Here is a 53,536-nt window from a genome sequence, read left to right as displayed (position 1 = left end):
GGGCTGATCTTGCCGCATGGCTTGCCAAATGGTCGGCACGCTATCCGCGCCTGACAGGCTGGGCCGAGGATGCCCCATCGAACAAACCCTGACCTTCTTCAGGCTGCCGAGACAGCACCACAAGCATCTCAAATCCACCAACATGCTGGAGCGGGGCTCAACGAGGAATCCGCCGGCGCACCTATGTCGTGCGCATCTTCCCCAACACCGAAAGCTGCCTGCGCCTGGTCAGGGCGTTGGCCGTCGAGACCAATGAAAACTGGATGGAGGCCAACCGCTACATCAACATGGACGACCTGCGCGAGCACAAGAAGCTCGCTCTGCGCCAAGCCGCATGACCAGCATCATGGCCGCCCCATTTTGCAGAACTTGACGCACACAACCCAGCCCGTTTGCCACTCCCGGTCAAGCCGCTATCAAATTCAACAGCTTCTGGACCATACAGATCGAGGACGGCTGGTCGCTCTTCGCGACGCATCCGGTCAATCGCGAGGATCTTCCCTTCAGGCTGGTGACTGGCCTGGTGGATTCCGACCGGTTCAGCGATGGGGGCATCAATTTCCCGGCGATCTGGACGGAGCCCGGATTCTCTGGCGTGCTCAGGAAAGGAACTCCAGTCGCGCAGTGCTTTGCGGTTCCGCGGGCCGCGCCGCAGCTCGAATACGAAGTGTTCGACGAAAAGCGACAGGCATCCTATGCGCAGACGGTCGCCGATGTCCTGTCAACGCCCGGCGTCTACCGCAAGCGGTTTCGCGCCAGGCGGGGACGCTCCGCCAGCGAGTGAGCGACGCAGCGCTTTCTCATCAAGCCACAGCCGGCCCCTTGGCGCCGACGTCAGCGCCATGGCGATGACGCTGAAGGTGGATGAGCTGAGACCATAGGCTAATGAATACGCTGCCATGGCCTCGTCGAGGTCGCCGGTTTCCTGCAGGACGACACCCAGATTGACAGCCGCTTCCGGGGCGCCGGGCTCATCTCAAGCACGCGTCGATAGGCCTGTGCAGCGCTGCCGAACTTGCGCATGTCCTGACGTACCAGCCCGAGGTCGAACCAGGCCGACGGATGCCCGCCGCCAGCGACTGCGCGTTCGAGCAGACCTTCCGCCTCGACAGCCGCTCGGCGCTGCCATGCAAGGCGCCCGAGGCGCGCCGCTGCCTCCCCGGATTTCGGATCCCGTTGCAAGACAAGTGTCCAGGACGCGCTCGCCGCAGGGGCATCGCCTGCTTGATCGAAGGTGCGTGCCCGTTCGACGAGCATTTCCGCCTGAGATGACAGTCTTGCCGCGCGGTCCAGGAACTGAAACGCCGCTTCAAACCTGCCTTCGGCCCGGGCAATCCGGCATGCCAGTATCAAGGCGGGCGCATTGTCGGGTCGAGTGGCAAGGCTTGCTTCGATGCGCGCACGAGCCTCCGGCAGATCTGCCTTGGCGAACAATACAGCCGCCAGAAGATGGCAAAGCGCCGGGTCGCCTGGGTGCTGCTTCAGGCCCAATTCGCACACATCGATCGCTTGGCGATGATTGCCGGAATTGAACGCGGCCAAAGCGCGGCGGATCAGATCGTCACTATCGTTTTGATTGGTGCGCATTATGCTTGGACGCTCACTGGCAGTCATGTCCGCAAGGGGCCGATGTCGATTCCAGTCATGTTTGGCGGGACCACTTGCCACAGAGCAGAGAGTAACCGACTTGGAGCCTCGCTTGCCACCAATCCGCCCCAACTGCTACTCCCCTTCCCTTAAGCAGACACGTGCTGGTCACGACCATTCTATGAGCGCGCTTGTGCATATTGTTTGCTCGCAAGGGATATCGATAGACGTTCGCCAAAACCCAGCAAAAGCGGTCTGATGCTGACCAACTTTTCCGGCGTAAATCTGGTCAGCGGCCCAGAAACAGCCAGCGCTCCGATCAAGCCCTCGCTGCCTGAAAAAACCGGTACGGCCATCGCAGCTGTTTCGGAATCTCCCTTCCCGAGCGATATAAACGGAATCTTCGCCATAAGAGCTGTTCGCGTCCTAGGCTTAGCGGTACTGAACCGTGCAAGCACTTGGCCAGCTGCGTGACCGTCAAGCGAAAGCACATCACCCTCTCGGATTTGATCACGGATCAAATGACGACAGTCTGCGCGAAATAGGCAAATTCCGTCATTTCCCTCCTTTCGAAAAAACGATGCGCTTTCACCCGCCTGTTCGACAAGGCTCAAAAGGAGAGGCCGAACGAATGCCTCTATCTTAAAACGACGACGGTAGAATGAGGCCAATATCATCGGCGTAGGGCCGACAGCAAAGCGCTTGTCCGCCATGCGAACAATGTAGCCACTGCGGACAAGGGATTCCGTTAACCGAAGGATCGTGCTTTTGTATAGGCCCGTTCTAGAAGATATCTCAGCCAGGCTTAAACCCTCGTCATGCTCTGTGAAGCACCCGAGGATCGAAAGCGCGCGATCGACAGCTTCAACCCCTCCCGCTCTTGTGTCAGCTTGCTCCACCGCCTGATGGTTCACGCGTTTGGTTCCTTTGAACGCCAAAGCTCAGTTGCGAAGTCGGGTCCTGATCACGTCCCCACGTGCTCAGCTTTGGAGTACCTCGCTCGCGAAAAGCAAAGTGCCATTTCATCATTCAGCATATTATCCTGTCGGTAACTGAAAATCCTACACGATCGTGGAAAAAGAGGACCTACTGCATCTTCAAATGTCGCGTCCTGTCGGACATGATGTGGGGGACACAATACTGGCGCGTCGGGTGCTCCAAGTTGTGTCGCAGCCTCCCCAGCATCCAAGTTGGCTGGTATCCTGATTTAGCAGGATGGTCGCGGAACGTGGTTTCCCCCCCGCGGATCGTGAACCGCTGGGTTGCGGCCACATCATCGGCTACCGCTACTGTTCAAACAATGCTTGCGAGCGGCACTGCGCTCATGGCAACAAGCAGGCCAATCGTCATTTGCCATCTCTGTTCCTGGATGCCTGCCATTATAGCCACAGTCGTTCAGGACGGAATCGGCGCGGCGCAAGATCGCCTTGGATAGGCAGTAACAACCCTCGGTCGTCTGAGTTTTTGCAGGCTGAAATGGCTGGCTTGAGTGTGACACGCATTGGGCCAATGGTCGACGGCGGTCGAAATAACGGGGTTGAGGTCTGATGAGCAAAATTGCCTTACTTCCTCTGGCGACATCGCGGTGGTCAAGCACGTTGGTGCCGCACTTCATGCATTGACGATCAATGTCGATATTCCGGGTATTTCCAATCCGGTTTCGCGATACTTGATCGATCTTCCCGAAATGATCCGGGAGACAGAAGCGACCAGCCGCAAGCATGGGCTCGATTTGCTGGAGGCATTGAAAGCTGAAGCGGCACGCGTCGGATCGCTCCTCACAACCGAGGAGATTGCTGTTTCAGCCAGCATCTATCGGCGATGTTGCGGCAACTCAGTCACGCTATTTCGATTTTGCTTTGATTGGGTTGGAGCCAAATAACCAGACTGCGCGCATGACCGTTAATGCGGTCCTGTTTGGTTCGGGTCGCCCAACCAAAATTCTGCCGGAAGACGCAAACGTTGGTGCGATCGATCATGTCATCATCGCTTGGGATGGTAGCCGCGTTGCGGCCCGGGCCGTTGCCGATGCGCACGCGTTTCTGCAATGTGCCTCAAAGATAACGGTACTGACAGTGACAGACGAAAAGTCGCTGCGCGATATTGGCGAACGCCTCGCCCTGAGCCTGAGAAAGCGTGGCTTTCCCGCTGAGGGGATCTCAATCGACCTCGAAGATCGCCCCATTGGCGTTACGCTTCAGGCGCGCGCTGTCAGCATGGGCGCCGATCTGCTTGTTATGGGTGCATACGGCCATTCCCGGATGAGAGATTTTGTCGTGGGTGGAGCAACCAAAAGCGTTCTTGGCGATCTGCGCCTGCCTGTCCTTTTGTCGCACTAGAAATCTGCCCGAGAGTTGTCGGCGGCGGGTTGGCTACTGCGATTGTGCCAGCGGCGCACTGTATCAGGTTCTAAACTAGCCCAAGACGAAACTGCCGGATTGCTCGTGAGTTGCCGATTGTTTTGCCTTCGATATCGAACTCGACCTGAACCGGGAGCATAGCCGTTCGCGGAACCTACGATTGATTCCTGCCCCTGCCAGAGGCCGACAATGACGGTCCGCCTTTGGTGCCCACCACGTCCGCGCCTGCAACCACTTGAGGCCGAACTCGCACAGAGCCAGAAGTCTGGGGCTGAGCGAACACTAGATGATGTTGGCAGTCTCAAACGTCAAGACGGGCATCTCGCAGAGGCACACTGCTTGCATTTGGCGAACGTCTATCGATATCAGAACGAAGTAAACTGGCACGAAGGCGCGCTCATAAAAAGCGCCGAAATTGCCTGTCGTGTGCGAATGGCTAGGCGAGGTATGGTGTGTGCCGAGTAACCATGCGGTTTGAAAACCGGGACGGATGGTCTATGCAGCGCGTCGTTCTGCAAACCACATATTTGAAGGACAAGGTGGCGTTTCGCACGCGCCTTTACGGCTTGACTGACTAGAACGAAATGAGCCGTCATTTCGTTCTAACCTATTGTTTTGGCGCATGATGTTATCCAAAAAGTCTGCAACTTTTTGGCATCATGCTGAAGGGGTGAACGAGAGCCATGCTTGATCCGATCGTGAATTTCTTCACCCGCATCTTCCAGTGGATCGGCCGCGGCATCGGCCTCGCCATCGGCGTGATCCTTTGGCCGTTCCTGTGGGCCGGGCGCTGGTACACACAGCGCGGCTGGATCCTGAAGGCGGCGGTCGGCCTCGCGCTGCTGGTTCTGATCGGTCTCTACGCCAATTTCTTCTACGCCACCCAGTGGTGGAACAAGTTCGACCCTAACTACGTCGACAAATACACCTTCGAGAACCGCAACATTTCCGCCGGCGAACAGGTCGCGGCCGGCGCTGGCACCGAAACCGCCAAGACCTGCGGCAATTCAGGTATCGCCCAGGTCGCGGCCGACCTCACCGATTTCAACGTCAACCAGAATGCCTGGATCTCGTCGATGATCCTCTACAAACTCGGCCTGTTCGGCATCGACTGGGACCACACGCCGTTCATGGACAACAAGGCCTCGTTCCAGCGGGGCATCAACCAGGCGGTGCGGCGCACCTCCACCGAGCTTGCCGACAATCTCGGCCGCGTGCGCACCACATCGCAGATCGACACCGACCTACAGGATGCGCGCGGCAATCTGCAGTTCGATGAGGGAACCTGGTATTTCGGCCTCAACCCGTTCGGACCCAAGACGCCGACGCCGAGCTATTATCGCGACGCGGTTCGCAAATTGCGCTCCTTCAATGCTCGGCTGGCCACCTGCCAGGCGACGTTCGATGCCCGAGCCGACAATCTGAAACAGTATATCGACCGCATCTCCTCCGACATCGGCTCAACCTCGGCGATCCTCAAGGAACGCGCCGAGAACCACAACAATGGCTGGTTCGACTTCCGCGCCGACGACCGCTTCTGGTTCTCCTATGGTCAGCTCTATGCCTATTACGGGCTGATGAAGGGCGCCCAGGCCGATTTCGAGGACGTGATCAAGGAAAAGCACCTGCAGAACCTGTGGGACACCATGGATGCGCAGTTCGTCTCGGCGCTGCGCATCCGGCCCTTAATCATCGCCAACGGCCGCGAGGACGGCTGGCTGCTGCCGAATCACCTAACGACAATTGGCTTCTACATGTTGCGCGTGCGCTCAAACATGATCGAGATTAGCAACGTTATTGCGCAGTAACTCGCTGCCACCGACCCAGTTTTGTGAACGGTGAAATTCGCCCAGAACCGAATTTTCAGCACGCCTCCTGGGTGGGTGTCTTGACGAGTAATGGCCTTCATCCGGGAAACTGGTTGTGCTCGCAGGCCTGACCAAGTCCGCACCATCGCTACACGGATCGACCTTGCCTTTGCGGAACAGGAGGCGGTCGTGAGGTCCGGCTAAACTGCTTGACAAAATTGGACCCGTCCCGCGGCGTGCCTTGTCGAACCAAAGCCCGTCGCCGAAATCGCTCGGCTGTTGAGAATCTAATGCAACTCCAGCTCGAATTCGACCCAGGCGTGACGACTGTTGTTGAGGGCGACGATCTTGAGGGGAATGAAACCCGCGGCGTAGTTGCCAAAGTGCCCGAAGGGTTGAACCGGCCGGATGGTCCGTATGGTCAGGGCTACGGGATCAACCGATTCAAGTTCCCCGGTGACCACGATGGGGGCGCCCCTCGTTCCTGCTCCCGAGACTGAAATGACCCGTAATCCGCCGAGTTCGTCAGAAAAGGAGTAGGCGCCCGCTTCAAAGATTCTGGGCCGTGTGCCATCCGCTCCGGCGTGGTGTCCGCTTGCTGTGAGCATGGCTTGATATTCGGGTTGACGGGTGGTGCCACATGGCGCGAAGTATGGACGACAATCGCGCGGCGCATACTGGAATGGCCCACGCGAGGCGGTCTGATGGCAGGCTCGGCGGTGTCGATCGAACCGCTACCCGATAGGTCGACGCAAAACCGCGGAGAGATTGTCACTGCCGGCGATGTGCGCGAGAGGACTTACCGATGTTCGGACTTGGCATGACCCACCTGGTGGTCATCTTTGTGGTGGCGCTCGTTGTTTTCGGACCAGAGGAGCTTCCAAAAGTAATGCGATCGGCGGGGGCAATGATGAAGACATTCAATGGGATCGCTGGTGATTTTCGAAAGCAGTTTGACGACGCCGTACGACAAGCCGAGAAGGAACTCGACCTGCAGGAAACCCGCTCGGTGCTAAAGAATTCAATGGAAAGTGTATCGCAAAGCGCTGATAAGGCCATCGAAGGGAAGGATAACGATCGCAATCCGGCTGCTGAACAGAGCGCTGACTCAAAGTTGGCGTCCACCGCATCCAACCGGTGATCTGACACCAAAAGGGCGACAGCCCGCTTGAACGAAACCATCTCAAGGAGTCAAACAGCGGCTCCACCGATACCATCCCGGTTCCGCCGAACGCAGCCTCAGTCTCCAAGCCTCGTGACCGACATTTCGGCTGCTACATACCCGGTTGCAGGTCGCAGTTCCTCCATCATTGTCGTCCAGAAGCTTTGATATTGTTGGCAATCTTGCCCTGCCGGTTTCCGCTACCCATGACCATCCAACGCCATTTGTGGGGCCTTTTGGCTCGGGACAGGGTCCTCCGGGCACTGCTGACATTGTTTGTAACGGTGTCGGCCAGTAGCGTCGGCTCCGCTCCCGCGCATCGCAACGCGCTCTGGCAGGTTGTGCAGACTTGCGCTTTTGCCGCGGCGCATCTTGGCAGCGCCTTCCCTTGCGAGGAAGTGGTCCTGCCCAAACAGGGCGCACCTGGGTCGGCTCTCATCAAGTCGCCCCGATTTCGGACCGAGTTTCTGTTGATGCCACTTGCGGCTGTTGCCGGTATTGAAAGCCCGCCGGTCCGTGAGGAGGACAGTGCCCAACTCTGGCATCGGGCATGGGAAGTTCGAAACAGGGTTTCGGCGAGCCTTGGACGATATCTGCCACGAACGGCGGTTGCCCTGGCGGTGAATTCCAGAACTGCGCGGTCCCAGGATCAGTTCCACATCCACGTCGATTGCCTTGCAGCATCGGTAGAAAAGAAACTCGCCTCGACCGGGCCGAAGACCGAAGGCCCATGGCAGCTGTTCCCCCTGGCGCTGATGGGAAAACGCTACTGGATCAAGGCGGTCGATCGGCCGGATTTGGCAGCCACCAACGTGGCCGGCATTGTTGCTGCCGGGTTGCCGCAGGCTCGGCGCGCCATGCATCGGGTAAATATCGTCGTTGTTGGGGCCGAACTGGCCCATGCCAGGCCAGGGTTTTACATTCTGGCCAACTGGGAGCACTCCGCCGCCGAGCGCCTTTTAGATCACGACTGCACTTCGCGATGAGCGCCACGAGGTATTTGGAGAGGCCAATGGCCGCACCTGATACCGTCACCCCTTGAAAGTTGGTATCGACGTTATTTTGGGGAACCAAGATTCCGGGATTACGGACCTATGATCACTTATTTCCAGGCGATCGTTTTGGGGCTTTTGCAGGGTTTCGCCGAACTCTTTCCGATTTCGAGCTTGGGACACACCGTTCTGATCCCTGCCCTGCTTGGCTGGCCCGTCGACCGATCGAGCGATGCATTTGTCGCCTTTTTGGTGCTGACGCACCTGGCGACGGCTCTCGTGTTGCTGGGCTTTTTCTGGCGCGATTGGCTAGGCATCATCGGTGGTGTTCTCCGCTCCCTCAAACAACACGAGATCCGCGCCGATGACACCTATGCCAAGCTGGGATGGCTTCTCATCGTCAGCACCATTCCGGCCGGACTCCTTGGGCTTCTGTTCGAAGAGCGACTGAAGCAGCTCTTTGCAGCCGCGACACTCGTCGCGGCTGTGCTCGTACTGAATGGCGCAATGCTCTATGTCGTCGAAGTGTTGCGTTCGCGCGGCGCGACTGAAGGTGCCCACGATGACGGGAAGCTTGCTGCCCTTTCATGGATCCAAGCCGTCATCATCGGCATCACGCAATGTTTCGCATTAATACCGGGATTTTCTCGCACCGGACTGACCATGAGCGGTGGGCTCGCCTGTGGGCTTTCTCACGAGAACGCCGTCCGCTATTCATTCCTGCTGGCCACCCCAATCATCCTGGCGGCTGCCGTGCTCAAGGTCCCCGATCTTTTCACAAATGGCGGCGCAGGATTGGGTCAGGCGGTTGTTGGCGCCTTGTGTGCTGGCGGAACCGCATTTCTTTCAATTCGCTTTCTGCTCAAATACTTTGAAACGGACACGCTCAAGCCATTCGCGTACTATTGCATCGGCGCTGGAGCCGCAGCCTTGCTCTATCTGGCGCTTTAAGCTTTCTTGGGGTCGCTCCGAAACCATGCGAACGCGAACAGCGCAAGATGTTCGCCACGGCGGTCGCGCGAATAGTGGAACAGCGCGGCGGGCGTATCGGCGCCGCCGAAGGGCCGGTCGTCGCGGACATAGACCCACAGCCTGCCGATATCGGTCTTGCCCTTGGCGAGGACCGGCACGTTGTGTCGTCGCCGTGCAATCGGTCGGCGGCGAGAACATGAGCCTCGATCCGGCGATAGAGGGGCATGAGCGCGAAAGTGGCCGCGCCAACTTGGTCGGCGAGCGTCGACAGGCTCAGTGGCACGCCCTCGCGAGCGAAACGTTCAGCCTGGTGGGTTAAGCGTTGATGCTGGCCGTACTTGTCGAACAGCAGCATGGCGAGCAAGCCAGGACCTGCCCAGCCACGCGGCACGACATGGAACGGCGCCCGCGGCTGGGTGATCGTCACAGTTCCGGCACGAGAACTTCTCGCGCACCGTCTGGATGACCTTCCACTGACGCGGGATCACCTCCAGTGTCTCGGTCACGTCGTCGCCGAGCTTCGAAAGCCGCGTCCCGCCGCAAGTCGGACACGAACATGGCGCGGGGGATGACGATGCGCTCACGTGTCAGATGCTCGGGAAACGGCTTCTTCACTGGCCGTTTGCGCTCGAAGCTCGAAGGCGGTGACACTGGTCGTCCTGGTCGCCGCCGCTTCGGCGGCAAGGTCAACTTCGCTGGCTGTGGCCTCGAGTTCCTCGAGTTGCAATTCAAGTTGGTCCAGGAGCCGGCGGCTGCGCTCGGCGCTGGGGCCATACTGCTCGCGCCTGAGCTTGGCGATCTGCAGCTTGAGGTGCCCGATCAGAGCTTCCCTGGCCGACGCCTCAGCCCTCGCGGCGGCAAGTTCGGCGCCCATCGAAACAACCAGGGCCTTAAGCGCTTCGACATCGTCCGGCAGGGGCTAAATGGCGGCTTCCATGACCGAAATGAATCAGCACACTGTCTCTCGGTGCAACCGAAAAATGCCGCTTTGGCTGAGGAAATCCGTGTCCTATCCCGCGCTCACCGGACGCCAGCTGTACTGCGGGTTGCGCCAGTCAATCCCGTCGAGCAAACACGCCAGCTGAGCGCTCGTCAGCGACACTGCACCGTCCTTCACCTGGGGCCAAATGAAGCGGCCCTTCTCGAGCCGCTTGGCATAAAGCGACATACCGATCCCGTCATGCCAGATGTCTTTACCAGCGATCCGGCGCGACCGCGGAAAACGTAGAGATCACCACCGTGGGGATCGCGCTTCAGGTGCTGCTGCACCAGCAAAGCCAGGCCCTGCATGCCCTTCCTCATATCGGTGTGACCCATCGACAGCCACACCCGCGCGCCCGGCGGGATCACCGCAGTGCCTTTACCACTGCCGTAACCAGCGTGGGCGTCGCTCCCGCGAAGATGCTCACCCGGCCGCCCTTTACCACCTCCACGACAATAGCCGGCCGGTGCTCCAGTGGATGGCCGACGTCGTCATCGACAACCACCGCCTCTGTAAGGCACGGGTCCGGGACGTGCTCGCACAGCTTGCGCGCCACGTGTAGATCAGCGGCGTCGAAACGTCATGCCGCTGCGCCACCTGCGTCACACAGGTCTCGGCGAAAACGCCTCCTCCAAAATCTGGCGCCGTTCCGCCTCGTTCCACCGCCGCCGACGTTCGGGGCCTGTGAGCAACGTGATCTGACCCATCAACTGCTCCTAAGTGCGCTCATAAGAGCACGCTTAAGACCACTCGTTCATCACCCGAACAAGGCGCGACACGCCGGATGGATACTCAAAATGCACCCCACCGGTCAAAAGCGGAAACAAGCCGATCGACGACGACAACACCCTATGCCGCCAACGTCACAAGATCGAGAACATGTTCGCCAAGCTGAAGGACTAGCGGCGCATCGCGCCCAATTTGACCGCTACGCACACACCGTCTTCTCGGCAATCTGCATCGCAGCCGCCGTCGCCTTCCGTCTTAATCAATGAGGCTGACGCTAGCTGGCCTGTTAACCAGAGCACGAGGATATCATCGACACGATCGGTTTCGTTCGATCGGCATTGCTCCAATCCTAGATTAGCCCGCGCATCGTGAGTTCAGCCTTCAGATAGGCATAATAGATCGGCGCGGCGACAAGACCCGGCATACCGAACCAGGCCTCCATGAAAACCATCGCCAGAAGAAGCTCCCAGGCACGCGCATTGATCCGCGTTCCAATGATCTTGGCGTTCACGAAGTATTCGAGCTTGTGAATGACGATGAGAAAGGCAAGCGAGCCGATCGCTGCAAGGAAGGAGATGCTGAGGCTGACGACCACGATCACGGTGTTGGAGATCAGATTGCCGATGACCGGCAGAAGGCCGGCGACGAAAGTCAGCGCTATCATCGTTCTGATGAACGGCAGATCGATTCCGAAGGACGGTAGAACAGCGACGAGATAGATCGCCGTTAGAAACGTATTCAAGGCCGAAATCCGGATTTGCGAGAACACGATGTTGCGAAAGGCCTTGCTCAGAATTTTGACACGATCCGCCAGCGCGATCGCCAGTGGGCCGGGCTCGCCCGATGGCGCCGCCGAGCTCACCGCGATCAAGCCGCCGATCACCATGCCGACGATAATGTGGACCACCAGGACGCCGACATCCCGCCCGACGAGTTGAAGCTGGCCGGCATGTTCGCGGAGCCACCGGGCCGCGAAGACTTCCAGTTCCTCGATATTCGACGGAAAATAGGCCATCGCCCAAGTCGGGAGATGGACACGCGCGGTATCGATGATCTCGGCCATCTTCTTGAGGAGCGTCACGACGTTCTCCGAACCGCCAGTCAATTGCGACACGCCGCTAAAGATAGCGGCGGCTATCAGGAGCGTGAAAATCAAGGCCACCAAGGTCAGCGCAAGGCTTTTCGTCAGGCTGTTGGAGACGCCGATTCGATGGAGCATCGGTGCGGTGAAATGAACGAGGTTGAACACGAGAAGGCCTGAAAGCAGTGCCGGAAGTAGGCCGAGCTCAAGAACGGCGACCAGCGCTATAAGCGCGAGCAGGCACGACGCGAGATAGAACCGTGAGAAAGGCAGCACTTTTCACCTGCTGAAGCAGCCAAGTCCTCTCCGGGTTTCCATTAGCTTTGATACCCGGTGATGCGCAAGCGAACACGCGCCCAATACGTGTGTGAAGCTAGCCGCCTACATTTCTTCCCGGTTTGCAGCTTGATGGTTGTCGTTCATACTTTGATCCATGCGACACGGTCCATCAGGTCGAATTGGCATGTGCGCCTTCGGAACGCTCGTTCTGCCCGACAAGGCGTGAATGAATCGTCGCGAACGGCAGTAAGAGACATGCGGCTGCCATCCTGCGCGATCATTGATTTAATGCCGAGCGAGCCGGCGTCCGCTGGGTAATTTGCTGGCCATGACCTTGTCGATGCGTCTGCCGTCAAGATCGACGACTTCAAACCGCCAGCCGTCCGCTTCGACCGTTTCGCCTGTCGCCGGCAAATGGTGCATGTGCGACAGGATAAAACCGGCAACTGTTTCATAATCGCGATTTTCTGGGAGCTCGATGGCAAGGTGATCACACATCTCGTCAACGGGCATATACCCCGCAAGCAGCCATGACCCATCCTCGCGCTGCACGGCGGCCGTTTCTTCCTCGGCTTCCAGATCGGAACGGAACACGCCTGTGATCGCCTCGAGGATGTCGGCCGGCGTCACAATGCCCTCGAAATGACCGTACTCGTCGTGGACCAGGGCCACAGGCACCTGTGCTCCTTTCAGTGTTGTCAGCACATCAAGCGCGTCCGCCTGGTCGTGCACGATCGGCGCATTCTGCAGGTGAGGCCAGAGATCGACCTTCTGCCCATTGAGCATGCCCGCCAGTACCTTGCGGGTCTGCACGACGCCGATCATTGCATCGACCGTACCTTCGGCAATCGGCAGCAGAGAATGCTCCGTCTCGATGATCGCCTTGCGCACTCTCGTTTCTTCCCAGGTAATGTCGATCCAGTCCACATCGGTCCGTGGTGTCATAACAGCGCGCACCGCCCGGTCTCCCAGACGCATGACGCCCGCGATCATCCGGCGTTCGTCTGCCTCGATGGTCCCGTGATGCTCGGCTTCGGCAACCAACATTTTGATTTCCTCATCGGTGACTTTTTCCTTGGACTCGCCTTTCTGGCCTAAGAGCCACAGCAAACCACGACCGGAGAAATCCAGTAAGAACACCAGCGGTGCGCCAATTTTCGCAACGATGGTCATCGCCGGAGCTACACGCATTGCTATGCCCTCCGGATTGCGAAGTGCAATCTGCTTGGGAACAAGTTCTCCCACGATCAGAGAGGCATAGGTGATGACTGCCACTACGATACCGACACCCAAGGCGTCTGCAATGTTGCCGGGCACGCCGCTAGCGGCCAAGAGAAATGACAGGCGCTCGCCCAGCGTAGCGCCTGAGAAGGCCCCGGAAAGCACGCCCACCAATGTAATCCCTATTTGGACAGACGATAGGAATTTTCCGGGATCGGCACCAAGCGCCAGCGCACGATTGGCACCCTTCAGGCCTCGTTCGGCCATACCTTTGAGCCTAGCCGGTCGCGCCGAGACAACGGCTAGTTCCGACATTGCAAGCAGGCCGTTGATGCAGATCAGGACGACGACGGTCGCGAGTTCAATGTAAAGCATAGCGAACGTTTAGCATCTGCGAAGCGGGAACGAAAAGGTGCATTCGACCACTATGTTGCAGCGATCCGTAGCAAGGACCGACGGCAGTGACACCAATGCGACTGCTTGAGCGGAAGGTCGGACAAGCTCGTACTACTGAACTTGGTGCGCTAAGCCTGGACGGACGGGACCGATCATAACGTTTAGGGTGAAAAGCAACCTTCCAAGGGCGGTACGCTCGATCAACGCGAGACTCGTGTTCGAAGATTCGCAAGGCAACAGGTTGGCCGAGATGCCGGTCCCGCGAACGATTTGCTGGCGTCAGCACCAGCATAGTGACCGATACGTCACACCCAGGGCGCGATCATGCCCGGCGATCGCGGTCATGCGTTGACAACCGGCGTGCCACGCTGATCGAGCTTGATTGGTTCATACGGGAACGGGCGGCGAGCGTGGGTGTATCCCCTGCTCATCGGGGGGCGACACATGAAAAATACTAGGCACGCGCTCATGGCGCTGACCGCCCTTGTCCTGGTGTTTGCCAACGGATTGGGCCTCGAAGCCCTCGCGAAGGGCCTCACCGTCGTTCCTCCCGGAAACCGGTTCGAGCAGCAGCCGCCGATTCCCGCAGCGTCAGCGAATAGGACGCGCGCCTTCAAGACAACTTACGACGCCAAGTACCACAAGATTCTGGCGTTGCTGAGTAACGATAAAAAGCTCGTGCAACAGATCAAGGATACGGCCGCTGCCTATGGTATCGATCCGATCCACGTTGTCGGCGCGCTTGTCGGCGAACATACCTACAACGTCAGCAGCGTTGATGCGGCGCAAACCTACTACGTCAAGGCCCTGGCATACGCCAACGCGGATTTCGAATTCCGCTACAAAGGCATTTCGCTGCAGTCGTTTGTCAATCGCCCGGAATTTTCCGGCTGCACCCCTGCCAAAGGGAGTTCGGCACTGTGGAGCTGCCGAACCGACGTCTGGAACACACAGTTCCTCGGAAAAACTGTCGGCAATGTCGCCTATGAGAACGTGACCTTTCAAAGGGCGTTCTTTCAACCGTTCTTCGCCGGCCAGACGTTCGGGCTTGGCCAGATCAGCCCTCTGGCGGCGCTGGAAGTGACCGACCTGGTCAATCGGGTGAGCGGCTTTGAAAAGCTCTCACCCGATCGGCCGCAGGCAATCTACCGCGACATCATGGATCCGAAGCGCAGCGTGATCTACACGACCGCCATCCTGCGGGAGGCGATCGACGCGTATGCCGAGGAGGGGTTCGATATTTCCGGGAATCCGGGCATTACAGCAACGCTCTACAATGTCGGCCAGCCGCAACGTCGCGCAGCCGAACTTCGCGAAGCTGCGGCAAAGGGATCCGGACGAAAGCTGCCGGTGGAGAATTACTACGGCTGGTTCGTAAACACCAAACTCGATGAATTGCGAGCCCTTCTTGACGGTCAAGGGTGAGCAATCAACGCTGGCCGCCGCGCGGTTAAGCGCGTTGGCAGACCATCACCCGCAGGTCAGGCGCCGCGCAGACGGAGCAGAGCCCGACATTGGTGGCGAAATTCGGAAGGCGGCATTTTCTAGAGTTGGCCTAAGTGCCATTCGAGCACCATTGAACTCAGAACGTCCCGCGAGAATGTCAACGCGACGAAACCCCCCGGCAGTCCAATATGACTATGGCAAGTTTATCCGCATCTCGACCCGCCGGTTGACCGGGTCGTAGGGATCGGCGACTCTCGGATGGCTTTTGCCCTCGCCAATTGCCCTGATGCGTGACGGTTCGATTCCGTTCGATAGGAGGAATGCCGTCACTGATTGCGCCCGTCGTTCCGAAAGTCCTTGATTGTAGATAGCCGAGCCCGAGGCGTCGGTGTGGCCTTCGACGATGAAGTTATGCGCCCTTAGACGGTTGTCTTTCAGCGCCTTGGCAAATTCGCCGAGTTTTGTTCGCGCCTCCGGCTGCAACTCAGCAGAATCGAGGCTGAAATTGATCAACATGTCGAGGCCGATTGGCACTGACGCGTCCGCTTTGCTCTTGCATTCGTCTTCAGTGCCGATGCATATTCCACGCGACGGGCCCAGATCAGTCGCATTGCCGAAAAACTTGACGATGTCTTCTGACGTTTGGACAGGGTCGGCAAACGAATTTGAAGACGCCAGCACAGTCGCCAGCACCAAGAAAGAAGTGCCTATCCGCATAGCGGCCTCCAGCATGGAAATCGACGTCACGATCGGATAATTCCCAAAATAAATCCGGAGCGCGTGCCGGGTCAACCACACTATGGTTGCGACAAGCCGAGATAAGTTACTCATTCAGCTGTTTCAGGGTGACAATCAGGCTCTTTGTGACTGCTGCCACTCCGCTGCCGGCGCGGTCAAGGATGCGAGAGACCAGCCGGCGCCACGTTTTCCTAGTGCTGCTGGGCTTTCACGGCTCGCGACCGCTTCCGTCGGAGGACGCCAGCCTCGAATTCGAGATCAGGCGCCAAGGCAGCGAGACGCTGGAGCCGCTGCAGGTCTCGACGGTGCCGCGCGCCTCGCCGGGCGACGAAGTCGACGGACCTGCGCACCCTTTCTGCCGCCGCCTTCCATGTGCCGGACAGCCAGGGCCGTAAGGCGATCCGCTCAAACAAGGTTATTCGCGCCCAGTTGCGCCATGTCGGCCGGCTGGGTGACTATCTCTCGGAAAAGCGCGATGCCTTGCCTTGCTTGCCCTGGGGCGCGCCATCGATTTCGCGTCCGCGATGACCGGGGACTGGGGCGACGAGAAGGTAGCGTCACGAATGAACGGCCTGAAGCAAGACGTGGCTTCGCTGGACGATATGAGGTCCATCTCTCCGATAAGGTGCAGTTCCTGCTCGATGCCATGGTCGGGCTGATCGGCATCTCCCAGAACGACATCTTCAAAATCCTCACCATCGTCTCGATCGTTGGCATTCCGCCGACCCTAATCGCGGGCATCTACGGCATGAACTTCAAGACCATGCCCGAATACGACTGGGCCTTCGGCTACCCCTATGGACTGGCCATGATCGCTTTCAGCGCTATCATTCCGTTGGTTGGTTCAAGTGGCGGGGTTGGTTCTAAATATCGGGATTTGTCGCCTTGGTAGGGGTGAAGCAGGAAACCAACGAATGAGGCTCGACGAGATCACGCAAGCGACCATCGCTTTTATGCGGGCGCATGAGGCATGGGGCATTCCGCTCGTGACCATGCTGGCCTTCGGCGAATCGCTGGCCTTCATCTCGCTCTTACTTCCCGCGACCGTGATCCTCGTTGGCATCGGTTTTCTGATCGGCGAAAGTGGGATCGCGTTCTGGCCGTTGTGGCTCGCCGCTATCGTCGGCGCGGCACTTGGCGATTGGCTGTCTTTCTGGGTTGGCACGCGGCTGGGAGACCGGGTTTCGCACTATTGGCCGCTGAAGCGTTACCCAGATCTGCTTCCGCGTGGCCATAGATTCTTCGAACGCTGGGGTGGGCTTGGGGTGTTTATCGGCCGCTTCTCCGGTCCGTTGCGGGCATCCGTTCCGCTGGTTGCAGGTATCTGCGAAATGCGCGTCCTGACATTCCAGATCGCCAACGTCTCCTCGGCGATCCTCTGGGCGACAGGGATACTCGCGCCCGGTGCGTTCGGCCTCAAATGGCTGCAGGCTTGGATGTAGGCGACTCACGCCGGGCGAGCAGCTTGTCGATCCGCCTTCCAAGCAGTTACCCTTGAAGGCGCGGTAAGCCGCTCGCCCCGATCAGTGCACAGTGTCGGCCTTAGCGATTGCCCCTGGCCACCCGCCGGAGGGCCGGGTGGCACCCACATGGCCGAACCTCGACAACCGTCGCTAGAAAATGGCGATTTCGCCGAACTTTTCGACCCATAAGCCCGACCAGAGACGTGTATGCTGCATGCTTGGTCCTTGAGGATTGCTAATGGACAAGCCAGCCAAAGCGCCACTGTTCTCATATTTGGTCAAGCCGCACTTTCGGTTAAAATCGCCGGATCGCCTTCTCTCTGAAGCGGAGTTTGATCTTGCCCGGATAACTGTGGAGGATTTTCGGTTCGTGACCAGGGAGATGACCACAAATGTGGCGGAACTGCCCGCTGAAATCCGCGGTCGCAGTACCATTCTGCGGCGTTTGCTATCGGAGAGAGACTTGTTCAACGCGGGACGCCTCTTGATCCCGAGTTCGGGCCTGAGAGTTCTCGCGCGGATGCTGGATTTCGACCCTATTCACCCCGCCGTGCTTTTGACGTGCGGTAACTACCCTTGGGCCGGGGATCGGCTCCCGAAATATCGCTGCTGTGTTCTCGCTAAAGGGGCAACCTCCTTTGACTGGGACCCCTTGGCGATTTCGGGACGACGCCGACGTCTCCCTCTCGGAATATCTGAAAGGTCTCGCGATCGCGGTACATGGAACACCGGTGCGGCGGAGGGAGGTCATTAAATACGTCGCGGATAAGAAAGGCCGCGCATGTTTCGGATCATCGGAAACACTTGAGCGAGAAAGCAATCGACAGAGCGTGGTCTCACATGTCGATCACAATTGAAAACCAAGGAAAGAAAAAATTCAACTTAACATGGTATATCTTGAGCTTCTTGCCGTTATTCAGGCGTTGAAATCGAGCGAGAGCATCACCCACTACATCACTAGAATGGATAAGTGGCTGAGATCAGCCGAGATTGTCTATCCGGAAGGAGCCCGATACGAGAATGTCAACCTGCCCATTGAACCGCTTTAGCGACGGAAAATCGGCGCTGCGCCCAACAGGCATCGCCGGAACAATCTTCATTGCCGCCCAAGTCGGTAACGTCGCGCGACATGGCCAACCGGCGGCCGGCCAACGTGTTTGGGGATGCAGCGGCGCGGACATGGAGAGGCTGCTAGTCTCGTTCCCCACGCCTCTGGACCAAGCCTTGGAGATGACGACCTTTGAGGCGAAGGCGAAGCCGACAGCCGCGCGCACAACCGGCGTGGGGTTCTTCGACCGCATCCATGGCGCCACCGGCACCTCATCGCTGAACGGCTTGCGAGTGGCTGTAGCGACGAAGACTCTGGCGCGGGATGCCAAGGCGCCGCGGGGGCAGACGTTGCCCAGGCTTAGAGCGGCGACGCTTGGCTATCATGCCGGCGTCCAAGTCTCGCAGCTCGGAAGTTTCACCCTGACGGCTCTCCCAAAGAGTCTCGAAGGGGCGATGAAGCGGGGCCAGTTCATCCCCGGGACGAAATCCGACATACGTCGATCAAGCCTGCCCAAGAGCAAATACATGCGCCCCGACGTCCTTCACAAGTGCCAGCAATTCGGGCTGAGGCCTGACCCAGAAAGTTCGAAAAGCTTCCAGGAACCCCAGCCAAGTCAGGCCTGCTAGTTCCAATCGGCAGGAGGCGTCCCGGCGTTGACCATCTGCTCAATTCTCATGCTATCATCAGCATAGGCAAAGTTCCCGTATTTTTTCCAACTCTTTGCCACATCGTCCCATTCCCAATAGAATCCACCATTGTAGAATTGGTATAATGCTAGTCTAACCTGTTCTGCACTGAGCTTAGGTGCGTGCGGATACGCTGTATAAACATTCTTGAAATGCTGATTTACTTCCGTTTTCTTACTGCTATAGAGCGAAACTCCACCTGCAACATTTTGCCTCCAGTCCCACAGCTGCCTGGCGGAAGGAGAAGGCGTATCAAGTTGCATGGCACCAAAACCTGCAGGCGGCCCGAATAGAGGTAGACTCACATTGTCGAACTGCCTAAAGCGACTTTCTTTGTAGCAAATTACCTGCAGTTGAACATCCGGCAGTAGTCCTCTTATCGTCGCCTTGGCCGGATTGTCGCCCAAGATGCCGAACTGCTGTTCGCCTTCCGGAGTAGTTCCAGTTGCGCCATCGGTGGTTCGATGCCAATTTATCGAACATTTACAAATAAATGCCCCTCCCCGAACGTCCCCTCCGAAATCGAACGTCGGCTTCAGCGTGCCGTTGGTGAATTGAATGACGCTGGACTGGTCATTGCGACCATGTTCGTTATATATGATATAACCTTTGTGGTTAGCCGACAACATAACGTACTCCGGCGCATGTCCAGTCCAATACCACTGAACATCAAATGGAGGTAACCTTGGATCTACATTAATTCTTGCGATAATCTTGGGTGGAATCGCTATAGTGTGCAACACACCTAATATGTCAGGGACTTGGTCTCCTTCGTGGCTCGTAGAAGGGTCAGGCACAATTGAAGACGGGGCTCCGGCCTCCCCCCCCGAACGAAACCCAGTTGATATAGCGCCGCCAAAAGCCCATGGGGTTTTCTCATCAGAGACGGGGAGATGCTTTGCAGGAGTGGCTGTTACGGCCTCCCAACCATCCGATGAAATATATGCATAGGGGATCGTGCCATAGCCGGCTCCGTATATGCACTGATATCCCCAGCTTAGGTCCCAGCTGTTTCTCAGGATGAAAAAGCCACCACCAGGCGCAGATGAATCGTCCTGATAGCCGACAAAACACATTGCGTGGCCACCGACCTGGGGCTCCGATCCAACCCGCATGTTGATTCGCCCCGTCTGTCTTGTGTACGCCGAATGATACCAGCTGTCGTATACGGGAATGGAAAAACCTACGGTCGCTCCGCCGGCAAGCGCAAACTTGATGGCATTTACATCTTTTGGACCCAGTACGATTGTGGGAAGCTTGAAACTCGCGCCATCCGTCCGCGCGTTTGCAGGCTCCCCATTTTGGTTACATGCCCCGGCCGGATTGTAAGACCACACCAATTCGCGACACTCCCCCTTACCGGCGAGGACCTGGGCCGCCCTTATCTGCCAAGTACCGCAATCATTGGGATGTCCGTCAATGAGTTTAGTCTCATAGTACAGGAACTGTTCTGAGAAATCCTGTGCCGTCCCGGCCATCTTGCGATGGAATTCGTGAACGGCAGTCATCGCAAATGCAACACAGGTGCCGCGCCCTCCTTGGTTTCGTATTGGCGGCATCTGGGCGACATGATTGACATTCGAGGGCAAGTTGGCCAACTCCACAGGGCTCGGGGCCAATTCAACTTTTGCGTTATCGATCTCAGCGGCGATCGCTGAAGTGGGCTCTAGCGCTCCGAGCGCAAAAGAGCGTATAGCCGGAAGAACTGCAGCGGCGGACGCTTCGGGTGGTATCGCTTCGCGCAGTGCCTCTAGTAGGCTAGCTAACTCTGCGTCCTTGATGTCAAGACTCTGAGAAAGAAACGGCCTTACGTGGGTAATCGCGGCCAATGAAATGACTTGCTCTGCCTCATCAATGCCAATTCGCGACAATTCTTGAATTAATTCCCTATCCATGGATTGGATGCTGTCCAATCTATGCCCTCCGAACTGCGAAATCCTTACTGCCCTTGCGCGCGGACCTTTGGCCATGTTTTCCTCCCGATCTTAGTACGTTGTCTATTTCTCATATTTCGTGTGTGGAGATGTAAATTTTACGAGAGCTGGAAATCAATTTGATAAGGCTTACGCACAACTTGCGTCGGCTGAAGACCGCGACGGATGAACAAGAGTTCGCAATTCCAAGGATCTTCATCAGCACACTCGCCAGCGCTGCTTCCTTCACGTCGATATACCATTCGCCGTTTTCTTCCCTGGCCATGCCCATCGGCTTGGCCCGCCATTTGAGCGCGCCGCAAAGGCTTGACTTTAAATCGCTGGTCGCGAAGCCTGCCGGCCGGTACGGCCGGCAGGCTTCGTTGGAGATCACTTCCGGTGAGGCGCTTTTAATTTGCTGATGGAAACCTCGCCAGCCGGCGCTTTAGATGTGCGAGCCCCAGACGGCGCTACAATACTACAAGCCATGTTGATCGGCGCTCGCGTACAATTCGATCGCGGAACTCCGTAATTATCTTCGCAATATTGATCTCCGCGCTTGAGGTGATTTATATACGTAGAGTCACCGTTTCTGTTGGTGAAGTTACTGTAACCATCGCCGACATAAAAAATTGTCCAATAGCATATGCCGGAACCGGAACCACTGCAGTTGAAATATGAATAACAGTCCGCGTGCGCTAGAGAGATTCCGGATGGAAATGCAAGCCCTAGGATTGCCAGCATCAATCTTATTTTCATTTCTTCTCTCCCCAGTTTGGAACGGTTACTTTTCGAAAGTAATATTTCGAAATTCTTCGCGGCGCGATGGTCACAATAATATTTTCAAGACTTTGCCGATGAAGACTGATACACAACTACGCCTCGAATGAAGGACGGTTGGTCGCCTTGACGAACCAGCAACGAATGCTCAATCCCAAGGATCTTCCGCACACTCGCAAGTGCCGCTTCATTCACATCAATATACGCGACGATGTACCATTCGCCGTTTTCTTCCCTGGCCATGCCCATCGGCTCGGCCCGCCACTTCAGCGCGCCGTGGTGGGGCATGAAGTAGGTTTCCTGGATGCCGCCGACGGCGCTGAGGCCTTCATCGAGTGCGTATTCCATCACCGCGCAGCAGAGCTGCGTCAGCGTGCCGCGCAGCCCGGTCGAGCGCTTGTCGGGAACGACGAAGGTGCGCGTCCATTCGGCCCAATCGGGACGCCGTGGCACGCCCGATTTTTCGCACATGTGAGGAAAAACCTCCGAGACCATGTGCGGCTCGCTTGTTGGGATCAGTCGAGCCGAAGTCACCACGCGACCGTCTTCGATACCCAGCAGATAAGTCGCTGAGTCCGTGTCGAATTGGTCTAGCTCTCGACCGTCCGGGCTCGGAGGGCGCCATCTTTTTTGATGCACGAAAAAGTCGTGACGTCGGCGCAAAAACTCATCAAATTCGTTTTCATATAGATGTTTGTTCTGCGCATTGACGACATGAGCAGTTATCATAGCGCGATCCCCCGACCGTTCTCGGAGGAATAGTTGCAGTCATGCTAAAGTACGTCACCTGTCCGATCGGACAGTTGACGCAGTTAAGGGTGAATCAAACGCCTGCGCACTGCTTCAACGACTGCTTGCGTGGTTGTAGCGACGCCAAAAGCCTCGCGAGCCCGCGTCGAGTGCCATTTGACGGTGCGCTCGGTCAGGCCAAGGATCTGGGATGTTTCCGACGACGTCTTGCCGGCCGCCGCCCACAAAAGTACTTCCTTCTCCCGATCGGTCAGCAGACCTTCGTCGCCGCCATCGTCATTGGATAAGGCCTGGATCGACATGCCGGCATAGACCGCCATCGTCACCAGTTGGACCTGTTGTCGTGGCGAGAGCGTGCAGGATTTCGCGGATGAGGCAAACGACAGCACGGATTGCCAATGGTGAACGCTGAGCATGGGCACGGCAAAGCCGCTTGAAATGCCGAACTCCGTCGCTTCGCCGGCAACGCGTCGGGAGCCTGCCGTGCCGGACCATTTTGCCGGCACATCGGCCCAAAGAAATGGCTTCAACGTCTTCGCCGAATAGATGCAAACGCCATCGACAGCGGCATGCTCGGCCTCGACATAGCGTTCAAACCAGCCCTCGGGCCAACCGTTCAACTCAACCATCGGAGCCAGCTTCTGCCCACCGAGCGGCACACCGCTCAGGATAAGGTGCTCGAAGCCGAGATTCCTCACGGTTTCGAGCAGGTCACCCAGAAGCGGACCTGTCGACGTGTGCCTCCTGCAGCGTTCGACAAAGTCGAACACGTCTGAATCGATCATGACAGAGGCCCCACCTCCAAGCCGTAATATACTACGAATTTATACGATAAATTAGATATTTTGAATATGAAAATAAGCACGGCCGAAGCAGAGTTCTTCTGAACACGGAGCTCAGGCTACGACTCAGGGCAGTTCGCGTAGCAGAGCATGTCTGGCCGCCCTTCAAGGTCGTTCCAGGCATTGAGCTGGCGCAGAGCGCAGCGCCATTGGGCTGCACAGTCCCATTGTCCCGAAACCAGGCTGTGACGACGACTTCTTCCCATTGCGACACCAGTGCGCCTTTGCGAAGCGAAAAGATTGGTGGCGCGCTGGCGCGAGCCACTCGCTAAGCTTGATGCAAGACTCATGCGCAAGGCCCTTCATGCCCACCGATAGCCAGTACATTCTCGAACGCATCAGGCAGGGATGCGTGACGCTTGCCGATGACGAGTTCGTCATCGACAGGTTAGTCAAGTATGTCGGCAACGGCAGGATCCGCTGGCATGTCGAATTGCGTGGGCACCGCATCGAACTGACGACCGGCCAGATCAAGAAGCAGCCGACCTTTCGCAGGAAAATCCTCGAACAGGCTGGCGTGCTGCCGCCGCAGCGTACCGGGGCCGACTACCGGCGATGGGCTCTCGATCTGAGGCGGAATGCCATCGAGCTTCCCTGGCGGGACAGGCCGGTCGATGCCGGTTTTGCCATCGACAGGCTGACCAGCCACGGCGATGGGCGCTGGACGGTGGAATACCAGGGCAAGGCGATAAAATTCACGACGACCAAACTGCGCCGGCAACTCAGTTTCCGCAAACGCATGCTGGCCAAGGCCAAGGTGCTGCCGCCCGAATTGGCGCCGGCTGCCTATCGCAAGTGGATGGACTGGCTCATTCAAAACGCGACTGAGGAAGTGCCGCAGGCCGGCGAAACCTCGATCACAGAGAAAAGCTGGCTTGACGATCTGCCGGAGCTGGCCGGCTGGGAAGATGAAGCGCCACCCGAGAATTGATTGGGTTCCAATGATGTCATGCGCCGCTGGCGTCCGATCCGGTCGACGCTGTTGGGCACTTCACGTAAACAGGCTAAGATCGGTCCCGGCAGGGAGGACTTTTGCAATGGCCGAACCAGAGGACAGAGATATCAGGGAATCGCGCCGCATCCTCCGGGACATCAAGCAACAGAACGGCCCGGCAGGCTTTAGTCGTCTCCCTTACGAGGACCGGTTGCTTAGCCTGAGCGAGAAATATCCTGATCAGATCGTACGGTATTGGCCAGTTGGCCTTATCGTTGTCTTTGGACTCCTCGCCCTGTTGATCTATTTCGCCTAGCGCAGTGGGCATTGCCCTCGGTGCGCTTTGACGAGGTTCCTCGGCATCCCAATATGGATTTATCCGCATTTTAACTAATGTAGATAATTCTTACAGGCCAGCGTTCTCCCGGTTGGTGGGTGGAGTGGAATGACCGACCTTGTGGATGAGGATGAGCTTCCGGCACCCAGCCGATCCGGCCGCTGGCGCGCAATGGCTTTGGCGACACTCCAGATCGTCCCGCCGGTCATTTCCGTGGGATGCGCCATCATGGCCGGCTATTTCGCCTTTGCGATCGCCAGCAAAAAACCGCCGTTGACATGGCCGCTTTGGCCGTGTCGATCATGAAATCCGGCGATGCTTCACCGGAAATGCGCGATTGGGCAGCGGACGTTCTGGGGATACAGACCGATATCGAAATGCCTGCCAAAACTGCCCAGCAATAACCACCTGCCAGGCTGATATTCCTCCGGCAGGAGTTTGGTCGCCGCCCAAGCCGCCAGCGGCCGGCGCCGCTCATCCAAGAGATTGCCTGAGGAGGCGCCGGCCAGGCGGGCATTGGGGTACCCGCCGACGCTACATTAGCATTCACGCATAGATATGATATGGCGCGAACGCGGAAGTGCCTGCAGCCACGGGACTACAGCAATTTTTCCCAAGACCTGGGCCGGCAACGCTGCAAAGGTTGTGGCGCCAGCGTTTCAGCGCGGCTTGCCTGGAGACAGTCATGACGACGTTTCTTACCGCTCTCGCATCCGAAGGTCCGCCAGCCGACCGGGCGAAAGACATGGACCTGTATGGATGGTTGATCGGCAGTTGGGACATGGAGACGGTCCACCACCGCAACGACGGCACAAATCAGAAATCGGATGGCGAGTGTCATTTTGGCTGGGTGCTCGAAGGCCGCGCCATTCAGGACATCTGGATCAGGCCCAGGCGCCCTGCCCCGTCCACCATGTATGGCACGACCTTGCGCGTCTTCGATCTCGGGATCGGTGGCTGGCACATCATCTGGAGCGATCCGCTCAACCAGGACCATTCGCGCCAGATCGGGCGGGCCAAAGGCAAGGACATCGTCCAGATCGGCGCTGACTCGCGCGGCCTGCAGGCGCGGTGGCGGTTCACCGAGATCACCGCCGCCAGCTTTCACTGGATCGGTGAGGAGAGACGAGCGGAGAGCGACCCCTGGCGCGTGACATATGAACATTTCGCGCGCCGGACGGGTTCCTGAAGCACGCTTGCGCATTCAGCCCCTCGTGCCTACGGGCGAGGTACGACCATAGATTAGCGATAGCTCAATTAACACCAAACCAGTATCTCAAAACCCGCCGGTACAAGCGCGCCCAAGAACCTTCATATGTACCGAGCGCGAACTGAGGCTAGACAAGTGAAGATTCCAATAGCATTGTTGGCACTGGGACGGGGCTCGACCGGCAAACGCAAACGATGCTTGTCGGTGGTTGGCAACTGCTAAACCGTACAGCCGTAATTGCCACGGCTGCGAGACCAAGGAGTCCCAAGGATGCCGAACTCAAGCCAAACCAGCGATCAATGGTGGGTCAACGACCAGACGCCGGACAACCCGTACGGCAAAAGCGAAGATTACGGGGCCTTCCTCACCTACCTTGGAGCGCTGGACCGGTCGATAACGCCGGCGATCGCGGCGGGAACGCTGAGGATAAATGTCTCCGAGCTCAATGACCATCCCGAATACAAGGCCGCCGCGATCGGCGCCTTGCAGATGTGGGCCAGTGTCACCCCGTTGAAGTTCGAAATCGTCGACAATGCACCATACAACAGCGCAACGGACTGGATGCAGGTTGTCAGCCCCGAACTGGGCGAAGAGGACGACGGCAGCGCCTATTCCAACGACCGCTATGTCAGCATCGGCCAGCGTTTCCACGACACCGAGGTCAACAAGACGGATATTGGCGGCTATGTCTTCGATTCCTTCATCCATGAATTCGGTCATGAGTTCGGGCTGAACCACCCCGGGCTCTACAATTACAGCGGCCCAGGCGGCGTACAGATCAATTATCTGAACAATGCGACCTGGACCTACGACCGTCAGCAATACAGCGTCATGTCCTATTTCGACGGGATCGATGTCGGTGAAACCAGCCGCTGGTCGGCGTCAACGCCGATGATGGCCGACATCGAGGCTGTCATCCGCCGCTTTTTCTCCACCGTCGACGAGAACGGCGTGCGCACCTATCAGCATATCGATCTCAACATGGGCGACAACGTCTACGGCTTCGGCAGTGCCGTGGACGGCTACCGGCTGACCTCCTCGGGCATGCAGCACGATATCGGTTTTGTCATCCATGACACCGGCGGAACCGACACGATCGACTTCTCCGGCTCGACGGCCGGCACGATCCTCGATTTGCGCGCCGGACAGTTCTCCAGCGTCAACGGCCACAGCAACAATGTGTCGATCTTTGCCGGGCACAACGCCGATGGCACCGACTATTACATCGAGAACGGCATCGGCAGCAGCTATGACGACGTCCTGATTGGCAATGACGGAGCCAACGTGCTGGATGGCCGCGGCGGCGGCGACCGCATGGCCGGCAATGGCGGCGACGACACCTACTTCGTCGATTCCCTCGACGACATCGTGCGCGAGGAAGCGAATGGCGGGAATGACACGGTCGTTCTGCTGAACCGGAACTTGAATATCCGGAAAATCGCCAACGTCGAACACATCATCTACGCCGACGAGTCGACACTCCAGCCTGGAGACGGCGGCACCGAAACCGCACCGACCATCGGCGACAACACGATGACCAGCGTCATCTTCGGCGACAATGGCAACAATACGCTCGACGGCGGCGCCGGCGACGACACGATCTTCGGCCAGGGCGGCGATGACCTCATCATCGGCGGCCGCGACTCGCTCGCCAGCCGCGACATCAACAACACCATCGATGTCGCCGACCTTCCAGACCAGACCGAGAGCGACGACGGCAATGACACGCTCTATGGCGGCCGCGGCAACGATACGATCCTCGGCGGCCAAGGCAACGACATCCTCGACGGCGGCGACGGCGACGATACGCTGAGCGGCCAGGATGGCGTCGATATATTCCGGGGCGGCGCCGGCGTCGACACGGTAGACTTCAGCAAGGAGAGCCCCTTCCAACTGCTCGTCAACCTCGAGACGAACGTGGCCAGCGGCGGAACCGCCACGGGCGACACCTTCTACAGCATCGAGAACCTGATCGGCTCCGATGACCGCATCGACCGTTTCATCGGTACGTCGGCGGCAAATCATTTCTGGGGCCGGGGCGGCGGCGACTATTTCAACGGCGGCGGCGGCAACGACATACTGGATGGCGGCAATGACGGCGACATCCTGTACGGTGAAGCCGGCAACGACACGATCATCGGCGGCGCCGGCCAGGACTATCTGGATGGCGGCGCCGGCATTGATACGGTCGTCTACGAAGGCAGCTCCGCCGGTGTGACGATCGACCTCGCCAATGGCACGGCCAATGGCGGCGACGGCGATGGCCCGGTGCAGATCGTCGGGCGCGGCACCGTTATCCGGCACGACATCCTGGTCGGCTTCGAAAACGCTGTCGGGTCGTTCTTCGACGACCATCTCATCGGCAACGCCCAGGCCAACAAACTTTCCGGCGGCGCCGGCAACGACACGCTGACCGGCGGTGGCGGCGCCGATATATTGAATGGCGGCGCCGGCAGCGACACGGCGGACTACGCCGACGCGGCCAGCGGGCAAAACCTCAAACTGGGTGGCGGCAAATCCGGCGGCGACACCTATATCTCGATCGAAAATCTGGCTGGCTCGGGCTTCAACGATCACCTGACCGGCGATGGCGCGGCCAATGTGCTGACCGGCCAGGGCGGCGCCGACAAGATCGACGGCGGCGGCGGCGATGACACCCTGCTCGGCGATTTCGCCTATCAGGGCGATGCTCCGCCACGCCCGGGCATGGGCACCGGCTACGCCACGCTCGGACCGGACGCGACCAACAATTCGGTCTCGACCGCCTTCGACATCTCGAACAACTTCTCGCTGACGGCTGACCCCGACATCTTCGATTCGACGACCACCCTTCACACCACCGTCAATGCCACCGGAAACGGCTTGGGCGGATATTACAGCATCAACCTGGCGGCCGGCACGATCATCACCATCGACATCGATGGCATTGCCGACCCCAATGTCCATGACAGCATCGTCAGGGTTCTGGACAGCGATGGCAATATCGTCGCCCAGAACGACGATGGCGGCAACGACCCCGGCTCCAACAACGGCCGCGATTCGAGCACCAGCTTCATCGTTCAGGAAACCGGAACCTACTATATTGTGGAGGGCGAATGGTCGGACTCCGCTCCTGGCGATGGCTGGGTCGAATCCGTGCCGGAGGGCTCGACTTACAAGCTGAACGTATCGGTCGAATTCCCGCCGGTACCAGCTCAGCCGGGCGTTGCGGGCGCCGATACGCTCAATGGCGGCGGCGGCAGCGACCTTTTGGATGGCGGGCTGGCTGCCGATACGCTGACCGGCGGCGCCGGCGACGACTATTTCCGCTTTTCGACAGAACTCGGGAACGGCAATATCGACTGGATCAAGGACTTCAAGGTCGCCGACGATACGATCCTGCTGGACAACCTCATCTTTGCCAGCGTTGGCGGCGACGGCGCCCTCGCCCTGGGCTCATTCTACAAGAGCGCAGCCGGCGCTGCTCATGATGCCGACGACCGCATCATCTACGACACCGACAGTGGAATATTGTCTTACGACGCCGATGGTTCCGGACAGGGAGCGGCCGTTCAGTTTGCACACCTGAACACAAATCTGGATCTTTCGGCTGCAGACTTCATTGTCATCTAACGCGTTGCCGGGAGGGGTGCCGTCAGGCTGCCCTCCCGCATACCCCAGCGCAGTGAAAAGGGAGAGGACGCGATGACTGACCGCCGCACAGTGTTAATGGCCGCCGGAGTTGCGGCAGTCGCCGCGGCCACCGGGGCAGCGGCAGCGCAATCGCCAGATATTCGCGCGCCAGATATTCGCGCAACAGATATTCGCGGCGCCGTCACCTTTGTGGGCGGCAAGGCTATCCCGGAAGGTCATCTCGAGATCTATCTTGAGGATCCCGCCATTCAGGACAGTGGGCGACGCCGCGCCGCCAAAACCAGCCTCAAGAGCGAGGGCGGCTCAAAGACGATAGAATTTTCCTTGCCCCTGCCCGCAAGCTCGACCGCTTCACCAACGCTGCAGGTCGTTGCGCGCCTGGAGCGTGCGGACGGCTGGCTGGTGGCGCGGGGCAGCGCGCAGTTCCAGGCCGGCTTGCCCGTCCATGTCACACTCAAGGCAGTTATCTATTGAAGGACGAGATGCCATATCCTGATTGCGAGCCTGCATGCAGCTGACGCCATCGACGCCGCTTACGCTGGTCGGAATCCTGGCGTCGTTTCGACGTGCGTTTTCGGGCATCGTCCTGATGAGCGGGGTCGTCAACGTGCTGACCCTGACCGGCTCGTTCTTCATGTTGCAAGTCTATGACCGCGTCGTTCCGGGTCGCAGCGTGCCGACGCTGGTCGGCCTGGCGGTGCTTGCGGGAACATTGTTCGTGTTTCAGGGAGTGCTGGAGCTGATCCGCTCCCGCCTCATGGTGCGGCTGGGACAGGAGCTGGACGCAAAGCTGAGCCCGTCGGTCTATTCGGCGCTGATGCGCCTGCCGCTGCGCGCCAAGCCTTCCGGCGACGGGCTGCAACCCCTACGGGATCTCGATCAGGTCCGATCCTTTATCGGCAGTGCCGGACCGACCGCTTTGTTCGACCTGCCATGGATGCCGCTCTATATCGGCATCTGTTTCATTTTTCATTTCTGGATCGGCGTTACCGCGCTTGCCGGCGCCGTTGTCCTGTTTGCACTGACGCTTCTGGCCGAATTCCGGACCCGCGGCCCGACAAGGATCGCCGGACAGCACGCAGCCGTCCGCAGCACGTTGGCCGAGGCGACAAGGCGCAATGCCGAAGCCATGCAGGCCATGGGTTTTGGCGGGCGTATCGCCGAGCGGTGGTCTGCCGTCAATGCCGAGTACCTGAACGCCCATGCGGCGGCCAGCGATGTCGCGGGAACGCTTGGCACGATTTCCAAGATCCTGCGATTGATGCTGCAATCGGCAATGCTGGCGATCGGCGCTTATCTGGTCATCAAGCAAGAGGCGACCGGCGGCATCATGATCGCAAGCTCGATCATGATGGGCAGGGCGCTGGCTCCGATCGAACTGGCGATAGCGCATTGGAAGGGTTTCATTTCGGCGCGGCAAAGCTGGGCACGCCTGAAGCAGCTTCTGTCCGCGCTGCCGGAAGGCGCAACCGGCGTGACCCTGCCCGCGCCTGTCAGCGCGCTGGCGGTCGAGAATGTCAGTGTCGCGCCGCCGGGCGAACGCACGCCGGTGGTGTGGGATGCAAGTTTTTCACTGGCCAGGGGAGCAGGCCTGGGGGTCATCGGCCCGAGTGCTTCCGGCAAATCATCGCTGGTGCGTACGCTTGCAGGTGTCTGGCTTCCGGCGCGCGGCGCCGTGCGGCTGGACGGCGCGACGCTTGACCAGTGGCCGGCCGACGAGCTGGGTAAACATATCGGCTATCTGCCGCAGGATGTGCAGTTGTTCGACGGCACGATTGCGCAGAACATCGCCCGCTTCGACCCGGATGCGTCATCCGACATGGTGCTTGCGGCAGCCAAGGCCGCCGGCGTGCATGATCTCGTCGTGCATCTGGCCGACGGTTACGACACGAAGGTTGGCGAAGCCGGCGCCTCGCTGTCGGCGGGGCAACGCCAGCGTGTCGCGCTGGCGCGCTCTCTTTATGGCGATCCGTTCATGGTCATCCTGGACGAGCCGAATTCCAATCTCGACTCGGAGGGTGAAGTGGCCTTGTCCGCAGCGATCCAGGGCATCAGGGACCGCGGCGGCATCGTTATCGTCGTCGCGCACCGGTCCAGTGTGCTGGCCAATGTCGATACGGTGCTGGTGATGGCCAATGGCCATGTGCAGGCCTTCGGTCCGAAGGACGAGGTGCTGAACAAGGTCTTCCGATCGGCAGCGCCGCTCAAGGTCGTTGCCGCCACGGAGCGAGGCGTTCCGGCATGAGCGAGGACAGAAGCGCTTTGCATCACCGGCAGGTCCGCCGCTATCTCGTGGCTGGCGTTGCTACCTGTCTGCTGCTTGTCGGAGGTGTTGGCGGCCTGGCGGCGGTGACCAAGATGTCGGGTGCGGTGATCGCAGCTGGCCGGCTGGTGGTCGATTCCAATGTAAAGAAGGTTCAGCATCCGACGGGCGGCGTGGTCGGCGAGATCAGGGTGCGTGAAGGCGACCGGGTCAAGGCGGGCGATATTCTGGTGCGGCTGGACGAGACGACAACGCGCGCCAATCTGGCGATCGTCTCAAAAGGTCTGGATGAGTTTTATGCACGGTTGGCGCGCCTGGAGGCGGAGCGTGACGGCAAGGACACGATCAGCTTTCCGGACGTTTTGACATCGCGGCGCGACGAAGCCGGTGTCGCCGCATCGATGGCCGGAGAACAATCGCTGTTCGATTTCCGGCACCAGGCGCGGTCTGGCCAGCGATCGCAATTGCGCGAACGGATCGCGCAGTTGAAGCAGGAGAGTGCCGGCCTGACCGAGCAGCTGCAGGCGAAACGCCGCGAGATCGAGCTGATAGGGATCGAGCTGGAAGGTGTGCGGTCGCTCTGGCATCGCAAGCTGATAGGAATCGACCGCATGACGTCGCTGGAACGGGACGCGGTGCGGCTCGAAGGCGAGCATGGCCAGTTGACCGCGGGAATTGCCCAGGTGAAAGGCAAGGCGTCCGAGATCGAACTGCAGATCATCCAGATCGACCAGGATCTTCGCAGCGAGGTCGCGACCGATTTACGCGATACCCAGGGAAAGATCTCCGAGTTCGTCGAACGCAAGGTAGCGGCCGAGGACCAGTTGAAGCGCATCGATCTGCGCAGCCCGCAGGATGGCGTGGTGCTGCAGTTGGCGGTGCATACGATCGGCGGGGTCATCACCCCCGGCGAACAGGTGATGCAGATCGTACCGGTGACGGACGACCTGACCGTTGAAGCGCATATCGCACCGCAGGATATCGACCAGGTGACGATGGGCCAGAATGCGATTTTGCGCCTGTCGGCGTTCAATCGGCAAACCACGCCGGAGCTGACCGGGACGCTGTCGCGGATCTCGGCCGATCTCACCGTCGAAGAGCGCACCGGAGCAGCCTTCTATGTGGCGCGGGTGACGCTGCCGAAAACGGAGGTCGCCAAGCTGCGCGGGCTGGCGCTGGCGCCGGGCATGCCGGCCGAGGTGTTCTTCCCGACGGGCGACCGGACGATGCTTTCCTATCTGGTGAAGCCGCTGTCGGATCAGATCCAGAAAGCTTTCCGGGAAGAGTGAAGCCGCACGTTTGAGAGCTGAAGCCTCGGGACCGGCTGGTTGCCGGTCCCCAAGGGGTAGCCCCTACTCCGCCGCCTCGTAGCCGGCGATGCCCTTGATCTCGAGGAAATCCTCGAGGCCGTATTCGGCGTATTCGCGACCGTTGCCGGATTGCTTGTAGCCGCCGAAGGGCAGGCCGGCGTCCCATTGGGGATAGTTGATGTAGACGTTGCCGGTGCGCATGCGGGCGGCGACTTCGCGGGCCTTCTGAATGTCCTTGGCCTGAATGTAGGAGGCCAGGCCATAGACGGTGTCGTTGGCGGTGCCGATCGCCTCTTCCACTGTGTCGTAAGGCATGATCGCCAGCACCGGTCCGAAGATTTCCTCGCGTGCGATGCGCATGTCGGGCGTGACATCGCCGAACACGGTCGGGCGGACATAGTAGCCGCGGTTGAGTTCGGCCGGACGGCCGGGGCCACCGGCAACGAGCGTCGCGCCTTCATCTATGCCGGCCTGGATCAGGTCCTGGATCTTGTCGAACTGGATCTGGCTGACCACCGGGCCGAGCTTGGTACCGGCCGCATCGGCCGGGCCGACGGTCAATTTTTCGGCCGCCGTCTTGGCGTAGCCGGTCGCCTCATCATGGCGGTCGCGCGGCACGAACATGCGGGTTGGCGCGTTGCAGGACTGGCCTGAGTTGCTGAAGCAGCCGGCGACGCCCTTGCTCACCGCCTTTTCAAGATCGACATCGGGAAACAGGATGTTGGCCGACTTGCCGCCGAGTTCCTGATGCACGCGCTTGACCGTCTCGGCGGCCGCCTTGGCAACCAGGATGCCGGCGCGGGTCGAACCGGTGAACGACATCATGTCGACATCGGGATGGCTGGACAGCGCCTGGCCGACGCCCGGGCCGTCGCCATTGACGAGGTTGAAGGCGCCCTTGGGAACGCCGGCCTCGTCGATGATTTCGGCAAAGATGATGGCGTCGAGCGGCGCGATTTCCGAGGGCTTCAGCACCATGGTGCAACCGGCGGCGAGCGCAGGACCGACCTTGCAGGTGATCTGGTTCAGCGGCCAGTTCCACGGCGTGATCAGGCCGACGACCCCGATCGGCTCCTTGACGATCAGCGACGAGCCCTTGACTTGGCGAAATTCGAACGACTTCAGCACCTCGGCCATCTTCCGCAGATGTGCCAGGCCGATGCCGACCTGGCTGTCGAGTGCCATCTGGCGCGGCGCGCCCATCTCGCGCGATACGGCCAGCGCCAGATCGGCGCTGCGCTTCTTGTAGACCTCGATTATGCGGTTGAGGATATCCAGGCGCTCCTCGACCGAAGTGAAGCCGAATGTCTCAAAGGCGCGCTTGGCGGCCGCAACCGCCTTGTCGACATCGGCCTTTGAGCCGAGCGAAATCTGCGCGAAAGCATCTTCGTTTGACGGGTCGATGACGTCGAGTGTGCTGGGCACGACAGGATCGACCCACACGCCGTCGATATAGAACTGCAGATTGTGTGACACGGGCTTCTCCTCGGGGGATTTCTGAATTGATGGGGGGCGATCGCCGGATCGTCGTATCGGTTCAGGAATAGCGATGGGGCAAGAGCGATGTCAAACGCAAGGGCGGGCGATTGAGCCTACGGCTACAGAAGCGTGTGCCCCGCCGCGACCAGAAGCCCCCTTGCCGCGGCTTCATCCTTGGCTTTGACGAGCAGATGGTCACCATCGAAGGTGGATACCAGAAAAATGCCGAGTTCGTTTTCCGACAATGGTTTTATCACCGACAGGACGATGCCTGTTTCGTCGAAGGCAAAGGGACCTTGGAGTTTCAGGGCGACCCAGTCCCTGTCATGCTTCACCCCGTCCGGCACCCGATCCTGCAGGCAGACAACCGAAAGCTCGTCGTCGGTCCTGGTAATGCTGACGAAGGCCGGCCCGTCCGCCCAGCCGGGAATGCTGTCTTTTGCTTCGAGGCGCGAAACGGCATACCGCCCCGAGAGCGGCTTCAACCGGACCCTGACTGCCATCCGATCCTCCCTGTTATCGGCCATTACCCCAGTTTCTTGCTCATATAGACCGTGATGCCGTTCATGAACGGCTCCTCCCGGTCGATCGTATAGCCATGCCGTTTGTACAACAACACATTGGCCATGAAGGCGCCATTGGTCAGCAGGCGCAGCTCGAAGCAACTGGCCTCTAGCGCCTTCTGCTCCGCCCGTTCCAGCAGCAGCCGGCCGATTCCCCTGCCTTGCGCCTCTGGCGCGACGCAGACATTCTCGATCCAGAGATGATCGTCGGCCAGCATGGTCTCGATCATGCCGACGATGCGGCCATTTTCGATGGCGAGATCGAACGGATGTTCGGCGACCGCCTTGTCATAGTCGGCGCGCATCGGCAGCGGCTCGCGGCCGATCAGAGGCACCCATTTGGCATAGGCGGCACGCACAATGTCCTTGATGGCAGCAGCGTCCGCCGGTTGGGCCGGCCGAAACAGGATGGAAGAATTGGACATGGCAAAGGCTCCAGACATGAAAACCCCGCCGGCAGACGTCGCGGGCGGGGCTGGAACGAACGAACCGGAATTTTATTGGGCCGGTCCTTTTCGTCGCGCAAACAGCTTGCCGCGCTGCGTGGTGCAGGAACGGCGTCGCTTGGCGATGGCGAACGAGAAAACGAACATGACGCCACGCTGGAGCAGGAAGCGCGGCGCTGTCAAGATTTTGGCGTTGGCCCAGCCTCCGAGTTGACCCGCGCGGCTAGAGCGGGCGGCGCCGGCAAGGCCATAAGTGTACTGCCAGGCAACGCCAGTCTTCACCTTGCGCGGTGGTTGCTCGCCTAAACTGCTGCGCCGTCGAGTAGGGCTCTCGTACGCGTACAAAAAAACAGCAACAGCTAATATTGTTGGACATTCAACCTACCATTGGTTCAAATTTCTATTTGATCTAATCTTGGCATCATAATATAAGCGGAGAAGCACTGGACGGGCTGACGGGGGGGCGCCATGCATCGGGGGCTGGCAAAGCGTACAATCTCACGTTTGTTAGGCGCGATGACGGTCGTCTACGCGCTCGCGGGCACGACGTCAGCGCTCGGGCAGTCTTGTAGTCCCACACAGACAGCTCATGCTTTTAGCTTTACTGGCGGCGACCAGTCCATCTCGGTTCCTGGCAACACCCATTCCGCCACAGTATACCTCAAGGGAGCGCAAGGCGGGGTTGGCAAGAGCGGCGCCGGCACCATCGGGGGCAGCCCATTGAGCCCAGGCGGCGCCGGCGGGCTCGGCGGCCAGGTGAGCGGTTCCTTGACTGTCGCGCCGGGTGACATCCTTTCTGTCGGCGTTGGCGGCCGTGGCTCGCTCGCGGTCAATCCCGGTGGCGCGAGCGGTACTCCCGACGGCGGCAATGGTGGCGGGGCGACCGACCTGCGGCTGGGCGGAACCCGCCTGGCAATTGCTGGCGGCGGTGGCGGCGGTGGCAACGGGGGCTGGCACACTACAAATTCGATAGCTGGTGGCGCCGGTGGCAAGAGNAGAGCGGGGGATCCGGCTCGGCAGGAACCGATGTTTCGGGCGGCCTTGGCCCCTTCGGCGGTGAAGGTGGCACTGTAGGTGCCGGTGGCGCGATCGGCGCTGGGTGCGATAGTTTTCCTGGCACGGCCGGTCAGGCAAATGGCCAAGGCGGAACTGCACGAAATTTCTCAGGGTCTTTCCTGGGCGCCGGATATGCTGGTGGCGGCGGTGGCGGGGCTACTGTCGGCGGCGGTGGTGGCGGCGCAGGCGTCGGCACGACCTCGTGCCAGCAGAACTGGAACGGCGCCGGCGGCGGCGGCGGCGGCGGATCATCGGATGCCGGCTCNCGGATCATCGGATGCCGGCTCGCTGCAATCGGCTGCGGTGGCGGAAGGCGTCAATTCAGGCGATGGGTCCGCATTGATCTGTTTTGATGAGCCGCTCTATGTGATCAGCGGCACGGCGAGCGGTCAGACCGGGACGGTGAGTTTGAAATTGACATCAAGCTCGCCGGCAGGGACGCAAACCAGGGACGTGAATGTCGGCGATACCACCTTTGCCTTTGCGGATGGCCTGCTGACCGGCTCCAACTGGAGCGTTGAGGTTACTGCCAAGCCGGCCGACCAGACATGCACGGTTACGACGGCCTCGGGCACGGTGGCGGGAGCCGACGTGACCAATCTTGTCCTGTCCTGCACCACGGTGACGGTGGAGTTTTCGCCGGCAACATTGCCGAATGCACATATTGGCACGCCGTACAGCCAGACCATCACCGCAAGCAGCCCCAATGGCGGCGCCGCACCCTACACCTTCACCGTGGTTTCCGGCTCGGTGCCTCCCGGCCTCGCACTCTCGCCTGGGGGTACACTGGCTGGCACACCCACTGTCGCGGCCAATTACGATTTTACGGTGCGGGCCACGGACAGCAACGGCTTTACCGGCCAACGTGACTACACTGTGGTCGTCGAGATCCACTTGCCGTCGGCACAGGACCACACGCTGGACGTGATGGCCGGAACGACCGGGTCCCTCGACCTGACGCAAGGGGCTACGGATGGGCCGTTTACCAGCGCCACGATTGCCTCGCCGCCGCCGAGCGAAGCGGGCACGGCTTCCATTGTGCCCGATGGCGGCGCTTATATCCTGCAGTTTGCCGCGGCAGCCACCTTTGCCGGCACAACCAGCCTGACCTACACGCTCTCGAATGCCGACGGAACGTCACCTCCGGCAACCGTGACCATCAACGTCACGGCACGGCCCGACCCCTCCCGCGATCCGGAAGTGATCGGCCTGATTCGGGCACAGGTGGAGGCGGCAAAGCACTTCGCCGACATTCAGATCCAGGGATTTGGACAGAGGCTGGAACAGCTCCACAATGAGGGCGACCAGCGCCACAATTCGATAGGCCTCAGCGTTGCCGTCCAGCAATCGTCGGACAATCCCGACGCATACGCTCAGCAGCAGAATGCGGCGAACGATCCGGCGCTCGCCGCAATCGCCACGGCATCGTCGCAGTCCACTTACGGAGCGCCCAATCCGGAGCGCATTCAGCCCAACGCCAACGCAAAGCAGGACAGGACCTCGACCGGCGCGTCGCCGATCAAGACCGGACAGTCTTCAACTGGCACGGACGTGGACACCCAGACGTCGTCACTGCCGGCCGAGAACCCATTTGGCGAACTGGCCTTCTGGAGCGGCGGCTACGTCAATTTCGGCACCGATGACGATGGAGCCATCAAGCTCGACCATACGCTGGTCGGCGTGAGCGTCGGTGCCGACTACCGCTTTTCCCCAACCTTCACCGCCGGTCTCGGGTTTGGCTATGGCCATGACGTCACCGACGTCGGGAGCAACGGCACCGAAAGCCGCGCCCATGCCATCTCGGTCGCCGCCTATAGCAGCTACCGCCCGGCGCCAGGTTTTTTTGTCGATGGCCTTGCCGGCTATGGCGCCCTCAATTTCGACAGTGAGCGCTATGTGACCGATACCGGCGATTTCGCGTCTGGAACGCGCGACGGAAGCCAGGTCTTCGGGTCGCTGACGGCGGGCTACGAATTTCGCCGGCCGGACTCTCTGATATCACCCTATGGACGTCTGTCGGGGTCCCACTCCACGCTTGACGGCTTCACCGAGACGGGTGGCGACATCTATAATCTGACCTTCGGCAAGCAGACCGTCGACACGCTGTCGGGCACCCTTGGCCTGCGCATCGAGAACAACATTCCTACCAGCTGGGGTCTGCTCACACCGCGCGCGCGCTTTGAGTATACGCACGACTTTGCCGGCTCCAGCCGCGTCAGCCTCGGCTATGCCGATATCGGCACCACGCCCTACGCGCTGGACGCAGATGCCTTTTCCAACGACTATTTGTCAATCGGGCTCGGCGTCGATGCGCAAATCGGCGGTATTGCCTTCGGGCTGAACTACAGCACCGCGGTCGGCAGCAACGGCGACAGCCAGGACCATACGATCGCCGCGCGAATTGGGATGAAATACTAGGGCATGATCCCAAAAAGTGGGGTTAGATCGTGATGGGAATTCATCATGATCTAGGGCGGCTCCAGGTTTCGCCCGGGCGCTCTTTCTCATTCTGACCTCGGCCGCCCTAAACGTTCACAAAAATCGATCATTTCAACAAAAACAATTCGTTGGAAAGATCGATTCTGGAATGACATTCTCCTGAGGTACTTGCGTGGAGAATTGCATTGTCTTCCGCCGCCCAGCTAGCGAACGATATTCCGATCAGCATGATTTCCGCCGATCTGGCCGTGGGCCGGAAGGGGCTCGGTTCCGTGTGGAATGGCGTCATCCCCGGGATCGTGCTGGTGGCGATGATTACGGGTGTGGCCTTCTCGGCCCATAATGTCTCCGGCTTCGCGCTGTTCAGCCCGATGATCCTCGCCGTCGTCGCCGGCATGATCTATTCCAACGTGCTCGGCACGCCCGCCCACGCCAAGGCCGGCATTGCATTCTCGCAGAAGCGCCTGCTGCGCTTTGCCATCGTGCTGCTCGGCTTTCAGCTGACGCTCGGCCAGGTCGTCTCCATCGGCGCCGGCGGCGTCGGCATCGTGGCGCTGACCCTTGGAGCGACCTTCGTCTTCACCATTACGCTTGGCCGGCTGATCGGTGTCGACGCCAAGCTGGCGCAGCTGATTGCCGCCGGCACCTCCATCTGCGGCGCTTCGGCGATCGTTGCCACCAACATCGTCACCGATGCGCGCGACGAGGACGTCACTTATGCCGTCGCCTCGATCACGCTGTTCGGCACCGTCGCCATGCTCGGCTTTCCGCTGCTGGCGCCGGTGCTCGGCCTCGACCAGCACGCATTCGGCCTGTGGGCCGGCGCCTCGATCCACGAGGTGGCACAGGTCATCGGCGCCGGCTTCCAGAACGGCGCCCAGTCCGGCGAGATCGCCACCGTCGCCAAGCTGACCCGCGTCGCCCTGCTGGCGCCGATGGTCATCGCGCTCGGCCTGATGGCGCGCCGCAAGAGCAATGGCGATCGCCCAAGCGACCAATCCGGTGCGCGGCCGCCGATGCCGTGGTTCGTCGCCGCTTTCATCGCCGTCGTGGCGCTGAACAGCCTGGTTGCCGTGCCGGCCGAAGTGAAGTCGGCCATGGCGTTCGCTACCACCATCATGCTGACCATGGGGCTCGCCGCCATGGATCTGCAGGCCAACATTTCGCAACTGCGCTCGCGCGGCCTTCGCCCGCTGGCGCTCGCCTCCTGCGCCTTCCTGTTCATCGGCGGCTTCAGCCTGATGCTGGTGAAGTTCGCTTAGTCCTCGAACGAACTCGCCGCGACATAGATCGCGGCAAGCGCCTCGATGCCGGCCTGGTCGTCCTTGTCGAAGCGGCCGGGCGTCGGGCTGTCGAGGTCGATCAGGCCGAAGACGCCGTCACTGTCCCTCAGCAGCACGACGAGTTCCGAGCGCGAGTCGGCGTCGCAGGCGATGTGGCCGGCAAACTCGTGCACATCCTTGACCAGCATCGACATTTCGAGATCGATCGCGGTGCCGCACACGCCCTTGCCGACGGCGATGCGCACGCAGGCCGGCTTGCCCTGGAACGGTCCGAGCACCAGCTCCTCGTCGGAGGCCAGGAAATAGAAGCCGGCCCAGTTGAGATCGGGCACCATCTGGAAGATCAGCGCCGATGTGTTGGCGGCGTTGGCGACGGAGTCGCTCTCGCCTTCCAGCAGCGCCTTCAACTGGGTGGCCAGTTCGCGGTAGAAGGCTGGCTTGTCGGTGCTGTTGATGGTCTGGGCCGCAAACATGGCGTCGTCTCCATTGCCGGCGGGCCAAAAAGCCCGCTACATTTCCTGTCTGCCACCAATGACGCTCCCGGGAAATACACAATTGTGAATACCGACCGTGCCAGCCAAACACACGACCGGGCGCAACCCGCAGCGAGCGAAGGTCCCCTCACCTTCGCCGTTCTGGTCTTTCCCGGCTTTCCGATGATGGCGTTCAGTTCGGTGATCGAGCCATTGCGCGCCGCCAACGTGCTGGCCAAGCGCGAGTGCTATCGCTGGGTGATCGTCGGCGCCGACCAGGGCACGGTCGAGGCATCCAATGGGGTTGTCATACAACCGGGATTCTCAGCGTTCGGCGCGCCGAAGGTCGATCGCATCGTCGTCTGCTCGGGCGGCAATGCGGACCTGCTTGTCGCCGACGATGCGGTTGCCTGGATGCGCAAGAGCCTGCGCGCCGGCGCTCACATAGGCGCAGTGGCCGACGCCGCCTTCTTCCTCGCCAGGGCCGGCCTGCTCGACGGCCATGCCTGCACCTTGCACTGGACCAGCCAGGCGGCATTCACCGAGGCCTTCCCGGATATCGAGCTCCGGCGCGATCTCTACGTCATCGACCGCAAGCGCTTCACCTCGGCCGGTGGCGTCGGCAGCCTCGACATGATGCTGGAGATCATCACCAACGATTATGGCGGCGAGCTCGCGGCGGGCGTTGCCGAATGGTTCGTGCACAGCCCCTTGCGTTCGAGCGTCGACCGCAAGCTGATGCCGCTCAGGCTGCGCACCGGCGTCCAGAACGAACTGGTGCTGTCGGCCATCGCCATCATGGAGGATGCGGTGGAAGAGCNGCTCGGCATGACGGAGCTGGCGGCAAGGCTCGGTGTCTCCTCCGACAAGCTGGAGCGCAATTTCCGCACTGAGCTCAGCATTTCGCCCAATGGATATTACCGGCGGCTCCGGCTGCGGCGCGCCGCCGACCTGTTGGCCCATTCGACGCTGATGGTGCGAGACGTGGCGCTGGCCTGCGGCTTCGCGTCCATGTCAAGTTTTGCCCGAGCGTTTCGCGAGGAGCATGGGCACGCGCCGAAGGCGATGCGGCGGCATTAGAGGGCGCTGCGCGCTAACGCGGTGAGATGCTGGCGGGACAGCGCCCCCCTCTGTCCTGCCGGACATCTCCCCCACACGGGGGGAGATCANAGGGCGGGCACGGTCAAATCGAAGCGTCATTTTCGAGATGTCGGCGGGACAGCGCCCCCCTCTGTCCTGCCGGACATCTCCCCCACACGGGGGGAGATCAGATGTCGCCTCGGCTTTCGCCAATCACCAACGTTGCAGGGCGAGCGGGACGCGAAAGCTGCTAATCTCCCTCCTTGTGGGGGAGATGTCCGGCAGGACAGAGGGGGGCGCGAAGGATCGCAACATTGCCCTTTGTATCCATGCCCTTCTTGCGGCATTTCGCACGACATCTGCGGATTCTCGCACAGACATTTTTCGGCGCATGGCTATGGTCTAGCCCTTCAGGAGGCGCACCCAATGAGCATCGTCGTTTTCGACCCCGACAGCACCGAGGATGTGGATTTCAAGGACCGCATGCGCCACCCGGTCGCGGCCGACTCCGCCGGCGGCATGTGGCTGTCGGATACCGAGCCGTCCTTCATCGATGCCGACGCCTTGCGCAAGGGCCGGCTGGCCAAGCTGCGCGGCTGGATGCGCGAGGCGGGCTATGGGGGCGTCGTTTTGTTCGACCCCTACAACCAGCGCTACGCAACCGGCTCGCGCAACATGTTCGGCTATTTCCTGCGCAACTCGACGCGGTATTTCTTCATCCCGACCGACGGGCCGATCGTGCTGTTCGAGTACCCGCAGAGCTACCATGTCTCGATGGTGCTCGACACGATCGACGAGGCGCGGCCGTCCAAGCTGGTGTGGTCTTCGGTGTCGGGCCGTGACGACGAAACCGCTGGTCCCTTCGCCGACGAGATCGCCGAGCTTTTGACGAAGCACGGCGGCGGCTCGATGAAGCTCGGGCTCGACCGCTGCAGCCATTTGCAGGCGCTGGCGCTGGAAAAGCGCGGCTGCGACGTCAGGGATTGCCAGGGCGAAATCCTGGGGGTGCGGGCGGTCAAGACGCCCGAGGAAGTCAAATGCCTGCAGGTGTCGATGGCCGGCGCGGAAGCCGCCGTCTACGCCGTGCGCGAGGCGATCAAGCCCGGCGTCTCCGAAAACGATCTGTTCGCCATCATGTATGGCGAGGTGATCCGCCAGGGCGGCGAGTTCATCGAGACGAGGCTGCTCACCTCGGGACAGCGCACCAATCCCTGGTTCAACGAGGCCAGCGGCCGCAAGATCCGGCCGGGCGAGCTTCTGGCGCTCGATACGGACACGATCGGCTGCTATGGCTATTATTCCGATTTTTCGCGCACCTTCCGCTGCGGGCCGGGCAAGCCGACCGGCTATCAGAAATCGCTTTACCGCATGGCACACGACCAGGTTCAGCACAACATTTCGATCGTCAGGCCGGGCATGGCTTTTCGCGAGATCGCCGAAAAGGCGTGGAAAATCCCGGACCGCTTCGTCGACCAGCGCTATACCTCGGTGATGCACGGCGTCGGCATGCATGGCGAGACGCCGTTCATAGCGCACGCCATGGACTATGAAACCTACGGCCGCGACGGTGTTGTCGTGCCCGGCATGGTGGTGAGCGTGGAAAGCTATATCGGCGAGAAAGGCGGCCGCGAGGGCGTCAAGCTGGAGGACGAGATCCTGATCACCGACACCGGCACCGAGCTTCTGTCGCGCTTTCCCTACGAGGATGAGTTTCTGGAGAAGCAGGTTTGATCGCAGCGTCCCTCACTAACGTCAGCGCGGTATCGCAAACCTTCGGGAATAGTCGCGGCAGCTATGCCTTCGTCATCCTAGGGCGAAGCAAGGAGCGCAGCGACGCGGCGCAGACTCTAGGATCCATGCCGGGACTCATCCGCGCCGCAACGGTGCAAGTTCTGCTCCGCCGCACTCTCCGACCAGCGTCACGGCATGGATCCTCGGGTCTCCGCGACGGAGCTTCGCTCCTGCTTCGCCCGTGGATGACGAAGGTGGGGAGGCACCGGCCAATCACCACTGTTGGCGCCACTTCGCTGAACGGAATAGCGTTGGTCGCGAACCAATGCCTATCCGCATGAAAAGCCGGATCTCGATCAAACGCGGCACGGTCGCCGCGGCGTTCATCGACCTCCAGGAAGAGCATCGGCAGGACAAGCGCTATCTGGTCGAAGGTTTTGGCGAGGTGCTTGCCAACGTCCAGCGCCTGCAGGCGGCGGCGCGGCGCAACTTCGTGCCGCTGTATCACTGGGCCTATATCGTCGATACCGCCAAGGCGCGTCCGTTCCATCCGCTCGACGCCGACGGCAAGTCCGCCTTTTCCGACAAGACCGATCCGCTGACGGAGATTTGCCATGAGGTGGCGCCCGCGGCCGGCGAGACGATGCTGGTCAAGACGCAGGCCAGCGCCTTCGGCGCCGGACCTGGCGCAACCGAACTCAAGGCGCGCGGCATCGAATGGCTGATCGTCGCCGGCGTCTGGACCGAGGCCTGCATCGACGCCACCGTGAAGGACGCGGTCGCATCCGGCTTTCGTGTGCTTCTGGTCAAGGATGCCTGCGGCAGCGGCAGTGCCGCCATGCACCAGACCGCCATCCTCAACCTTGCCAACCGGCTCTATGGCGGCGCCGTCACCAACACGATAGACGCGTGCCGGCTGATGGCGGGCGACACCGTCGATGCATGGCGGGTCGAGGGCTCGGTGCCGCTGCGCTTCACCTTTGAAAACGCCGAACGGCTCTACGGCGAGCTCTGAGAGATGGGCACGGTCCACAAGCTCAAGATCGCCAGGCGGGGGAAATACGCCACCCTGCTCGATCCGGCGCTGTGGGAGTATATCGACCTGGTCAATGACTGGTTCCCGCCAGAAATCGCCGAACTTCCGATCGCCGAGCAAAGGTCGGTCTATGATGCGATGTGCCGCGCCTTCCATCAGGGTTGTCCCAAAGGGGTTTCGGCCAGCGGCGGCATCATCGCCGCCGATGCAGGGCACGCCATCCCGATCCGCTACTACCGGATGGCGGGCAAGCCCGTGCGCGCCGTCATCGTCTACTATCATGGCGGCGGCTTTGTGCTTGGCGGGCTCGACAGCCATGACGACATCTGCGCCGAGATCTGCGCCGGCACCGGTTTCGACGTTGTCTCGGCCGACTACCGGTTGGCGCCGGAGCATCCGCACCCGGCCGCCTTCGACGACGCGCTGACCGTGTTCGAATGGGCGGCGGTGACAACGGACCTGCCGATCGTGCTCGTTGGCGAAAGCGCCGGCGGCAACCTTGCCGCCGCGGTCGCGCACGCCTCGCGCCGCCACCTGCGCCGGGCGGTCGGCCAGGTGCTGATCTATCCCGGCCTCGGCGGCGACGAGAGTGCCGGCTCCTATGTCGAACATGCCGACGCACCGCTGTTGACACTGCGCGACATCGCGTTCTACCGCACCATTCGCGCTGCCCCGGCACAGTCGCCCGACGACCCGACTTTTTCGCCGCTGAGCGACAATGACTTCTCCGGCCTGCCGCCGACTGTCATCATCACCGCCCAATGCGATCCGCTGTCATCGGACGGCGAGACCTATCGCGACCGCATCGTTGCGGCAGGCGGCCGCGCCTGGTGGTATGAGGAGAACCGCCTCGTGCACAGTTTTCTGCGCGCCCGCAAAAGTGTTCAGCGCGCCGGCGAGGCGTTCGCGTGCACGCTTGCAGCCATCGCCGCCGTCGCCGTGCTCGGCAAGAACGACGAAGCGCTGATCTCCCCCCTCGTGGGGGAGATNGGGGGAGATGGCCGGCAGGCCAGAGGGGGGCGCGAAGGATCGCGGCCCTTCAATATCCTAAATCAGCGCAACGATTATCTGTGAGGATACTCCAGTCGGCAGACGGGATGGCGGGACAGCGCCCCCTCTGTCCTGCCGGACATCTCCCCCACAAGGGGGGAGATTGGCAGTCTACCTCTGCGGAGCAGTGCACAAGAATTGCGGAAAAGAGAACATTTCCCTGGGTGGGCCCGCTTTATCATCACCTGCTCAGGCAACGGCGCGCCCGATGGTCGCCTCCGCCCCCAGCGGAGACGGACCGTCGGGGCGCCCAACAAAAGAGGGAACGACGATGAAATTCATGCTGACCGACCGCAATTTGCACCCGCAGGCGAAGCCCGTTGCCGACGATTTCAGGAAAGGCGGCGTCAACCGGCGCGAATATCTTGCCATCATGGCCGGCTTCGGCGTCAGTGCTGCCGGAGCGCTGGCGCTGGGCGGCCTCAGCGCGTCGCCTGCCCGGGCCCAGGAGCCGAAGCGCGGCGGCACCTTGCGCGTCGCCATGAACGTCAAGGGGTTCAAGGATCCGCGCACTTTCGACGGTGTCGAAATGTCCAATGTGGCGCGCCACTGCAACGAATATCTGGTGCGCTGGAACCGCGACTTCACCTTCGAGCCGTGGCTGCTCGAAAGCTGGGAAACCAGCGACGACGCCAAGACGCTGACGCTGCATGTGCGCAAGGGCATCGCCTGGTCGAATGGCGACGCCTTCAACGCCGATGACGTCATCCACAATCTCAACCGCTGGTGCGACGCTTCCGTCCCCGGCAATTCGGTCGCCGCGCGCATGGGCGCGCTGGTCAATGCCGACACCAAGAAGCCGGTCGATGGCGGCATCGAGAAGGTCGACGATTTCACCGTAAAGCTCAATCTGCCGAAACCCGACATTTCGCTGATCGCAGGGATGGCCGACTATCCCGCGCTGATCATGCACCGCTCCTATGAGGGCGGCGACGATCCGATGAAGGCGCTGGCGATCACCACCGGACCCTGCGAACTGGTCAGCTGGAATGCCGAGACAAGTGCTGAGGTGAAGCGCAAGGACAAGCCCTGGTGGAAGGGCGACTTCTACCTCGACGGCATCAAATGGGTCGATTACGGCTCCGACCCCAACGCGACGCTGTCGGCGTTCGAATCCGGCGAGATCGACACCGACCATGAGACCGCGTCCGACGCCGTGTCGCAGACCGAGCAGATGGGCTTGTTGAATTCCGAGATCGCCACCGGCTCGACCATCGTTGCCCGCTTCAATGTCGGCAACGCGCCTTATGACGACGTCAAGGTGCGCCGCGCCGCCCAGCTTGCGGTCGACAATTCGGCCGTGCTGGCGCTCGGCCTCGGCGGCCGCGGCAAGCCTGCCGACAATCACCATGTCGGCCCGATGCACCCGGAATTTGCCGATATCGGCCCGGCCAAGCGCGACACGGAACAGGCCAAGAAATTGCTCGCCGAGGCCGGCAAGACGGACCACGAATTCGAGCTGATCTCGGTCGACGTCGAATGGCAAAAGAGCACCGGCGATGCGATCGCCGCGCAGATGCGTGAGGCCGGCCTGAAGATCAAGCGAACCGTGCTGCCCGCCGCGACCTTCTGGAACGACTGGAGCAAATACCCCTTCTCCACAACCGAATGGCTGGGCCGCCCGCTCGGCGTCCAGGTGCTGGCGCTCGCCTACAAATCGGGCGCCGCCTGGAACGAAAGTGCTTACGCCAGCAAAGAGTTCGACGAACTCCTCGACAAGGCGCTGGCAACGCCGGACGCCGCCCAGCGCAAGGAGATCATGGCCAGGATCGAGCAGAATTTGCGCGATGCCGGCATCATCATCCAGCCCTACTGGCGCTCGGTCTACCGCACCTATCGCAAAGGCGTGCAAGGCTGCGAACAGCACCAGTCGCTGGAACAGCATTTTGAGAAGGTGTGGCTGGAGGGCTGATCCTTCGGGGACGCCGCATACCGGCTGGCACCTGAGCGGTATGTCGCTCAGGTAGATACCTGCAGCGCACTCCGAGCATTTACGACGGTGTCTGTCTTGACGCGGCGACCGTGGATCGGTCTGGTGTGTCGACGAGGCGCCGCTGTGGGCTCGCGTCATTCCGGAGAATACACATGCGCGCCCGTTGGGCTTTCATTCTTGCACCCATTATTCCGGCGATCCTGCCCGGCTACAATTGGCATGCGAACCACCCTGAGACGGGGCCGTTGTCGGGCTTCATCTTCGTAACCCTTGTTTTCTATGTTGTGGAGGCGGTGGTAGGAATTCCGGCCTTCTATGTCCTGACCCGACGGCGCTGGGAGTTTTTTTGGGTATACGTCGTCGTTGGCTTTCTGGCAGTTTTTGTTCCAGCGTTTGTCTTCGGCCTCAGTAAGTGGAGTCCTCCATTGGGAATCGGCGGAGTTCTCTATGCATGCTCCTTCATAGGGATACTCGGTGGCGCTACAGGGCTGATCTTCTGGTTTTTGGTGCGCCCAGACAAGGACCCTGTCGAACAGATTGCTTCGCACTTTACCTAGGTCAGCACCCCAAGATTGAGTTCAAGGCCTGATAGACTTTGGCCGCGATATTTTGCACGAGAACGCATGGACCACTTCGACCTCGGCACCTATCGCCGTCCAATCTCCACCGCCTCGGCCGAGACGCAGCGCTGGTTCGATATCGGGCTGAACTGGTGCTACGGCTTAAACCATGAGGAAGGCATAAAGTGCTTCGAGAAGGCGCTGGAGACAGATCCTGATTGCGCCTTCGTGCATTGGGGCATCGCCTATGCCGCCGGGCCTTTTTACAACCTCACCTGGAACGAGCACGGCAAGGACGAGGCAGACCGTGCGGCCAAACGCTGCTTCGACCATGTCCAGCTCGCGCGGGATGTGGCGATCACCTCGTCGTGCCTGTGTCGGACGAGCGCGGAGGCGGGGCCAAGCTGTTGTCACTGAAATCCCCGCCGCCCGACCAGCCGAGTCGGCTTCGCCTTCTAAGAGAAAATCTCCGCCAGTTCGTCTACGCTGGTGCCTTCCCTAACCTGGCGCAGTTCAACATAGGCGACCGCAATGGCCACCGATGCCACCGTGGACACGACCGTCGCGATAAGGACGCTTCCGATAGCGCCGAAAATCAGGGCGACCGTCGAGAGGCCGCTGAAGAAAGCGAAAATCAGGCCGATCAGCAAGGCAAACATCATCTGGAAGGCAAGCGCCGCCAAAAACAGGATCAGAAAGACACCGAACATCGGCCAGCGGCTGCCCTTTGTCAGAGCACGGCTGCGCGACATCGCGCCAAACATGCCAAGCCGCTCCTGCATCAGCACCGGCACGGAAACCGATATGCCGAGCAGCCACCTGATGCCGGCAACGAGCAACACCACGAAGGCAATGATCGCTCCGAAGATCGGCACCAACATTCCGGCGATGCCCATCACGATGAGGCCAAGGATCATGGCCAAAAAGACAATCAGCCCCACCCCCAGCGTCGGGAATATGCTGCGCAAGGCTATCTGGATGCAGTCGCCGATCGCCGGGCGCTTGCCGTTCAGGTCCTCTATCGTCGCTTGCACCAGCGAGGACTGGAACAACAGCGCGCAAACGAAATAGATCAGGCTTAAAACGAGCGATAAGAACGAGCTGCTCATAATGACCCACTTCGCGCCGAGTGGAGGTGCGGCGATGTAGCCGTTGGGGCCGCCATTCCAGTGGTTCGACAGATTGAGCGCAACTGCTGGGAGGACCAGGAAAAGCGCCGCCAAAGCAATCATCAGACCGGGATTGCGGTCGATCACGGCGAAGGTGTTGTTGAAAACCCTGCCGATCTGGAACTTCTCAAGCCGCGCCGACGCCGTCGATGCCACGATTACCCCTTCCGGCCCGAGCTAGATCCCGGCCAATCGCGCCAACATGACTGGCTGTTCTCGGGCCAAAACCTTCGTTACGAGAAGATCTCCGCCAGTTCGTCGACGCTGGTGCCTTCCCTGACCTGGCGCAGCTCGACATAGGTGACGGCAATCGCCACCGAAATCACCGCCGAAACGATTGTCGACAGCAGGCTGCTTCCGATGGCAGCGGCAATGAGACCGGTCGTGCTGATCCCGCCGCTCGCAATAGCAGCCTGAAACAGCAAGGTGAAAACCACTTGTAGCCCTATCGCAACAATGCCGAGGACCAGAAACAGCGCGAATATCCGCCAGCGGCTTCCCTTCGTCAGCGCCCTGCTTCGCGAAATCGAGGCGAAGACGCCAGGCCTTTCCTGAACTGCGACGGGCACAGCCACCGATATGCTGATCAGCCACATGGCTATGGGGATGAGCGACAGAAGTGCAATCACACCGCCGACGATGGGGATGGCCATGGTGATGACCGTTAATATCATCGCCACCAGAAACATTGCCACGATGATCACAAGACCAATTCCGAGCGTGGGGAGGAAGCTGCGCAGGGCTATCTGAATGCAATCGCCAATCGACGGGCGCTTGCCGTTCAAATCTTCGATTGTCGCTCGTACCAGCGCCGCCTGCGCCAGAAAGGCCAAGATCAGGAGCACCAGGCCGGCAATCATCGAAACGGCACCATAGCCCGCCATAGCCGATTGCTCGAAGCTCGCCCCAGGTACTGCTATCTTTGCAATCTGTCTAAAGCTCCAGATGTTGTACAGCAGCGCAGGCAGCGTCGAAAAAAGGCCGACGATGGCGGCAAGTGGGACGAAGCTGCGTCCGATTACCGAAAACGTATTGCTGAAAGCCCTGCCGACGCTGAACCGTTCCGGCCGCTCGCTCGCGATTGACGTCATGTTACATTCCCCCCGACTAATGGATACCCGAAATCAGAAAGTATAAATCACCGATATTGATACTTGCGGTTGCCGCCGCTTGCAATTGCCTTGGCGTATTGCCAGTGTCGGCCCGCGAACCGCAGGTTGCATGGGGGCGAAAAGGTGACTGCTGCACAGCCGGACGCTGCGCAAGCCGAATGGCTGGCCAAACTGCACAAGCAGTTGCTGTCGGACGATTCGATCCAGTTCGACCTGCCGGCCTACGTACAGCCCAAGACGCCTGAGTGGCTAAAGCCGCTGGGCGAGTTCCTGAAATCGCTCGGCCCGTACATGATCTACCTGTTCTGGGGGGCCGTGATCACAGGTGCCGCAATCATTCTGCTGCTGATTTTCCTTGAGGTGAAAGGCGTCGCCTGGCGCCTGCCCTGGTGGCGCCAAAAGAGCGTGACCGAGGCGGAAGCGACATGGCACCCCGACGTTGGCGCCGCGCAGGTCCTGCTGTCGGAAGCCGATGCGCTGGCCGCCCGGGGCGAGTATGACGAGGCGGTGCATCTCCTGCTGCGCCGCAGCGTTGCCGACATTGCCGGCCGCCTGCCCGACTTCCTGCGCCCGTCGCTGACCGCGCGCGATATCGCGGGAGCGGCGTCGCTGCCAACGCGGGCGCGTGGCGCCTTTACCCAGATCGCGCGCATCGTCGAGGCGGCGTTGTTCGCGCGCCGGCCGGTCGGGCCCGAGGGCTGGCAGGAGGCGCGCAGCGCCTATGAGCGATTCGTCTTCAGGGATGCCTGGACGTGAGCGACGCGACAGCCGACATCGCCCAGCAGGAGCCGTTCAGCCGCAGGTCGCTGTTCTGGGGCATTTTCGCCAGCCTGCTCGCGGCCGCAGGCTTCTTCCTGTTGTCCACCTATGCGCCCGACTTTCGCCAGCCGAGCGTCGGTGGCGCAACCCCGCTGTCGAAGAGCGGCATCGGCTATGCCGGTCTGGCGCAATGGCTGAAGCTGACCGGCGAAGCGCCCGACATGGCGCGGTCCGACAGCGATCTCGAGACCGAAATGCTGCTGATCGTCACCATTTCACCCGACAGCGACCCGGATGCGCTTGCCAACATCATCAAGCTTCGAAAGGGCCTGGATACGCTGTTCGTTCTGCCCAAATGGGCGACCTTGCCGCTGTTCCAGCATGAGGGCTGGGAGATGAAGATCCAGCGACTGCCGGACGTCGTGGTCAACGACTGGCTCGGCCGCATCGCCAAGGCCAAGCTCGGCGAAGGTGAGACCACGGTCAAGCAACTCGACGTCTCAGGGCAAGTGGTCAGCGTTCCCGACCAGTTGCAATGGGTGGCCGACGAACACCCGCTGATTGCCGCCGGCAACGGCAAGGCCGTGCTGACCGAGGTCGAAGACGAGCGGTTCTACATTCTGACGGACCCCGATCTCATCAATAACGCTGGCTTGAAAGATCCCGACAAGGCGGCGGCGGCGCTCAAGCTGATCGAGCTCCTCCAGCCCGAAAAGGGTGCCGTCATGTTCGACCTGACGCTGCATGGCGTCGGGCGAAAATACGATCTCGCCAAGCTTCTGGTCGAGCCGCCCTTCCTGGCGCTGACGCTGACCATCCTGGCGGCGGCGGCACTTGCCTTCCTGCATGGCCTTGGCCGGTTCGGGCCGCCGCGGGCCGATCAGCGCGCCATCGCCTTCGGCAAGCGCGCGCTGGTCGATACCACGGCGATGCTGTTGCGCCGCGCTGGCCGGCTGGAGGAACTGGGCGACCGCTATGGAGCACTGGCACGCGTGCGCGCCGGCGCGCTGCTCGGCGCGCCGCACGGTTTGCAGGGCGAAGCGCTCGACCGCTGGCTCGATTCCCGCGACAAGGACGAAGCCAGCGGTTTCACGACCCGCCTGCAAGCTGCGAACGCGGCAAAGACCCTGACACAAATGCATGATGCAGCCGAAAAGCTGCACGACTGGACGGCAAGGAGGCTCGGTGAACGTCGATGATGTGAAGGCCCTGGCGACACAGATCAGGGAAGAGGTGGCCAAGGCCATCACCGGGCAACACGATACGGTCGATCTGATGCTGACGGCATTGTTCGCCGGCGGGCATATATTGCTCGAAGGACCGCCGGGCACGGCCAAGACGATGACGGCGCGCTGCTTTGCCCAGGCGCTGGGGGTCGCCTATGGCCGTATCCAGTTCACGCCCGACCTGATGCCCGGCGATATCGTCGGTTCCAACATCTACAATTTCCAGACCGGGCAATTCACGCTGACGCGCGGCCCGATCTTCTGCGACCTTTTGCTCGCCGACGAAATCAACCGCACGCCGCCCAAGACCCAGGCCGCCCTTTTGGAGGCGATGCAGGAACATGCCGTCACCTTCGACGGCACCACCCATGCGCTCGGCCCGAACTTCATGGTGGTGGCGACGCAGAACCCGATCGAGCACCAGGGCGTCTATCCCCTGCCCGAAGCCCAGCTCGACCGTTTCCTGTTCAAGCACCGGGTGAGCTACCCCGGCCCGGAAGAGGAAAAGGCGATCATCATCCACCATGGCGGCGGCACCGCCTCGCACGACATCAAGCAGTACGGCATCAAGGCCCAGGCCGACCGCAAGACGCTGGAAAAGGCGTTGGCGACCGTCGGCGAGGTTACGCTGGTCGATGATGTCGTCGACTATATCGCCAGGCTGGTGCGGGCCACGCGCGCCAGCCCCGATCTGGAAGTCGGCGCCAGCCCGCGTGCGGGCGCCATGCTGGCGAGAGCCGCACGCGCCCGGGCAGCGCTCGACGGGCGCGCCTATGTCATCCCCGACGACGTCAAGGCGCTTGCCGTGCCGGCGCTGCGCCATCGCGTGATCCTGTCGCCGGCGGCGCAGATCGACGGCCGCCTGGTCGAGCAGATCGTCACCGACCTTGTCGACCAGACGGAAGCGCCACGTTGATCTATCCGAGCGGCCGGGCAGTCTGGGCAGGTGCGGCAGGTGCAATACCGGCCTTCCTGATCGCGCTCGCACTGCCGTCGCTGTGGTATCTCGGCCTGTTGTGGATCTGCGTGCTGCTTGCTTTCCTGGCCGTGGACGCCGCCGCCGGGCGCGGACGGGCTTCCCTGGATGCCAGCATCCATGCCCCGCCGCAAGTCAGCGTCGGCGGCCAGTTCACCGTCAATGTCACCGCCAGGCTCAGCGGACGGCCGCGCGCGGTGCAGGCGCGTCTCGGCCATGACGAGCGGCTGGAACCGCTGG

45 protein-coding genes and 6 pseudogenes are annotated in these 53,536 nt (G+C 60.6%); 33 read left to right on the top strand and 18 right to left on the bottom strand.

Translation table 11 applies throughout. The annotated features are described in order from the left end of the window. Positions 1-338: pseudogene (locus X726_RS1000000169735) on the top strand (transposase); the annotation flags it as partial. 185 nt (positions 339-523) lie between these two features. Continuing rightward, positions 524-784 carry a hypothetical protein gene (locus X726_RS0136355; protein ID WP_023689688.1) on the top strand — a complete coding sequence of 87 codons (261 nt, stop codon included), beginning with the start codon at positions 524-526 and terminating at the stop codon, positions 782-784. A gap of 98 nt (positions 785-882) precedes the next feature. On the opposite strand, the gene X726_RS06030 is transcribed toward X726_RS0136355, so the two are convergent. Continuing rightward, on the bottom strand, positions 883-1,587 hold the full coding sequence (locus X726_RS06030) for a tetratricopeptide repeat protein (protein WP_023672589.1): 705 nt from the start codon (positions 1,585-1,587) through the stop codon (positions 883-885). Positions 1,588-1,766: 179 nt separating this feature from the next. After that, complete coding sequence (locus tag X726_RS0136350) at positions 1,767-2,501, bottom strand: helix-turn-helix domain-containing protein (protein ID WP_023672588.1); 735 nt, start codon at positions 2,499-2,501, stop codon at positions 1,767-1,769. A gap of 671 nt (positions 2,502-3,172) precedes the next feature. Here X726_RS0136350 and X726_RS1000000171990 point away from each other — a divergent pair. From X726_RS1000000171990 to X726_RS143100, 3 genes are all read left to right on the top strand, one after another. Beyond that, positions 3,173-3,469: a hypothetical protein gene (locus X726_RS1000000171990; protein WP_023672587.1), complete on the top strand. Its 297-nt coding sequence runs from the start codon at positions 3,173-3,175 to the stop codon at positions 3,467-3,469. Between the two features lie 13 nt (positions 3,470-3,482). Continuing rightward, positions 3,483-3,926 (top strand): universal stress protein, encoded by a 444-nt coding sequence (locus X726_RS1000000171985; protein WP_023672586.1) that lies wholly within the window; start codon positions 3,483-3,485, stop codon positions 3,924-3,926. 704 nt (positions 3,927-4,630) lie between these two features. Next, a complete protein-coding gene (locus tag X726_RS143100; protein ID WP_023672585.1) occupies positions 4,631-5,755 on the top strand; it encodes a DUF2333 family protein in 1,125 nt (374 codons plus the stop codon). 287 nt (positions 5,756-6,042) lie between these two features. Here the strand turns inward: X726_RS143100 and X726_RS01000000167510 are convergent, their stop codons facing one another. Continuing rightward, complete coding sequence (locus X726_RS01000000167510) at positions 6,043-6,363, bottom strand: hypothetical protein (protein WP_023689684.1); 321 nt, start codon at positions 6,361-6,363, stop codon at positions 6,043-6,045. Between the two features lie 197 nt (positions 6,364-6,560). Here X726_RS01000000167510 and tatB point away from each other — a divergent pair, with 197 nt between their 5' ends. The 3 genes from tatB to X726_RS143110 all read left to right on the top strand — a co-directional run bounded on the left by tatB (position 6,561) and on the right by X726_RS143110 (position 8,860). After that, entirely contained in the window at positions 6,561-6,896 is a 336-nt protein-coding gene (gene tatB / locus X726_RS01000000167505; RefSeq protein ID WP_023672582.1) for a Sec-independent protein translocase protein TatB, read from the top strand. 227 nt (positions 6,897-7,123) lie between these two features. Then, positions 7,124-7,903: a CDP-diacylglycerol diphosphatase gene (locus X726_RS143105; RefSeq protein WP_023672581.1), complete on the top strand. Its 780-nt coding sequence runs from the start codon at positions 7,124-7,126 to the stop codon at positions 7,901-7,903. Between the two features lie 108 nt (positions 7,904-8,011). Beyond that, positions 8,012-8,860, top strand: a complete 849-nt coding sequence (locus X726_RS143110) for an undecaprenyl-diphosphate phosphatase (protein ID WP_023672580.1) — start codon at positions 8,012-8,014, stop codon at positions 8,858-8,860. A gap of 50 nt (positions 8,861-8,910) precedes the next feature. Here the strand turns inward: X726_RS143110 and X726_RS01000000167500 are convergent. From X726_RS01000000167500 to X726_RS143120, 4 genes and pseudogenes are all read right to left on the bottom strand, one after another. Then, positions 8,911-9,755, bottom strand: a pseudogene (locus X726_RS01000000167500) (IS66 family transposase); the annotation flags it as partial. A 135-nt stretch (positions 9,756-9,890) separates the two neighbouring features. After that, a pseudogene (gene tnpB / locus X726_RS01000000167495) lies at positions 9,891-10,171 on the bottom strand (IS66 family insertion sequence element accessory protein TnpB). A gap of 770 nt (positions 10,172-10,941) precedes the next feature. Continuing rightward, on the bottom strand, positions 10,942-11,949 hold the full coding sequence (locus X726_RS143115) for an AI-2E family transporter (protein WP_023672574.1): 1,008 nt from the start codon (positions 11,947-11,949) through the stop codon (positions 10,942-10,944). 288 nt (positions 11,950-12,237) lie between these two features. Beyond that, on the bottom strand, positions 12,238-13,548 hold the full coding sequence (locus tag X726_RS143120) for a hemolysin family protein (RefSeq protein WP_023672573.1): 1,311 nt from the start codon (positions 13,546-13,548) through the stop codon (positions 12,238-12,240). Between the two features lie 489 nt (positions 13,549-14,037). Here X726_RS143120 and X726_RS143125 point away from each other — a divergent pair, with 489 nt between their 5' ends. Beyond that, positions 14,038-14,994 carry a DUF1402 family protein gene (locus tag X726_RS143125; protein ID WP_023672572.1) on the top strand — a complete coding sequence of 319 codons (957 nt, stop codon included), beginning with the start codon at positions 14,038-14,040 and terminating at the stop codon, positions 14,992-14,994. Between the two features lie 213 nt (positions 14,995-15,207). Here the strand turns inward: X726_RS143125 and X726_RS143130 are convergent, their stop codons facing one another. Next, positions 15,208-15,732, bottom strand: a complete 525-nt coding sequence (locus X726_RS143130) for an OmpA family protein (RefSeq protein WP_031203040.1) — start codon at positions 15,730-15,732, stop codon at positions 15,208-15,210. A gap of 581 nt (positions 15,733-16,313) precedes the next feature. Here X726_RS143130 and X726_RS1000000168275 point away from each other — a divergent pair. From X726_RS1000000168275 to X726_RS143150, 3 genes and pseudogenes are all read left to right on the top strand, one after another. After that, positions 16,314-16,620, top strand: a pseudogene (locus tag X726_RS1000000168275) (CorA family divalent cation transporter); the annotation flags it as partial. 47 nt (positions 16,621-16,667) lie between these two features. Next, positions 16,668-17,195 (top strand): DedA family protein, encoded by a 528-nt coding sequence (locus X726_RS143140; RefSeq protein WP_023672568.1) that lies wholly within the window; start codon positions 16,668-16,670, stop codon positions 17,193-17,195. 1,041 nt (positions 17,196-18,236) lie between these two features. Continuing rightward, positions 18,237-18,893, top strand: a complete 657-nt coding sequence (locus tag X726_RS143150; RefSeq protein ID WP_156940712.1) for a hypothetical protein — start codon at positions 18,237-18,239, stop codon at positions 18,891-18,893. Here X726_RS143150 and X726_RS143155 read toward each other — a convergent pair. The 4 genes from X726_RS143155 to X726_RS143165 all read right to left on the bottom strand — a co-directional run bounded on the left by X726_RS143155 (position 18,890) and on the right by X726_RS143165 (position 23,181). Further along, positions 18,890-20,866 carry a C1 family peptidase gene (locus X726_RS143155; RefSeq protein ID WP_023672564.1) on the bottom strand — a complete coding sequence of 659 codons (1,977 nt, stop codon included), beginning with the start codon at positions 20,864-20,866 and terminating at the stop codon, positions 18,890-18,892. The genes X726_RS143150 and X726_RS143155 overlap by 4 nt on opposite strands. 91 nt (positions 20,867-20,957) lie before the next feature. Further along, a complete protein-coding gene (locus X726_RS1000000171980) occupies positions 20,958-21,260 on the bottom strand; it encodes a hypothetical protein (RefSeq protein WP_245272164.1) in 303 nt (100 codons plus the stop codon). A 449-nt stretch (positions 21,261-21,709) separates the two neighbouring features. Continuing rightward, the gene (locus X726_RS0136310; protein ID WP_050588578.1) at positions 21,710-22,375 is read right to left on the bottom strand and encodes an acyl-homoserine-lactone synthase; all 666 of its coding nucleotides are present in this window, start codon (positions 22,373-22,375) and stop codon (positions 21,710-21,712) included. An 83-nt stretch (positions 22,376-22,458) separates the two neighbouring features. Further along, positions 22,459-23,181 (bottom strand): LuxR family transcriptional regulator, encoded by a 723-nt coding sequence (locus X726_RS143165; protein ID WP_023672561.1) that lies wholly within the window; start codon positions 23,179-23,181, stop codon positions 22,459-22,461. 361 nt (positions 23,182-23,542) lie between these two features. Between X726_RS143165 and X726_RS143170 the strand changes: the two genes are divergently transcribed. From X726_RS143170 to X726_RS143200, 8 genes are all read left to right on the top strand, one after another. Then, positions 23,543-24,169 carry a hypothetical protein gene (locus tag X726_RS143170; protein ID WP_023672560.1) on the top strand — a complete coding sequence of 209 codons (627 nt, stop codon included), beginning with the start codon at positions 23,543-23,545 and terminating at the stop codon, positions 24,167-24,169. A 106-nt stretch (positions 24,170-24,275) separates the two neighbouring features. Next, complete coding sequence (locus tag X726_RS143175) at positions 24,276-24,488, top strand: hypothetical protein (RefSeq protein ID WP_023672559.1); 213 nt, start codon at positions 24,276-24,278, stop codon at positions 24,486-24,488. A gap of 239 nt (positions 24,489-24,727) precedes the next feature. Then, positions 24,728-24,913 carry a hypothetical protein gene (locus tag X726_RS143180; RefSeq protein WP_023672558.1) on the top strand — a complete coding sequence of 62 codons (186 nt, stop codon included), beginning with the start codon at positions 24,728-24,730 and terminating at the stop codon, positions 24,911-24,913. A 281-nt stretch (positions 24,914-25,194) separates the two neighbouring features. Further along, entirely contained in the window at positions 25,195-25,698 is a 504-nt protein-coding gene (locus X726_RS143185; protein ID WP_023672557.1) for a hypothetical protein, read from the top strand. 291 nt (positions 25,699-25,989) lie between these two features. Continuing rightward, the gene (locus X726_RS143190; RefSeq protein ID WP_023672556.1) at positions 25,990-29,331 is read left to right on the top strand and encodes a M10 family metallopeptidase C-terminal domain-containing protein; all 3,342 of its coding nucleotides are present in this window, start codon (positions 25,990-25,992) and stop codon (positions 29,329-29,331) included. Between the two features lie 72 nt (positions 29,332-29,403). After that, positions 29,404-29,826, top strand: a complete 423-nt coding sequence (locus tag X726_RS0136305) for a hypothetical protein (protein ID WP_023682883.1) — start codon at positions 29,404-29,406, stop codon at positions 29,824-29,826. Between the two features lie 34 nt (positions 29,827-29,860). Next, positions 29,861-31,597 carry a type I secretion system permease/ATPase gene (locus X726_RS143195; protein ID WP_023672554.1) on the top strand — a complete coding sequence of 579 codons (1,737 nt, stop codon included), beginning with the start codon at positions 29,861-29,863 and terminating at the stop codon, positions 31,595-31,597. Beyond that, positions 31,594-32,904: an HlyD family type I secretion periplasmic adaptor subunit gene (locus X726_RS143200; RefSeq protein ID WP_023672553.1), complete on the top strand. Its 1,311-nt coding sequence runs from the start codon at positions 31,594-31,596 to the stop codon at positions 32,902-32,904. The genes X726_RS143195 and X726_RS143200 overlap by 4 nt, the downstream gene beginning before the upstream one ends. A gap of 63 nt (positions 32,905-32,967) precedes the next feature. On the opposite strand, the gene X726_RS143205 is transcribed toward X726_RS143200, so the two are convergent. From X726_RS143205 to X726_RS143215, 3 genes are all read right to left on the bottom strand, one after another. Then, complete coding sequence (locus X726_RS143205) at positions 32,968-34,401, bottom strand: aldehyde dehydrogenase family protein (RefSeq protein WP_023672552.1); 1,434 nt, start codon at positions 34,399-34,401, stop codon at positions 32,968-32,970. Positions 34,402-34,523: 122 nt separating this feature from the next. Further along, the gene (locus X726_RS143210; protein ID WP_031215411.1) at positions 34,524-34,907 is read right to left on the bottom strand and encodes an ACT domain-containing protein; all 384 of its coding nucleotides are present in this window, start codon (positions 34,905-34,907) and stop codon (positions 34,524-34,526) included. Positions 34,908-34,930: 23 nt separating this feature from the next. Next, complete coding sequence (locus X726_RS143215) at positions 34,931-35,392, bottom strand: GNAT family N-acetyltransferase (protein ID WP_023672550.1); 462 nt, start codon at positions 35,390-35,392, stop codon at positions 34,931-34,933. Between the two features lie 1,155 nt (positions 35,393-36,547). On the opposite strand from X726_RS143215, the gene X726_RS0136290 reads away from it, so the two are divergent. Both X726_RS0136290 and X726_RS143220 read left to right on the top strand, forming a co-directional pair. Further along, positions 36,548-38,887, top strand: a complete 2,340-nt coding sequence (locus X726_RS0136290) for an autotransporter domain-containing protein (protein WP_023672547.1) — start codon at positions 36,548-36,550, stop codon at positions 38,885-38,887. Positions 38,888-39,093: 206 nt separating this feature from the next. Beyond that, complete coding sequence (locus tag X726_RS143220) at positions 39,094-40,170, top strand: YeiH family protein (protein ID WP_023672546.1); 1,077 nt, start codon at positions 39,094-39,096, stop codon at positions 40,168-40,170. Here X726_RS143220 and X726_RS143225 read toward each other — a convergent pair. After that, a complete protein-coding gene (locus tag X726_RS143225) occupies positions 40,167-40,664 on the bottom strand; it encodes a GAF domain-containing protein (protein WP_023672545.1) in 498 nt (165 codons plus the stop codon). The genes X726_RS143220 and X726_RS143225 overlap by 4 nt on opposite strands. A 183-nt stretch (positions 40,665-40,847) precedes the next feature. Here X726_RS143225 and X726_RS143230 point away from each other — a divergent pair, with 183 nt between their 5' ends. The 7 genes and pseudogenes from X726_RS143230 to X726_RS143260 all read left to right on the top strand — a co-directional run. Further along, entirely contained in the window at positions 40,848-41,744 is an 897-nt protein-coding gene (locus tag X726_RS143230; RefSeq protein ID WP_023672544.1) for a GlxA family transcriptional regulator, read from the top strand. A gap of 426 nt (positions 41,745-42,170) precedes the next feature. After that, positions 42,171-43,475, top strand: a complete 1,305-nt coding sequence (locus X726_RS143235; RefSeq protein ID WP_023672543.1) for a Xaa-Pro peptidase family protein — start codon at positions 42,171-42,173, stop codon at positions 43,473-43,475. A 337-nt stretch (positions 43,476-43,812) separates the two neighbouring features. Beyond that, entirely contained in the window at positions 43,813-44,490 is a 678-nt protein-coding gene (locus X726_RS143240; RefSeq protein ID WP_023672542.1) for an isochorismatase family protein, read from the top strand. Between the two features lie 3 nt (positions 44,491-44,493). Next, positions 44,494-45,585: an alpha/beta hydrolase gene (locus tag X726_RS143245; protein ID WP_023672541.1), complete on the top strand. Its 1,092-nt coding sequence runs from the start codon at positions 44,494-44,496 to the stop codon at positions 45,583-45,585. A 247-nt stretch (positions 45,586-45,832) separates the two neighbouring features. After that, entirely contained in the window at positions 45,833-47,473 is a 1,641-nt protein-coding gene (locus tag X726_RS143250; RefSeq protein WP_023672540.1) for an ABC transporter substrate-binding protein, read from the top strand. 173 nt (positions 47,474-47,646) lie between these two features. Then, positions 47,647-48,051: a hypothetical protein gene (locus X726_RS143255; protein WP_023672539.1), complete on the top strand. Its 405-nt coding sequence runs from the start codon at positions 47,647-47,649 to the stop codon at positions 48,049-48,051. 66 nt (positions 48,052-48,117) lie between these two features. After that, a pseudogene (locus X726_RS143260) lies at positions 48,118-48,402 on the top strand (hypothetical protein); the annotation flags it as partial. 107 nt (positions 48,403-48,509) lie between these two features. Here X726_RS143260 and X726_RS143265 read toward each other — a convergent pair. Together X726_RS143265 and X726_RS143270 are read right to left on the bottom strand one after the other, a co-directional pair. Beyond that, positions 48,510-49,310: a hypothetical protein gene (locus tag X726_RS143265; RefSeq protein WP_245272163.1), complete on the bottom strand. Its 801-nt coding sequence runs from the start codon at positions 49,308-49,310 to the stop codon at positions 48,510-48,512. A gap of 146 nt (positions 49,311-49,456) precedes the next feature. Continuing rightward, on the bottom strand, positions 49,457-50,314 hold the full coding sequence (locus tag X726_RS143270; protein ID WP_023672536.1) for a hypothetical protein: 858 nt from the start codon (positions 50,312-50,314) through the stop codon (positions 49,457-49,459). A gap of 144 nt (positions 50,315-50,458) precedes the next feature. Here X726_RS143270 and X726_RS143275 point away from each other — a divergent pair, with 144 nt between their 5' ends. The 4 genes and pseudogenes from X726_RS143275 to X726_RS0136285 all read left to right on the top strand — a co-directional run. Then, a complete protein-coding gene (locus tag X726_RS143275; RefSeq protein ID WP_033001978.1) occupies positions 50,459-51,091 on the top strand; it encodes a DUF4129 domain-containing protein in 633 nt (210 codons plus the stop codon). Beyond that, positions 51,088-52,293: a hypothetical protein gene (locus X726_RS143280; protein ID WP_023672534.1), complete on the top strand. Its 1,206-nt coding sequence runs from the start codon at positions 51,088-51,090 to the stop codon at positions 52,291-52,293. Before X726_RS143275 ends, X726_RS143280 begins: the two co-directional genes overlap by 4 nt. Further along, on the top strand, positions 52,280-53,236 hold the full coding sequence (locus X726_RS143285) for a MoxR family ATPase (RefSeq protein ID WP_023672533.1): 957 nt from the start codon (positions 52,280-52,282) through the stop codon (positions 53,234-53,236). Before X726_RS143280 ends, X726_RS143285 begins: the two co-directional genes overlap by 14 nt. Continuing rightward, positions 53,233-53,536: pseudogene (locus tag X726_RS0136285) on the top strand (DUF58 domain-containing protein); the annotation flags it as partial. The gene X726_RS143285 and the pseudogene X726_RS0136285, both read left to right, overlap by 4 nt.

It is taken from the genome of Mesorhizobium sp. LSJC285A00 (assembly GCF_000503155.1).
Classification (GTDB): domain Bacteria; phylum Pseudomonadota; class Alphaproteobacteria; order Rhizobiales; family Rhizobiaceae; genus Mesorhizobium.
Note: the sequence above shows the minus strand (reverse complement) of the source record. Positions and strands in the feature narration are given on the sequence as shown.

Excerpts from the sequence above, each read along its gene's own strand:
- X726_RS143190 (WP_023672556.1), top strand. The coding sequence starts at position 25,990 with ATGCCGAACTCAAGCCAAACCAGCGATCAATGGTGGGTCAACGACCAG.
- X726_RS06030 (WP_023672589.1), bottom strand. The coding sequence starts at position 1,587 with ATGCGCACCAATCAAAACGATAGTGACGATCTGATCCGCCGCGCTTTG.
- X726_RS143250 (WP_023672540.1), top strand. The coding sequence starts at position 45,833 with ATGAAATTCATGCTGACCGACCGCAATTTGCACCCGCAGGCGAAGCCC.
- X726_RS143100 (WP_023672585.1), top strand. The coding sequence starts at position 4,631 with ATGCTTGATCCGATCGTGAATTTCTTCACCCGCATCTTCCAGTGGATC.
- X726_RS143200 (WP_023672553.1), top strand. The coding sequence starts at position 31,594 with ATGAGCGAGGACAGAAGCGCTTTGCATCACCGGCAGGTCCGCCGCTAT.
- X726_RS143180 (WP_023672558.1), top strand. The coding sequence starts at position 24,728 with ATGCGCCATCATGGCCGGCTATTTCGCCTTTGCGATCGCCAGCAAAAA.
- X726_RS0136310 (WP_050588578.1), bottom strand. The coding sequence starts at position 22,375 with ATGATAACTGCTCATGTCGTCAATGCGCAGAACAAACATCTATATGAA.
- X726_RS143215 (WP_023672550.1), bottom strand. The coding sequence starts at position 35,392 with ATGTCCAATTCTTCCATCCTGTTTCGGCCGGCCCAACCGGCGGACGCT.
- X726_RS143225 (WP_023672545.1), bottom strand. The coding sequence starts at position 40,664 with ATGTTTGCGGCCCAGACCATCAACAGCACCGACAAGCCAGCCTTCTAC.
- X726_RS143185 (WP_023672557.1), top strand. The coding sequence starts at position 25,195 with ATGACGACGTTTCTTACCGCTCTCGCATCCGAAGGTCCGCCAGCCGAC.
- X726_RS143165 (WP_023672561.1), bottom strand. The coding sequence starts at position 23,181 with ATGATCGATTCAGACGTGTTCGACTTTGTCGAACGCTGCAGGAGGCAC.
- X726_RS143140 (WP_023672568.1), top strand. The coding sequence starts at position 16,668 with ATGAGGCTCGACGAGATCACGCAAGCGACCATCGCTTTTATGCGGGCG.
- X726_RS143120 (WP_023672573.1), bottom strand. The coding sequence starts at position 13,548 with ATGCTTTACATTGAACTCGCGACCGTCGTCGTCCTGATCTGCATCAAC.
- X726_RS0136305 (WP_023682883.1), top strand. The coding sequence starts at position 29,404 with ATGACTGACCGCCGCACAGTGTTAATGGCCGCCGGAGTTGCGGCAGTC.
- X726_RS143270 (WP_023672536.1), bottom strand. The coding sequence starts at position 50,314 with ATGACGTCAATCGCGAGCGAGCGGCCGGAACGGTTCAGCGTCGGCAGG.
- X726_RS143175 (WP_023672559.1), top strand. The coding sequence starts at position 24,276 with ATGGCCGAACCAGAGGACAGAGATATCAGGGAATCGCGCCGCATCCTC.
- X726_RS143110 (WP_023672580.1), top strand. The coding sequence starts at position 8,012 with ATGATCACTTATTTCCAGGCGATCGTTTTGGGGCTTTTGCAGGGTTTC.
- X726_RS143240 (WP_023672542.1), top strand. The coding sequence starts at position 43,813 with ATGAAAAGCCGGATCTCGATCAAACGCGGCACGGTCGCCGCGGCGTTC.
- X726_RS143195 (WP_023672554.1), top strand. The coding sequence starts at position 29,861 with ATGCAGCTGACGCCATCGACGCCGCTTACGCTGGTCGGAATCCTGGCG.
- X726_RS143235 (WP_023672543.1), top strand. The coding sequence starts at position 42,171 with ATGAGCATCGTCGTTTTCGACCCCGACAGCACCGAGGATGTGGATTTC.
- X726_RS143130 (WP_031203040.1), bottom strand. The coding sequence starts at position 15,732 with ATGCGGATAGGCACTTCTTTCTTGGTGCTGGCGACTGTGCTGGCGTCT.
- X726_RS1000000171985 (WP_023672586.1), top strand. The coding sequence starts at position 3,483 with ATGACCGTTAATGCGGTCCTGTTTGGTTCGGGTCGCCCAACCAAAATT.
- X726_RS143210 (WP_031215411.1), bottom strand. The coding sequence starts at position 34,907 with ATGGCAGTCAGGGTCCGGTTGAAGCCGCTCTCGGGGCGGTATGCCGTT.
- X726_RS01000000167510 (WP_023689684.1), bottom strand. The coding sequence starts at position 6,363 with ATGCTCACAGCAAGCGGACACCACGCCGGAGCGGATGGCACACGGCCC.
- X726_RS143150 (WP_156940712.1), top strand. The coding sequence starts at position 18,237 with ATGTCAACCTGCCCATTGAACCGCTTTAGCGACGGAAAATCGGCGCTG.
- tatB (WP_023672582.1), top strand. The coding sequence starts at position 6,561 with ATGTTCGGACTTGGCATGACCCACCTGGTGGTCATCTTTGTGGTGGCG.
- X726_RS143255 (WP_023672539.1), top strand. The coding sequence starts at position 47,647 with ATGCGCGCCCGTTGGGCTTTCATTCTTGCACCCATTATTCCGGCGATC.
- X726_RS143170 (WP_023672560.1), top strand. The coding sequence starts at position 23,543 with ATGCCCACCGATAGCCAGTACATTCTCGAACGCATCAGGCAGGGATGC.
- X726_RS143125 (WP_023672572.1), top strand. The coding sequence starts at position 14,038 with ATGGCGCTGACCGCCCTTGTCCTGGTGTTTGCCAACGGATTGGGCCTC.
- X726_RS143105 (WP_023672581.1), top strand. The coding sequence starts at position 7,124 with ATGACCATCCAACGCCATTTGTGGGGCCTTTTGGCTCGGGACAGGGTC.